General features: G+C 42.5%; 48 protein-coding genes, 1 rRNA gene and 1 riboswitch. Of the genes, 14 read left to right on the plus strand and 35 right to left on the minus strand.

Annotated features, from left to right (window positions below):
- Together BUB11_RS27925 and BUB11_RS23330 are read right to left on the minus strand one after the other, a co-directional pair.
- Positions 1-134 (minus strand): 16S ribosomal RNA (locus BUB11_RS27925); the annotation flags it as partial.
- A 397-nt stretch (positions 135-531) separates the two neighbouring features.
- Entirely contained in the window at positions 532-843 is a 312-nt protein-coding gene (locus BUB11_RS23330) for a hypothetical protein (RefSeq protein WP_073032696.1), read from the minus strand.
- 136 nt (positions 844-979) lie between these two features.
- On the opposite strand from BUB11_RS23330, the gene BUB11_RS23335 reads away from it, so the two are divergent.
- Entirely contained in the window at positions 980-2,167 is a 1,188-nt protein-coding gene (locus BUB11_RS23335; RefSeq protein WP_073032698.1) for an N-acetylmuramoyl-L-alanine amidase, read from the plus strand.
- Here BUB11_RS23335 and BUB11_RS23340 read toward each other — a convergent pair.
- The 6 genes from BUB11_RS23340 to BUB11_RS23365 form a co-directional block, all read right to left on the minus strand.
- Positions 2,164-3,750, minus strand: coding sequence for a peptide chain release factor 3 (locus BUB11_RS23340; protein WP_073032700.1), 1,587 nt, complete (start codon positions 3,748-3,750; stop codon positions 2,164-2,166). The two genes, BUB11_RS23335 and BUB11_RS23340, sit on opposite strands and share 4 nt — an antisense overlap.
- Before the next feature lie 433 nt (positions 3,751-4,183).
- On the minus strand, positions 4,184-4,909 hold the full coding sequence (locus tag BUB11_RS23345; RefSeq protein WP_073032701.1) for a formate dehydrogenase accessory protein FdhE domain-containing protein: 726 nt from the start codon (positions 4,907-4,909) through the stop codon (positions 4,184-4,186).
- Positions 4,910-4,953: 44 nt separating this feature from the next.
- A complete protein-coding gene (locus BUB11_RS23350; RefSeq protein ID WP_073032703.1) occupies positions 4,954-5,670 on the minus strand; it encodes a formate dehydrogenase subunit gamma in 717 nt (238 codons plus the stop codon).
- Positions 5,670-6,467: a 4Fe-4S dicluster domain-containing protein gene (locus tag BUB11_RS23355; RefSeq protein WP_073032706.1), complete on the minus strand. Its 798-nt coding sequence runs from the start codon at positions 6,465-6,467 to the stop codon at positions 5,670-5,672. Before BUB11_RS23355 ends, BUB11_RS23350 begins: the two co-directional genes overlap by 1 nt.
- Positions 6,467-9,502: a formate dehydrogenase-N subunit alpha gene (gene fdnG / locus BUB11_RS23360; protein ID WP_084110500.1), complete on the minus strand. Its 3,036-nt coding sequence runs from the start codon at positions 9,500-9,502 to the stop codon at positions 6,467-6,469. The genes BUB11_RS23355 and fdnG overlap by 1 nt, the downstream gene beginning before the upstream one ends.
- A 309-nt stretch (positions 9,503-9,811) precedes the next feature.
- Positions 9,812-10,969, minus strand: coding sequence for a cache domain-containing protein (locus tag BUB11_RS23365; RefSeq protein ID WP_073032708.1), 1,158 nt, complete (start codon positions 10,967-10,969; stop codon positions 9,812-9,814).
- Positions 10,970-11,132: 163 nt separating this feature from the next.
- On the opposite strand from BUB11_RS23365, the gene BUB11_RS23370 reads away from it, so the two are divergent.
- Positions 11,133-11,588 carry a YbjN domain-containing protein gene (locus tag BUB11_RS23370; RefSeq protein ID WP_073032710.1) on the plus strand — a complete coding sequence of 152 codons (456 nt, stop codon included), beginning with the start codon at positions 11,133-11,135 and terminating at the stop codon, positions 11,586-11,588.
- Positions 11,589-11,673: 85 nt separating this feature from the next.
- Here BUB11_RS23370 and trhA read toward each other — a convergent pair whose 3' ends face one another.
- Positions 11,674-12,324, minus strand: a complete 651-nt coding sequence (gene trhA, locus BUB11_RS23375) for a PAQR family membrane homeostasis protein TrhA (protein WP_200797981.1) — start codon at positions 12,322-12,324, stop codon at positions 11,674-11,676.
- Positions 12,325-12,539: 215 nt separating this feature from the next.
- On the opposite strand from trhA, the gene BUB11_RS23380 reads away from it, so the two are divergent.
- Positions 12,540-12,746, plus strand: a complete 207-nt coding sequence (locus tag BUB11_RS23380; protein WP_073032711.1) for an alpha/beta-type small acid-soluble spore protein — start codon at positions 12,540-12,542, stop codon at positions 12,744-12,746.
- 94 nt (positions 12,747-12,840) lie between these two features.
- Here the strand turns inward: BUB11_RS23380 and BUB11_RS23385 are convergent, their stop codons facing one another.
- The 19 genes from BUB11_RS23385 to fadR form a co-directional block, all read right to left on the minus strand.
- Entirely contained in the window at positions 12,841-13,038 is a 198-nt protein-coding gene (locus tag BUB11_RS23385; protein WP_073032712.1) for a hypothetical protein, read from the minus strand.
- Between the two features lie 245 nt (positions 13,039-13,283).
- Positions 13,284-13,484: a CopZ family metallochaperone gene (locus tag BUB11_RS23390; protein ID WP_073032713.1), complete on the minus strand. Its 201-nt coding sequence runs from the start codon at positions 13,482-13,484 to the stop codon at positions 13,284-13,286.
- A gap of 241 nt (positions 13,485-13,725) precedes the next feature.
- Positions 13,726-16,467 carry a heavy metal translocating P-type ATPase gene (locus BUB11_RS23395; protein ID WP_073032714.1) on the minus strand — a complete coding sequence of 914 codons (2,742 nt, stop codon included), beginning with the start codon at positions 16,465-16,467 and terminating at the stop codon, positions 13,726-13,728.
- A gap of 28 nt (positions 16,468-16,495) precedes the next feature.
- Positions 16,496-16,840 carry a metal-sensitive transcriptional regulator gene (locus BUB11_RS23400; protein WP_073032715.1) on the minus strand — a complete coding sequence of 115 codons (345 nt, stop codon included), beginning with the start codon at positions 16,838-16,840 and terminating at the stop codon, positions 16,496-16,498.
- Positions 16,841-17,090: 250 nt separating this feature from the next.
- Positions 17,091-18,659, minus strand: a complete 1,569-nt coding sequence (hutH, locus tag BUB11_RS23405) for a histidine ammonia-lyase (RefSeq protein WP_073032716.1) — start codon at positions 18,657-18,659, stop codon at positions 17,091-17,093.
- A gap of 149 nt (positions 18,660-18,808) precedes the next feature.
- Positions 18,809-19,249 carry a histidine utilization transcription antiterminator HutP gene (hutP, locus tag BUB11_RS23410; RefSeq protein ID WP_073032717.1) on the minus strand — a complete coding sequence of 147 codons (441 nt, stop codon included), beginning with the start codon at positions 19,247-19,249 and terminating at the stop codon, positions 18,809-18,811.
- 179 nt (positions 19,250-19,428) lie between these two features.
- Positions 19,429-19,959 (minus strand): methyltransferase family protein, encoded by a 531-nt coding sequence (locus BUB11_RS23415; RefSeq protein WP_084110504.1) that lies wholly within the window; start codon positions 19,957-19,959, stop codon positions 19,429-19,431.
- A gap of 145 nt (positions 19,960-20,104) precedes the next feature.
- Complete coding sequence (locus tag BUB11_RS23420; protein WP_073032719.1) at positions 20,105-22,255, minus strand: heavy metal translocating P-type ATPase; 2,151 nt, start codon at positions 22,253-22,255, stop codon at positions 20,105-20,107.
- A 90-nt stretch (positions 22,256-22,345) separates the two neighbouring features.
- Positions 22,346-22,771 carry an ArsR/SmtB family transcription factor gene (locus BUB11_RS23425; RefSeq protein WP_073032720.1) on the minus strand — a complete coding sequence of 142 codons (426 nt, stop codon included), beginning with the start codon at positions 22,769-22,771 and terminating at the stop codon, positions 22,346-22,348.
- Between the two features lie 297 nt (positions 22,772-23,068).
- Complete coding sequence (locus BUB11_RS23430) at positions 23,069-24,643, minus strand: oleate hydratase (RefSeq protein WP_073032722.1); 1,575 nt, start codon at positions 24,641-24,643, stop codon at positions 23,069-23,071.
- Positions 24,644-24,907: 264 nt separating this feature from the next.
- Entirely contained in the window at positions 24,908-25,477 is a 570-nt protein-coding gene (gene dhaS, locus BUB11_RS23435) for a dihydroxyacetone kinase transcriptional activator DhaS (protein ID WP_073032723.1), read from the minus strand.
- A gap of 385 nt (positions 25,478-25,862) precedes the next feature.
- Positions 25,863-26,357, minus strand: a complete 495-nt coding sequence (locus BUB11_RS23440; RefSeq protein WP_073032724.1) for a spore coat protein — start codon at positions 26,355-26,357, stop codon at positions 25,863-25,865.
- 87 nt (positions 26,358-26,444) lie between these two features.
- The gene (locus tag BUB11_RS23445) at positions 26,445-27,740 is read right to left on the minus strand and encodes a methyl-accepting chemotaxis protein (protein WP_073032725.1); all 1,296 of its coding nucleotides are present in this window, start codon (positions 27,738-27,740) and stop codon (positions 26,445-26,447) included.
- Positions 27,741-27,789: 49 nt separating this feature from the next.
- On the minus strand, positions 27,790-28,689 hold the full coding sequence (locus tag BUB11_RS23450) for an MBL fold metallo-hydrolase (RefSeq protein WP_084110502.1): 900 nt from the start codon (positions 28,687-28,689) through the stop codon (positions 27,790-27,792).
- 162 nt (positions 28,690-28,851) lie between these two features.
- Positions 28,852-30,624: an acyl-CoA dehydrogenase family protein gene (locus BUB11_RS23455; RefSeq protein ID WP_073032726.1), complete on the minus strand. Its 1,773-nt coding sequence runs from the start codon at positions 30,622-30,624 to the stop codon at positions 28,852-28,854.
- Between the two features lie 137 nt (positions 30,625-30,761).
- On the minus strand, positions 30,762-31,418 hold the full coding sequence (locus BUB11_RS23460) for a hypothetical protein (RefSeq protein WP_073032727.1): 657 nt from the start codon (positions 31,416-31,418) through the stop codon (positions 30,762-30,764).
- Positions 31,419-31,524: 106 nt separating this feature from the next.
- A complete protein-coding gene (locus BUB11_RS23465) occupies positions 31,525-32,682 on the minus strand; it encodes a thiolase family protein (RefSeq protein ID WP_073032728.1) in 1,158 nt (385 codons plus the stop codon).
- Between the two features lie 12 nt (positions 32,683-32,694).
- Complete coding sequence (locus tag BUB11_RS23470) at positions 32,695-35,082, minus strand: 3-hydroxyacyl-CoA dehydrogenase/enoyl-CoA hydratase family protein (RefSeq protein WP_073032729.1); 2,388 nt, start codon at positions 35,080-35,082, stop codon at positions 32,695-32,697.
- A 52-nt stretch (positions 35,083-35,134) separates the two neighbouring features.
- A complete protein-coding gene (gene fadR / locus BUB11_RS23475; protein ID WP_073032730.1) occupies positions 35,135-35,722 on the minus strand; it encodes a fatty acid metabolism transcriptional regulator FadR in 588 nt (195 codons plus the stop codon).
- 743 nt (positions 35,723-36,465) lie between these two features.
- Between fadR and BUB11_RS23480 the strand changes: the two genes are divergently transcribed.
- The 3 genes from BUB11_RS23480 to BUB11_RS23490 are packed head-to-tail and all read left to right on the plus strand — an operon-like array spanning position 36,466 to position 39,301.
- Positions 36,466-37,194, plus strand: coding sequence for a (Fe-S)-binding protein (locus BUB11_RS23480; RefSeq protein WP_073032731.1), 729 nt, complete (start codon positions 36,466-36,468; stop codon positions 37,192-37,194).
- The gene (locus BUB11_RS23485; protein WP_073032732.1) at positions 37,191-38,606 is read left to right on the plus strand and encodes a LutB/LldF family L-lactate oxidation iron-sulfur protein; all 1,416 of its coding nucleotides are present in this window, start codon (positions 37,191-37,193) and stop codon (positions 38,604-38,606) included. Before BUB11_RS23480 ends, BUB11_RS23485 begins: the two co-directional genes overlap by 4 nt.
- A 5-nt stretch (positions 38,607-38,611) precedes the next feature.
- Positions 38,612-39,301, plus strand: a complete 690-nt coding sequence (locus BUB11_RS23490) for a LutC/YkgG family protein (RefSeq protein WP_073032734.1) — start codon at positions 38,612-38,614, stop codon at positions 39,299-39,301.
- Here BUB11_RS23490 and splB read toward each other — a convergent pair.
- The 3 genes from splB to BUB11_RS23505 all read right to left on the minus strand — a co-directional run bounded on the left by splB (position 39,298) and on the right by BUB11_RS23505 (position 42,519).
- Positions 39,298-40,341 carry a spore photoproduct lyase gene (gene splB, locus BUB11_RS23495; protein ID WP_073032736.1) on the minus strand — a complete coding sequence of 348 codons (1,044 nt, stop codon included), beginning with the start codon at positions 40,339-40,341 and terminating at the stop codon, positions 39,298-39,300. The two genes, BUB11_RS23490 and splB, sit on opposite strands and share 4 nt — an antisense overlap.
- Positions 40,342-40,377: 36 nt before the next feature.
- Positions 40,378-42,057 (minus strand): ABC1 kinase family protein, encoded by a 1,680-nt coding sequence (locus BUB11_RS23500; RefSeq protein ID WP_073032738.1) that lies wholly within the window; start codon positions 42,055-42,057, stop codon positions 40,378-40,380.
- A gap of 171 nt (positions 42,058-42,228) precedes the next feature.
- Positions 42,229-42,519 (minus strand): phasin family protein, encoded by a 291-nt coding sequence (locus BUB11_RS23505; RefSeq protein WP_073032740.1) that lies wholly within the window; start codon positions 42,517-42,519, stop codon positions 42,229-42,231.
- A gap of 172 nt (positions 42,520-42,691) precedes the next feature.
- Positions 42,692-42,878, plus strand: a riboswitch (cobalamin riboswitch).
- A gap of 254 nt (positions 42,879-43,132) precedes the next feature.
- Here BUB11_RS23505 and BUB11_RS23510 point away from each other — a divergent pair.
- From BUB11_RS23510 to BUB11_RS23525, 4 genes are all read left to right on the plus strand, one after another.
- Positions 43,133-44,125 (plus strand): ABC transporter substrate-binding protein, encoded by a 993-nt coding sequence (locus tag BUB11_RS23510; protein WP_242947716.1) that lies wholly within the window; start codon positions 43,133-43,135, stop codon positions 44,123-44,125.
- 81 nt (positions 44,126-44,206) lie between these two features.
- Positions 44,207-45,250 (plus strand): FecCD family ABC transporter permease, encoded by a 1,044-nt coding sequence (locus tag BUB11_RS23515; protein ID WP_073032742.1) that lies wholly within the window; start codon positions 44,207-44,209, stop codon positions 45,248-45,250.
- Positions 45,247-46,026 (plus strand): ABC transporter ATP-binding protein, encoded by a 780-nt coding sequence (locus tag BUB11_RS23520; RefSeq protein ID WP_073032744.1) that lies wholly within the window; start codon positions 45,247-45,249, stop codon positions 46,024-46,026. Before BUB11_RS23515 ends, BUB11_RS23520 begins: the two co-directional genes overlap by 4 nt.
- 342 nt (positions 46,027-46,368) lie before the next feature.
- Positions 46,369-47,076, plus strand: coding sequence for a C40 family peptidase (locus tag BUB11_RS23525; RefSeq protein ID WP_242947719.1), 708 nt, complete (start codon positions 46,369-46,371; stop codon positions 47,074-47,076).
- Between the two features lie 112 nt (positions 47,077-47,188).
- On the opposite strand, the gene hprK is transcribed toward BUB11_RS23525, so the two are convergent.
- Positions 47,189-48,082, minus strand: a complete 894-nt coding sequence (hprK, locus tag BUB11_RS23530; RefSeq protein WP_073032748.1) for an HPr(Ser) kinase/phosphatase — start codon at positions 48,080-48,082, stop codon at positions 47,189-47,191.
- A 197-nt stretch (positions 48,083-48,279) separates the two neighbouring features.
- Between hprK and BUB11_RS23535 the strand changes: the two genes are divergently transcribed.
- Complete coding sequence (locus tag BUB11_RS23535; RefSeq protein ID WP_073032750.1) at positions 48,280-48,567, plus strand: UxaA family hydrolase; 288 nt, start codon at positions 48,280-48,282, stop codon at positions 48,565-48,567.
- A 47-nt stretch (positions 48,568-48,614) separates the two neighbouring features.
- Positions 48,615-49,772: a UxaA family hydrolase gene (locus tag BUB11_RS23540; RefSeq protein WP_073032751.1), complete on the plus strand. Its 1,158-nt coding sequence runs from the start codon at positions 48,615-48,617 to the stop codon at positions 49,770-49,772.
- Positions 49,773-50,001: 229 nt separating this feature from the next.
- Here the strand turns inward: BUB11_RS23540 and BUB11_RS23545 are convergent, their stop codons facing one another.
- A complete protein-coding gene (locus tag BUB11_RS23545; protein WP_073032753.1) occupies positions 50,002-51,213 on the minus strand; it encodes an NADP-dependent isocitrate dehydrogenase in 1,212 nt (403 codons plus the stop codon).
- 364 nt (positions 51,214-51,577) lie between these two features.
- Between BUB11_RS23545 and BUB11_RS23550 the strand changes: the two genes are divergently transcribed.
- Complete coding sequence (locus BUB11_RS23550) at positions 51,578-52,150, plus strand: xanthine phosphoribosyltransferase (protein ID WP_073032755.1); 573 nt, start codon at positions 51,578-51,580, stop codon at positions 52,148-52,150.
- 270 nt (positions 52,151-52,420) lie between these two features.
- On the opposite strand, the gene BUB11_RS23560 is transcribed toward BUB11_RS23550, so the two are convergent.
- Positions 52,421-52,819, minus strand: coding sequence for a TIGR02328 family protein (locus BUB11_RS23560; RefSeq protein ID WP_073032758.1), 399 nt, complete (start codon positions 52,817-52,819; stop codon positions 52,421-52,423).
- Between the two features lie 225 nt (positions 52,820-53,044).
- Here BUB11_RS23560 and BUB11_RS23565 point away from each other — a divergent pair, with 225 nt between their 5' ends.
- Positions 53,045-53,842 carry a CAP domain-containing protein gene (locus BUB11_RS23565; RefSeq protein ID WP_073032760.1) on the plus strand — a complete coding sequence of 266 codons (798 nt, stop codon included), beginning with the start codon at positions 53,045-53,047 and terminating at the stop codon, positions 53,840-53,842.
- A 115-nt stretch (positions 53,843-53,957) separates the two neighbouring features.
- Here the strand turns inward: BUB11_RS23565 and BUB11_RS23570 are convergent.
- On the minus strand, positions 53,958-54,729 hold a 772-nt coding region (locus BUB11_RS23570; protein WP_073032500.1), incomplete at its 5' end, for an RNA-guided endonuclease TnpB family protein.

Raw genomic sequence — 54,729 nt, forward strand, 5'->3', positions numbered from 1 at the left:
GAGCGCTCATTCTTCGCGCTCTCGCTGTCCCCTACCTTACTGAACACTCAGTGTTAAGCATTAGACCGTTCGACTTGCATGTGTTAGGCACGCCGCCAGCGTTCGTCCTGAGCCAGGATCAAACTCTCCAAAAAAAGTTATCTCACTTCAATGAAGAAGATGATTCGCTCATGATTTCTTTTGAAACTCTTTCGAGTCTCTCTCATTGGCTGTCCTTGTTGTTTAGTTTTCAAAGACCATCATTTTCTTTGGCTGTTTAAGGCCAGAATTGCATCTTAGCATTTTCAACTCTCGTTGTCAATAGCTAATTTATTTATCTGATTGGTAAAGTTAGGAGTACTAAATCCCACTTATTCAACCGTTGTCGCGTCTTTGTGGCGCTCAGTTATAATGGCATTATAGCAATATGATGTCAACTAGTATTTCACCTTTTTAAAATTTTATGCTTGCCTCATGCTTTTTTTAAAAAAATTAATTTAAGTAAATGTATCCTAGCCACATCATTACAATATGTATTTTTAAACCGGAGTGTTACAAATATCTTCGAAAGATTATAATAATCCATCGACTCCGTACTATATCATGCACTAGACAACTACTCACAGGTATCGATTTTTCCCAACGTCGATGCCACATGGCTCCTAAGTATTGCCCAGTGAAATATGCTCCTACTAACATAAGATACGTCGATAATTCCCATCCAAGTCCCATCTGTATACGAAGAAACATAATAACTGGAACCGGTAAATGGACGGATAAAAACCACTGAACAGAAAATTTTTTGACATTTTCTCTCCAATAGCCAAATGGGATATTTAATAATATCACCGTCATTAGAATCATACTCAAGCCATCCTCTGCCTCCCTCCATAATAGAAGATCACCTATACGCACAAATCTTTTCTGAAATTATGTTTACGAAACACATTCTTACAATATACATTATGGGATGACTCTTATGAGAGGAGTGTGCTACAGAATGTCCATTCGTCCAATTATACTAATTATTTGTAGGCCCTGGATTTTGGCTGGCATCATAAGCTTGATCATTCTATTTATTGGGGCTGGCTCATTAAAATTAACATCGGCATTTTCTTCAAGTCTCAAAGATAAGGTAATTGTCATTGATCCAGGACATGGAGGGGCTGACCCTGGGGCACAAAATTCGGGGCTCAAGGAAAAAGACATAAATTTAGATATTTCTTTACGCCTGGGAAAGGTCCTAGAGTCCAAAGGATGTAAGGTTATTCTAACCCGCGAAGTAGATATGGATTTTTTCTTGCCAGGGTTTGTCAAAGGGCGCATGGCGAAACGAGCAGAGTTAAACACTAGAATTAAAATCGCCACAGAAAACAACGCTGATCTCTTTATTAGCGTTCACGCCAACAGCTTTCCCCAACGTAATTCTTACGGGATGGAAACCTATTACCACCTAAAATCATCAGCTGGAAAAGCACTAGCAGAAATCATCCATGAAAAACTTACACAGGTTCAACCTGATAATAAGCGAATAGCCAAAGCAGGCGATTATTACATAATTAATCAAGCCGAAATGCCCTCTGTGATTGTAGAAGTAGGTTTCATTTCAAACCCTCGGGAAAGAAAACTACTGCTATCAGAGGATTACCGCAACTTAGTGGCAGATGCCATAGGTACCGGAGTTGAACATTACTTCCAAGCGTTTCCGCAAGGGGTACAGGATAATTCACCAACTGCAGGACAAGAGGGACCTCCCACTATAAGTGAAAATACCTATAAGCTCTACTTTTCAAATGAAAACCTGGATAGTCTTGTTCCTGAGGATCGTCAAATAAACCAATCGGTCTGGACAAAACTTAACCTTTCACAAAAAGCGAGCCTTGTCATGAGCGAACTCATTCAAGGCCCTCTGTCAAGTAAACTAACGCCTACCATAGCTCCAACCACTAAATTACTTTCCGTGACTACTCAAAATGGCCTAGCCACTATCGACTTTAGCAAGGATATCCGGGATGATTTTCCTGGTGGGGCTTCAGGTGAAGACATGGCTATTAAATCAATCATTTGGTCAATGACGCAAATTCCTGGGATTACCAGTGTCCGTATTCTCGTTAATGGTGAATTTGGAGACTCCATTGGAGGACACATCCTCTTAGATCGGACATTTAACTCTCAACTTGATGTTTAAAGCGGTTGCATGTGAAATTTAATTTCATAACGATCGCTTAACCAATTCGCTTTCCATTCATCTAGTAACAGCACCGCATAATTTTCATCTTTATCAATCACAACCGTACTCATACTCGACTCAGTGAGAAGCTTAATGGTTTTTTCATCCTTTTCAACCCACCGTACGATTTCAAAGGGCAGGTGTTGAATACTGACATGTACTCCATATTCCTCACGCAATCTGTACTCCAACACCTCAAACTGCAATTGACCGACAACACCAATGATTGGAGCCTCTACCCCTACATGGAGATCACGGAAAACGTGGATAGCTCCCTCTTCTTGAAGTTCCTGAATTCCTTTAATGAATTGTTTGCGCTTTAAGGCATTCGCAATATTGATGCGGGCAAAGTTTTCAGGACTAAAAAATGGCATGGCTTCAAATTGTAATCCATCCTTTTCGGTAAGCACATCCCCAATTCTCAAAAGTCCGCTGTCATGCACTCCAATAATATCGCCAGCAAACGCTTCATCGAGAATCGTTCGTTCCTGGGCGAACAATTGTTGAGGCTGTGCCAGTCGGAGACGACGATGAGAACGCGTGTGAATAACATTCATTCCCCGTTCATAGCGGCCTGTACAAATACGGATGAAGGCAATTCGGTCTCTATGCTGGGCATTCATATTTGCTTGAATTTTAAAGATATATCCTGAAAAGCTTGGAGTTTCAGGATCCAGATCTCCAATATTTGTGCTTCTTGCTTGAGGTGCAGGGGCTAGTTCTAGGAAATATTGCAGGAAGTTTGGCACACCAAAGTTATTGAGTGCGCTTCCAAAAAATACTGGCGTCACTTCCCCACGATCCACGCGTTCCTGTGAGAAGGTATTTCCGGCCAAGTCTAGAAGATCAATTTCTTCCTTCAGCTGGTTAACCAGGATGTCCCCGATGCCTTCCTGTACCAATGGATCACTGAGCGCACCTGAAACAGGCGGTTTTCCACTGGATCTTGCGCTTCCTTCCATAAAGCGTTCGACCTGCCCAGTCTGACGGTCATAGATCCCCTTAAAATCTTGACCCATACCAATTGGCCAATTCATGGCATAGGATTCAACCCCCAGTACCTTTTCCACTTCATCCATCAGATCTAAAGGATCCTTAGCATTGCGATCAAACTTATTGATAAAGGTAAAAATTGGTATACCTCGTTTTCGACAGACCTGAAAGAGTTTCTTGGTTTGAGTTTCAACCCCTTTGGCAGCGTCAATCAGCATTACGGCGCTATCGGCTGCTGTCAGCGTTCGATAGGTATCTTCACTGAAATCTTGGTGCCCGGGAGTGTCGAGAATGTTAATGACGTATCCTTGATATTTAAATTGAAGGGCACTGGACGTAATGGAAATCCCCCGCTGCCGCTCAAGATCCATCCAGTCCGACGTAGCATATCGTTCTGCTTTTCTGGCTTTGACCGAGCCTGCTTCGCGAATCGCCCCTCCAAAAAGGAGCAACTTTTCAGTTAAGGTTGTTTTCCCTGCATCTGGATGAGAAATAATCGCAAAGGTTTTACGGGAAGAAATTTCTGATTTTAAATCCGTTTGGTTCAATGTTTTTAACTCCTTAACTTAACTTTTGTTATACATTCTATTCGAATTTTTAAATTAGTTTTTAATAGTATAAGTGTTAATTATACACGATATTATGTACATCCTCAATTACTTCCTAATCGTTGTGTTGCTGATCTGTGAAATTATCATCAAACTTGGCTGACGCCAAGCCGCAGGCACCGGCCATGGATGGCCAAGTGTCCCTGTGTCCATGAATGGCGAGAAGGGACCGAAGGCGGCAGCCTAGTGGTACTTTTGCTTAGAAAGAATATAATGCAAGTTTATACTTTTTGATAGTACAAAAAAAGCCCACCCATAGTTTTAGAAGCGAATTCTAACACTTAGGTGGGCTCTTAGTAATATTCAGAGCAATTGGTAAAAACCATTTTAAGAAAGTCAGGTAAATAGATAGATAGATAGTGGAGTTCCTAGCTTAGTGAACGCTTTCTAATAACCGGGCATGCTCAGAAAGCCATTTTTCTGCTGCATAATCTAAAGATAGAGTTCTAATAGTTTCCCAATCGATATCTCTTGTACTTAACACACGTAAGTCATATTCCTTAGAATACTGCCAGCATTCTTGACAGACGATCATCTCAACCCCCGGAAACTCCTCTGATTGCAGGTAGGTTAACATTGAGGCTTCCTCACTTCCGCAACGAATGCAACCAACGCGCTTAGCTGACCATTCATGCCCGCATATGGAACAGTGTACGTATCGATTCCCATTTGGCGGAGATAGAACCGATATACTTGCCAACTCACCACAGATGGGGCACGTCATACTCTGAGTGGGTGCCTTAGAACTATTTGCGACTTCGACTATTGTGTTTCGATACAGTTGCGCAACGCCACAAAGGGCAATCTGTAATCGGCTCAACAGTTCATTGTTCTTCACAGGTTTAAGTGCCATGAATTTGTTCCACGCATCCTGTAACATTGATTCGGATATTAATATATTGCTGACTCTATTCAACCTTTGACAAAGTTCCAGAACCGCCTTTTCTGGCAACTCCTTAATAGGATAGTAGGGAGGTACCTTGGCTGGACTCAGCCTATTGATCCAAAAAGAACCTCGCTCATCCTGCCAACGTTTAACTTCCTCCTTAAGGAGGCAATAGGTTTGAAAGGCGTTGTCCATCATAATTACTCCAATCATTTCAATTTATGCTTCTAGTTGTATATGAGGCGATCTCTCTCTCCTCATACATTCTTCTGCTCATTCATTGACTGTTCTTTCTTTAATCGTTCATACCATTCACGGTGATGAGCGCGTGCAAACTTAGTCGATACATAACCGTTGATCATGCCGGACATAGCCGCTCTCGAGTCTGGGTGTAAAAGTCCTAAATAGATATGCCCGATGGCAGCAGCCGTCATAATAAACATAGAGAGGTCGTGAACTGGATAAGCCCAACGTACCAGAGCAGGGGGGAACGAGGAGGCAAACCACATCACTACGCCGCTAAGAGTAATGAAAACAGTGCCGAAAATTGTGATCAACGAGTTAATTTTCTCTCCTCCGTTATATTTCTCTTGTTCTGGATAGTTGCCATGTCCACCGAAGAATTCTTTAGGAAAGGCACAGACGTGTTGCCAATCTGATTTTTTAAAACTAAAGACAAATTTTAACCATCTCCAATGATATCTCGGATTTCCAACAAAGAACATTAACCCTACTACGACAACAAAAAAGACTGCAGCAATACGGTGAATCAACTGAGCAACCTGTATCCCTCCAAAAATGGCCATTGCCGGTTGAAATGAGGTGCTGAGAACTCCTAGCCCAGTAAAGAGCAAAACAAAGAAGGAAATGGCATGAACCCAATGACTAAGGCGTTCTCCCGCACTAAAACGCAAAACTTTGTCTTCAACAATTCTCTTGGGCATTTGATTTCTTGTTTCCATTTTAAGTGCCATTAGTCTTTCCCTCCTTCTTTATGATCAGAATTACTGTAATTACCCCTAAACAGATTTGCAAAGACCCCAAGGACAACAGCTGCTGCGGCACCACCCACGGCCACAGTGCCAACTGGCCTGATCACATCTTTCCAGAGAGTCAGAGAGAGCGGAACCGTTGGATTAACTGGGAGATCGTATACTTCTGGGCTATCCAATAACAAATAGAGATACGTCGTTCCACCCATTTCCTTTTCTCCATAGAGCTGGGCCTTGGGATGAGTCTTTTGAACCTCAGCAAGACGCTTCTTCGCTTGTGTCAGCACAACGTCACGTTCACCAAAACTTAACGCACCCGGTTGACATGTATTAACACAAGCTGGCAGTAAATTATTCTCTACCCGATCAATACATCCAGTACATTTGTATGATTTCTTCTTGACTTGATCAACCTTAGGAACCCCAAACGGACAGTTTTCAACACAATACCCACAACCAATGCACTTCTCTTGATCGATCACAACGTACCCAGACTCAGTCTTCGTGATCGCATTCGAAGAACAAGCCTTCATACATGAAGGATCGGCACAGTGAAAACATTGCGCCTTGCGCATTAACCAATTCATTTTTTGATCTTCATATTTCTCGACGAAGGTCATATACGTCCAAGTCTTAGTGGTAAAAGCATTCTGAGTCTGATAGCTCGTCAGCAATTGAGTTTTCTCCGCTGGCAGTTCATTCCAGGCCTTACAGGCCACAGAGCAGGCTTTACATCCCGTACACAATGAAGTGTCAATTAAAACCGTTTTCCTCGCCATCAATTTGCCCTCCTTATATCGACTAGGCAAACTTTATACTCTGGAGTACCGGCTCCAGGATCCAATGCAGCAATGGTTATTTCATTAGTACTCGGTCCGGGGCTTAAGCTTGCAAAGCCCCAGCTCCAGGGCATACCGATGGTTTCAGTGTCTTTTCCGTTGACTTTGTAGGACTGCAGTCGATCCGTAACTAAAGCCCTGACGGTGATTTTGCCGCGTGCAGAAGAAACCTCGACCATATCCCCTTCAACAACCTTAATCTTTGCCGCTAGGTTTTTACTGATCTCTGCAAAGGGCTCCGGCATAATTTCATTCAGCCACGGAATATTACGCGTAATTCCCCCGGCACAGAAATGCTCGACCACGCCATAAGTGGTTAGAACATGTGGAAACTTATCTGACTTGCCGATCTGAGTCGATACAACCAAGGCACATGGACTGATTGAAACCTCGGGATGTAAGATATTTGTCGTTGGACTTTCCGTCGGTTCGTAGAATTCCGGAAGCGGTCCATCAACACATATCCCTGCCGGACGAATTCCGATGGCTGGAAGTCCATCAGCGGGGGCTTCCGCAGGCAATCCACTCATGTAAGTAGCGGCAAATAACCGACCCACTCCCTCAGGGTTCATACGGAAACTTAGCTTTCCTTCAGGCGTATCCGGTCCCTTGGTCTTATCGACAAGGTCCCCGCCATCATTTCCTGCCCAAACCTTAGCTGCCTCATCCCACCAAATAAGTTTGCGTTTAGCGTCAACCGGCTGACCCGCTTCATCACAGGAAGCACGGTTATAAAGAATACGAACATTTCCTGGCCAAGCAAAGCTCCAGTCTTTAAACAATCCCAGTCCTGAGGGGTCGGCATTGTTGCGACGTGCCGCCAAGTTCCCGTTCCCTGTAACACCTGCATATATCCAACATCCTGTAGATGCTGTACCAATCGGTGCTTTAAGATAATCCCCTATAGTCGGAAGGAGCTTACCAGTTGTCTCGTCATACCCACTTAGCTCCTGAAGTACTTTCAAAGCGCTTGTATGCTCACCATAGTCCCAACGGGCCTTTAGGATCGGGGCATCCTTGACATCTGTGCTCCCCGCATATAATTTGCGAATTTTCTTAAAGAGGTGATCCAGCATATCGAGGTCCGGTAACGATTCCCCCAGTGGCTCAAGCGCAGCGTCTTTCCACTGAATCCAGCGCGAGGAATTTGACATACTGCCGGCCTTTTCATAGACGAAGGCTGCAGGAAACATGATGACTTCTGTCTTAATATCTGCGGGATTCACCCCCGGTTCACGCCAAAACTGGGCAGTTTCAATCTCGAAAAGGTCTGATACGACTAACATATCAAGTTTGGTTAAAGCTGATCGTACCAGTTGCCGATCCGGAATAGAAACCAGAGAGTTAGATCCGACGTTAAAGAGGAGCTTAAACTGCTCTTTATTCATCATTTCAAAGAGTTTAACCATCGTCGCATTCACAGCGGGATTGGTCTTCGGTAAGAGGCTGAATCCGTAGTCATTATCTTTAGTGGCGTTTTCACCAAACCAAGCCTTAAGTTGAGCAACAATATGTTTTTCAAAAAATGACCCATTGCGTACCAGATAATCACGTAAAGTCTTATCCGTATTGATTGGGTGCGGTAAATAGCCCGGCAAGTTACTGACAAGGTTGGCCATATCTGTTGAACCTTGGACATTTGGTTCTCCACGCAGAGCATTGATGCCGCCTCCGGCTTTTCCGATGTTACCCAACAATAATTGAATGATTGCATAGGCACGAATTCCTTGAACTCCTGTGGTATGTTGAGTCATTCCCAGTGCATAAAGGATACTTGCCGGTTTCCCCTTACAGAAGACGTCCGCGATTTCCTTAATTTTTGCCGCAGGGATGCCTGAGATTTTTTCAGCTGTGTCAAACGTATATCTTGAATAGTGAGCTTTGAGCTTTGAAAACACGCTATCAGGGTCCTCAATACTTTCAGCTTTCAGAGGCTTCTTATCTGGCCCAAGTTGGTAACCCCAGCTTGCAGTGCCATATTTCCTCGTTTTGGCATCATAACCTGAAAAGAGGCCATCTTCTAATTTGTAATCTGTACTGACCTTGAGAAGAGCGTTAGTATAATTTAAAACATATTTCTGATCGTACAATTTTTGTTCAATAATATAATTAATAATAGCGCCTAGATAAGCTATATCCGTTCCCGGACGGATTTGGGCGAAGATGTCTGCCTTAGAGGCTGTACGCGTAAATCGTGGATCGACAACAATTATTTTTGCGCCGTTCTCTTTTGCCCGATTAATCCACTTCATAGCAATCGGATGGTTTTCTGCACAGTTACTTCCGGCAATTAAAAAAACTTCAGCATTTTTTAAATCAGACCAGGAATTTGTCATCGCACCGCGACCAAATGAAGGTGACAAACTTGCCACCGTGGGAGCGTGTCATATCCGGGCCTGGTGTTCATTGTAAGGAGTTCCGATCAGTTGGCAAAATTTCTTAATAAGATACGACTCTTCATTGTCCACTTCAGCAGAACCAAGGAAAGCGATTCCTTCTACACGGTTCACAGTAAGGCTTTCTGTCAGTCCGGTTTTCGCATTGACAATCTGATCGGCGACTTTCCAACTGGCATCCCTGACTTCTTTTGTCTTCTTCGCTACGATGTCCAGGGCCTCTTCCCAAGAAATATCTTCCCACTTATCAGCCCCAGGAGCGCGACGCCTTGGTTTTGTCACCCGGTCCGGTGAATTAGCGACACTCAGTAAACTTGCTGCCTTTGGGCAAAGAGTCCCCTCATTGGTCGGATGATCCGGATCACCCTCTAAGTGAATCAGCTTGCCCTCTTTCACATACAGTAGCATTCCACACCCACCGGAACAGAAGTGGCAGATGCTCGGAATCTTTTTGGTTCCTTCCAGTTTCAACGCATACCCTTTTGCCTCCGCAACGGCAGGATCAAATCCCAAGCCCGCAGCTAAAGCGGCGATGGAAAGTCCTGAAAGTTTAAAGAAACCACGACGAGAAACATCCATCTCTTTTCCTCCCTTAAAATGTTCATATTGTCTGCCTATGACCAAAATTAAATAATTAAGATTATGAAGAATGTTCTGATATTTCGATACATTCTTAGCTTAACTTTCTTTGTGTCTATAGTCACCATTAAGTAAATAAAGAAAATATTCTGTACATAAAGAATACTTGGCTGGCGCCAAGTATCCGAAAATGTGACCGCAAGCGTTCGCCTTAGTTGCTCCAATGCTTCAGCAAATAAATAACATACTTATAACCATTACCCCAGCACTAAAAATTCCCCCTAATTGTTTAGGGGGAAAGAGTTGAGATTAATGAATTTTTTCAATATCTTTTATGCTTAGATTAAGCACTGGATGATACAGTTTTACAGGTCTGCCTACTGTTCCGTATTTTAAATCAGTTGTCAAAGCTCCATATTGTTCTAGAAAATCAAGATATCTTCGAACCGTTACCCTAGTTAGATTCACTCCTTCAGCAACATTTTCAGACGAAACCGGTTCTTTCGTTTCGCTCAAAAAAGAGACAATTTGCTTTAGCGTAAGTTGATTTAATCCCTTTGGCAAGCCTTGTTGATCAATATAGAAATTTTGATTTTTTTTCTCATCTAAGATTATTTCCGGTTCTTCCGTCTGATTAGTCACCAAAGTTATCTTTTCTACTTGTGAGTCTTTTTGCATGGAGACCTTACTCATTTCATCTGCTATATCACCTAGTCGTTCAACCATCTGATTGAACGCAACTGCCAGTTCACCAATCTCTTTAGGACCAGAAACAGCGACTTTTTCAGTCAAGTGTCCAGTCGCCACATCACGAGTTCCGAGGGTGATTTCATGTATTGGACGGATAACAACTCTTTGAATAAAAAACCAAGTCAATAAAACAACGATCACCGTCAAGCCTAAGCCAAGCGATGCAACCCGGATTAATGAATTAACAATAAAGGCCTGGGTGTAACTTCTAGAAATCCCAACATAAAAAATTCCAATAATATCCCCATTACTGTCACGGATAGGCTCATAGGCTGTTTGATATAGCTGTCCGACGACATTCGCTTCACCTAGATAAATCTGTCCATCCTTCAAGACAGTTTGGGCAACTATATCCGACACCTTTGTTCCGACCGCTCTTTCACCATTTACGCTTCTTACTGTTGTAGCAACCCTGGTATCACCTAGAAACAGAGTCACGGTATCGCCCGTCAGCTCTGCTAAATGATCGACAAGTTCAGTGCTGTGAGAGATTTGAATTTCTCCTTTGAAGAGCATACCATCTTTTACATGCCAAGGGCCTGGCGTGCTAAATTCAATAATATCCATGCACGTGGCCAGATCAGTTTTGGCTTTAACAATTGCTGCATCAACTGCACCATGCTTTAAATGCCACCCTAAAACGAAGATTAAACTTGCCGCTAAGACAACTAAGGAACCAAGCATTAGCAAAAGAATCTGATGTTTAAGTGAACGCAATAGCACTCCTCCCTCGGAGATAAATCTTCTTTATTAATTCGTTGTCAAACTATTAAAAACCTTTCTTCTATTATACTATTTATTTATATTCCAAAAATGGAAGGAATTTACCATCTTAATGTTGAATTTGTTAAAAAACAAGTGAGGAATTAGGAGGGTAATTATGTCCTTATTTCGGGTTCTCTATGAAATTCTAAGTCAAAACGGTTGGGAATTTGATTTTGACAACAAGAATGGAATCATCAAACTTGAGATTAGCGGCATAAATACTGATTTTCACGCATTCCTTTTTGTTGATGAAGAACAAGAATCATTACTCTGCAATACTCATATTGATCAAAAAATCCCCCCCTCTAAACGCCTTGAAGTTTGTGATTACATGAGTCGTGTTAACTACGAACTGGTCAATGGTAACTTTGAAATGGATATGGATAACGGGGAGATAAGGTACCGTACATTTCTTGATCTGGCTGACGCTCGCCCTTCGCAAGACCAAGTACTAAACATTGTTTGGAACGGAGTCCTTGGATTTGACACATATTACCCTGGGCTAATGAAGCTCGTCTATGGTGATTACAGCGCAGAGGAGGCAGCCGCCTTTTGCTCTGATGAAGCGTAAAAGGAGTGGTACAAATACCGCTCCTTTTTTATCTGCATTAATTATTCAACTATTTGAAGTAACACTAAATCTAAGAAAACGCAGTCTATTCTGCTATGGGAATAATGTATATAAGAATCATTATATAATGCACGATACTGCCAGCACCAATAAACAAATGAAATATCTCATGAAACCCAAAGCGCTTCGGAAAGAAATCACAGATCTTAGTTGCATATATAATGGCACCTACGGTATAGGTAAGTCCTCCTATTGCCATGAGAATAATTGCACCCATCGGCAAGTTCTTGATAAGTTGCAAGAATGGAACCAACGCAATCCAACCTAACGACAAATAGAAAGCAGAAGATACATATCGAGGTGCATGGATAAACCAAATTTTTAATAACATTCCTATGAAGGCCAAGCCCCAAACAACACTTAGCATTGCCCAACGCCATGCCCCTTCCAGTCCATAGTAAAAAACCGGTGTATAGGAGCCTGCAATTAATAAATATATGGCTATATGATCGACCTTTTTCAAAAGAAGTTCTTTTTGAGGAGTTGTTCGAACCCAATGATAAAGCGAACTGGCACCGTAAAGCAAGATCATACTAACTCCATAAACCGTCATTGTTATAAGCTTAGAGATATTATTCTTACTCAGGATAATTAGGAATACTAGTCCAACAATTGCAGCCACAAACAAAACAAAATGAGTCCAAGTGTTTACCGGTTCCTTCATCTTCAAAACCATTTTGTATCCTCCCAACTATCCAAGTACTACTAAGTACATTCTAATTCTAAACCTTATAATCTATAAAATCAACTAGAATCAAACTTTAGGCCAAACAATTCTGAAAAGGAAAGGTCTCTATATTGTAGAAATAATTACCTGAGTAAGAAATCGTCATAAACACATAATAAGAATGTTCCAGTACACAAACATAAATTTAAAGGAGGGTACCTATCATGGCAGGAGAAAGAAACACTAATACACCCGCAACTAAAGGTGCTTCACAGCAATTGGATCAATTTAAGTATGAAGTAGCAAATGAAATGGGCCTTCAATTAGGTGGCGACCGCACAAGCCGTGAAAACGGTTCGGTTGGTGGTCAAATGACCAAACGCATGATTCAGTTTGCGGAAGAACACCTTAAAGGTGGAACCAAAATCTAACTTCCAATGTTAGTTACTGTTAAGAAGGATATCGAAAGATATCCTTCTTACTATTTTGTTTAAAACAACAAAAATTAAAAGGAGCTTTGAGCTCCTATTTAATCGTTCCGTCTGTTTCTTCAAGGTGTTTTTTCTTCGAAGCTAAATGGGCTTTTACATCTTTAATTTGGTGGGCACTTAACTCTTCAGCATTTTCCAATAAAAACTCTTCATTTTTATGAATGTTCCGGAGGGTCAATTCAATCTTTTTTAAATCCTCATTTTTTGTCTTATTGCCATCATTTCTTGGCATTGTCATCACCTCATAAATAGTTTATCCAAAGATAATTTATTAATCCGAGTTCTCTTCTTGAAAGGCTTCTCGAAGAATTAAATCTATTCTATGGGATCACTTGATAGTTAGTGGATGATCTAATCCAGAATGACAGTGTAGCTCATATGGGTAACTAGAATTATAAAAACCTGTATCTTCTATTAAAACAATAAAAGATACAGGCAACCAGTGTCTTAAGCTAAATTTTACTTGTAATTTGAGGCTCAGTCTTCAACGGAATATCCAGCATCCACTACAGCTTTAACAAGATTCGCACGTTCTGCATTTCCAGTTATGACAGCTTCTTTGCTCGCGAGATCGACTTTGACACTTTCAACGCCGCTTACCCCTTGCAGTGCTTTTTCAGCTCTCATTTTACAATGGTTACAGGTCATACCCTCAATTTTCAGGACGGTTTGGCTCATTTTTTCTCACCTCCCAGTTCAGAAGTCAGAGATCAGAGGCCAGAAGCCAGATGACAGTTAACTTCCGCAAAGATATAAGCATAGATTACCCTGATAAGGTTCAACTCAATTTTTTAATGACCAGTTACCTAAAAGTATTATTCAAAATTGAGTTATATCTTTATCCTCTTAAGTGCCCAGTAATGTACTTTCAGAGGAAAAATTACTCTAAATGCCATACTTCCTACTATAATTCTTAATTCTAAGCAACTAGCTTTTTATCATAGTTTTTCAACAGGAGAGAACTGGTTACTACGGACACTGACGAGAAAGCCATGGCCAGCCCTGCCCACTCGGGCGGTAATAGTTGTCCGGTTAAAGGATAGAGGACGCCTGCGGCAATCGGGATACCAATGACATTATAAATCAAAGCCCAGAATAGATTTTGCTTGATTTTACGAAGTGTTTTTCGCCCTAATCGAATCGCCCGTTCTACATCAAGCAGGTCATTGCGAACCAGCACCACATCCCCGGTTTCCTTGGCCACATCAGTCCCTGATCCGATGGCAATTCCAATATCGGCTTGAGCTAAGGCCGGAGCATCATTAATTCCATCTCCAACCATCGCCACCTTAAAGCCTTGGTCTTGATACTTTTTAATAATGCTGATCTTATCTTGTGGTAAGATTTCGGCAATCACCTCATCAATTCCGACCTGCTCACCGACAACAGCGGCGACTTTTTTATTGTCTCCAGTGATCATGAACGTCTTCAAGCCCAACTGATGTAGCCTTTTAATAGCCTCTTTCGTACTCTCTTTAACCACATCGGCCAGCGCGATTAGCCCGATTACTTGTCCACCTAAGGCTATAAAACTAGTCGTTCTGCCCGATTCGGCCAAACGCTGAAAGTCACGCTCTGACTCATTGACGTCTATCTTGTACTTATGCATCAGTTTAATATTTCCGATTAGTAAAGTTTGCCCTTCATAGGTACAGATAACGCCATAGCCAGCCTCTTCATGATAATTCTCGACCTCTTGAATTGCCAGCAGTTCCTTCTTTCCCTCTGCAACGACCGCCTGAGCCAAGGGATGAATCGAAGGATTCTCCCCTGCTGCAGCAATTTTCAGGACATTTTGTCTCGAATAATCCGCATAGGGTATGATATCCGTCACTTCGGGAGTTCCCTTAGTTAGTGTCCCCGTTTTATCGAACCCAATGGCTTGCAAATGAGCTATCCCTTCCAGAACTGCTGCAGATTTAAAGAGGATTCCTCTATTTAGCCCTACCCCACTGCCAACCATAATTGCCGTAGGAGTCGCTAACCCCAAAGCACAGGGACAAGCGATCACTAACACTGCAATGGCAGCCGTAAAGGCAAAAACAAACGTACTGTCAAGTACAACGTACCAAATCAAATAGGTGATAACCGAGATGGCAACTACTGTTGGCACAAAATAATTAGAAATCTTATCTGCCAGTCTCTGAATTGGAGGCTTTACTCCCTGAGCATCCTCGACCATTTTAATAATTCCCGAAAGAACGGTATCCTTACCCGTTTTAGTCGTTTTAACCTTGATACTTCCTGAACGATTTATGGTAGCCCCAATTACAGGGTCCCCAATTCCTTTGTCGACAGGAATGGATTCCCCAGTCAGCATTGCCTCATCAATGCTCGCTGATCCTTCGATAATCTCACCATCCACCGGTATTCTTTCTCCGGATTTAACAATGGTAATATCCCCAATTTTCAGATCTGTCGCAGCAACTTCCTGAACTTCACCACCGACCCATAGATGTGCTTTATCAGCCTGTAACTCCAACAGCTTTTTTAAGGCCTGACCTGCTCGCCCTTTTGCTTTGGCCTCAAGATATTTTCCAAAGCGTACAAATGTGATCAACAATGCCGACGTATCAAAAAAGTTAGGCCCTTCGAAAAAAATTGAGGGGATAAACATATGAAGGGTTGTCATTAGACTATATCCATAAGCGGCTGTAATCCCAATCGCAACTAAGACGTCCATATTAGCTGAGCGGTTTTTCAAAGCATGGTAAGCACCGCGATAAAAGGTCCAACCAGCTGTGAACTGGACGATAGTTGCAAGGATAAGCATTGTATACATTAGGGATCTTGACATGGGCAGGAACATAATTGGCATTATAGGCAAGGAAAGAATCGCACTGAAGATGAGCCAATTTCGTTGTCTAATGGCCGTACGATCATCTTGATTCTCGTCCTCATTGGCGATGGGGGTATACCCTGCATCACGAACCTGCTCGAAAATCTCCTTCATATTCACAACACCGGGATCAAACTCTACAGTCACTGTTTCACTCGCCAAATTAACGGCAACGTTCTGGACTCCCTGAGTTCCCTTAAGTTTTTTTTCAATCGCCAAAGCACAATTTGCACAGGTCATTCCGCCAACTTTAAATTGTTGCTTTCCATCGTCTGCACTCTGTGCGCCATACCCAAGATCTTTGATCTTCGTCAAGAGATCGTTTTCTTTAACCACGTCAGGGTCCATTTCCACTGTAAGTTTTTCAGTGGCAAAATTAACTGCGACTGATTTAACCCCCGGCATAGATTTAAGACCTTTTTCAATGGTCAAAGCACAATTTGCACAGGTCATGCCACTGATCTTGAAAAGTTGTTTTTGCTCCGCCTTGGAGGACATCCCCACTGTTTCATTAAGCTCTTCAGTATCTTCTGCTCTTGCCAATTCTTGTTCTTCTATCTGCTCCGAACTCACTTGATCGTCCAAACCAACGGCCATGTTTTCTAATGAATAACCAGCCTTTTCAATTTCCTGCTTAACATCCGACAAATTGACCTGAGCAGGGTCCCAAGTAAAAGTAGCCTTTGAATCTTCCAGTGATACCTGAACCTGTTCTACACTGGGGAACTTTTCTAGAATCTTAGTGACATGGTTAACACAATGCTGGCAGCTCATTCCATATACAGGAATCTCTTTATTCTCACGTTTTGCTTGTTCCATCATTTTAATCCTCCAAACTAAGATCCCAGTACTACCGAATCATGCGAAATATGGTCTTTAATACCTCATCAACAACCTGATCGTCATCCCCTTGGAGTCTCTCTTTAACACATGATTTCATATGCTTTTCTAGGAGTAATCGAGAAGCTCCATCCAGGGCAGATTGAGCGGAGGAGATCTGATTTAAAATATCATCACAGTAAACATGACGTTCAATCATCCCTTTAATACCACGAATTTGACCCTCAATTCGATTCATTCTAGTTACAAGTTCTTTGATTGTTTTATCGTCATGATGACTCTTTCGTTCATCTTGCTCCGTCACTTCACTCTCACAGACCGAACACTTGTGTATCTGCTTTTCTTCGGATTTCATCTTAATCACCTCTGTTTATATAGTATACCCCCCTATACCATATGTCAATTGAGAAATATTCATAGCTCATAGAATAAGTCATTATTAACACCTTTCCCAATTAGCTGTATACTATCCTCATTAACATCATTGAAGTTTTTATAAGAGCATTTTTTCTTAAAAAAGAAAGTGCTCAGCTAAGCTATATTATTTAATATTGCTCAACTGAAACACCTCAATTAGAAATTCTATATTCTATTTTGTTTAAACTTCACGAAAATGCAATCCCTTTTCTGTCCAATTCAAATCGAACAGCGTTAGCTATTTTTCCTGAAGAAATTAACTCCTTAGCCAGATTAAGCTCCATATACATGACACGATCTTCTTCAAGTGCAGCTACCTTAGACCTAACGAGCCGGTAAGCACCTTCACTTCCCTTGCCAAGTTGAAGTTCTTCTTTGCCGGTTCTGAGATCCAGACCTTGACAGGCTGCTAATAATTCCATCCCCAATACATGCCCTGTGTTTTCTATGATACTTCGGGCCTTGCGGGCTGCAATCGTTCCCATACTTACATGATCTTCCTGGTTTGCGGAGGAGGGGATCGAGTCCACACTGGCGGGATGGGCTAAAACCTTATTTTCCGAAACTAAGGAGGCGGCAGAATACTGCACGATCATAAATCCTGAATTCAAACCTCCGTTGGGGGTTAAAAATGCAGGAAGTCCGCTTAGGTTTGGATTAACCAAACGCTCTAAACGTCGTTCTGCGATATTGGCCAGCTCTGCCATTGCTATGCCAAGAAAGTCCATCGCCAAGGCAATAGGTTGACCATGGAAATTTCCACCCGAGAGAACTGCGCTTTCTTCCGGGAAGATTAATGGATTATCCGTGGCCGAATTGATCTCGGTTTCTACGACTTTTTTTACGTAGGCAACTGCATCTCCAGAAGGGCCATGGACTTGGGCAATACAGCGAAGTGCATAGGCATCCTGCACTCTGGGATGTTGTTCATTTGCTACGAAAGTACTTCCCTCTGTCAACTGGCGAATTTTTTTTGCAACGTCGTTTTGCCCCTTGTGAGGACGTACTGCATGAATTTTTGGATCAAAGGCATCAAGAATCCCCTCCAGCGCTTCGAGAGACAAGGCAGCTGTAATATTTGCTGACTCACATAAGATCTCAGCATCCCAGACAGCCAAAGCCGCAATTGCTGTCATAACCTGTGTTCCATTAATAAGGGCCAAACCCTCTTTTCCTTCCAGAACTACAGGCTCTATCCCGGCTTGCGCAAGGGCCTCCCGCCCATTCATGCGACGCTCTTTATAAAACGCTTCCCCTTCACCCAGTAAAACCAAAACCATATGGGACAAAGGGGCTAAATCTCCACTTGCGCCGAGCGATCCTTTCTCTGGTACGACAGGAACAATTCCAGCATTCAGCACATTAATCAATGTCTGGAGAGTTGAAAGTCGAATGCCTGAAAAACCTTTTGCTAAGGCATTTGCCCGAAGAAGTAAAATCCCCCTTACAACTTCCGGTGCTAGGGGTTCCCCTACACCCGTTGCATGGCTCATAATAAGGTTGCGTTGTAACTTTTTGGCATCATCTTTGGAAATTAGGACATCGCTAAATTTACCGAAGCCAGTAGTGATTCCATAGACGGTTTGATTTCCTTCGATTAATTGATCTACATACTCTCTGGATTTCAGAACTCTTTCCTTGGCTGTAGGGTGCAATTCCACCTTAGCGGCATACCGTGCAACCGCAACCACTTGCTCTAACGTAAGGGTTTCTCCATCCAAAGTGACTTTAGATTTTTCTGCTAAAACAACGCTCATGTTTTGTCCTCCTTTTAGAGCAATGAAAAAAGAGGATTAAGCTATAGACTTTCGTCTACAGCTTAGCCCTCAAACATCTAATAACTCTGAGCATACTCTATTTTATTGCAACTTTCTAAAATAAATACGTTAATGCAAGTTCAAACCTTTTACAGATGGTTTATTCCTAAACCACAAACCTCATGTTCATGCCCTTTAATAGGGGCACCAATCATTCCGTACATGCTGACAGCAATCCAGAGGTCATCTAAATCCTCCAGTATACGCGGCCCTTTGACAATTGCAAAGCGTAGTCCGACTGTGCGTAAAATATTTCCCAGCTGAAGCGGTCCCCGTCCTAACCCTTGCAGAGCATCAAGAATGGCATGATAAAGGGCATGTTGCGAGCGATAACTATCATCGGTTAGCCCCCCGCGTTTGGCTGCTGTTTCAACTGCCGCAATGATCTTTTGGACATCCATAGAGCCAACCTTACCGGTCACGACATCAAAGCCCTTTTCTCGAGCACGCGAAACATAGTCGTCAGTTTCATTTCCTTCAGCCATCGCAATTAGTAAGGCCGTTTTGCCAATAGATGAACAATGTATCATAATTGCCCCCTAATTAAAACGTGACTTTTCTTTTATCTCTTTTATCTATGTCAAGCCTCCGATTACTTCCTGATCGTACAGCTGACCCTACTCTTATCATAGACGAGAAACGCGCATCATTCAACAAAAATTTTCACTCGGGTTAATAATTTAAACCCCTGGGGCTGGCATATCTGGACCTAGACATATCTCCTTGTATTATAGAAATATTTTAAATACTCATCATGAAATGTTTCTTTCAAATGCTTTTCTTCTTGTACTATTAAGTGATGAATCGCCCAAATATTGAGGACGGCTATACCTAATGTTAAAATGTTGGGGTAAGTAACAAAAAGTCCGATAAACATCAAGTCAAATCCTACAAAAGCAGGATTTCTTGTTAACTGATAGATTCCATCAGTTACAAGAGATGATTGGGTACTTTTATCAATACCTACACGCCAAGACGTTTTCATCGAGATCATTGCCACAATGAAAATTGGTAAACCCAATGCCATGATCAGAATTCCTAAACCGCTCAAATAATCATTTCTAGCTAAAGGAACGATCCAGGAAGAAATAGCAGGTTCAAATAGGGAGAGTAAAAACCACATTCCCCCCCATATAAACGTTGTAGATTTTACAAATACTTCAGTTCTTCTTATTTGAGAATCGGTTTTACCTTTTGTGAGGACATTGGCCTGTATTTTATGCTTTTTCTTTAGAATCATTAATTTTGCCAAATAAGAGAAAAGAAATATTAGAAATAAGAGTAAAGATAGACTATTCTTTATATCCGACACAGGCTTATTCCTCCATAAAGTGAACTCGTTTAATCAAAGATGACATTGCCTCTTCACCCACTTCGCAAAAAGTTTATGGGTGAATAATTGGCGAAGGGCTGGTATACCGCCTCACACGAGTTGCATTCAATACTGCTAAAAGGGCTACCCCAACATCAGCAAACACCGCTTCCCACATAGTGGCAATTCCTAGTGCTCCTAAGAAAACAAAGCCTAGTTTAATCCCTAAAGCAAAGAAAATGTTCTGCCAAATGATCTTCTTTGTAAAACCAGCGATATTAATCGCAGTAAGGAGTTTTGCCGGTTGGTCTTCCATGAGTACCACATCTGCGGCTTCGATTGCTGCATCTGATCCCAATCCACCCATAGCTATTCCTACATCTGCACGTGTAAGAACTGGAGCGTCATTAATTCCGTCCCCTACAAAGATAACCTTCTCATTACTGCCTTTTTCGGCCATCAGACTTTCTAACCAAGCAACCTTATCTTGGGGCATTAAATCCGCATGGAATTCTGAAACCCCTAAATCATCCGCCACGCTTTGGGCTACCGCCTGAAGATCTCCTGTCAACATGACAGTTTTAATTCCTGAGTTCTCTAAAGCTTGAATGGTTTCCTTGGCCCCAAGCTTTAGACGATCAGCAATAAGAATATACCCCGCATATTCCCCTGAAACCGCTATATGAACTAGAGTCCCAGCTTGCCCATAGTTCTCAGTATCGGGAATCCGAATACCGGCTTCCTTCAATAGAACGGCCTTTCCTACTAAAACGTCATACCCTTTGATTTTTGCTTGGACTCCTTTTCCGCTTATTTCCTGGTAGTCCTCAACGATCCCTGGTTCAAGGGGTAATCCGTAACTATCACGAATCGATTGGGCAATTGGATGACTGGAATGGATTTCCGCTGCCGCCGCAATCTCCATGAGAAACTCAGAGCTATATCCTGTCGCCGGGCTTAGTTTTACAACTTGGAAGACTCCTTGGGTTAGCGTCCCTGTTTTATCAAAAACAACCGTCTTAACCTTGGTCAGCGCTTCAAGGAAGTTCGCCCCCTTAACTAGAATACCCTGTCGTGATGCTCCTCCGATACCGCCAAAATACCCTAAAGGAACCGAGATTACTAAGGCACAAGGACAGGAAATCACAAGAATTGTTAAGGCACGATATATCCATTCACTGAACGACCCTGCCCCAAGAAGGGGGGGAATTACCGCAATTCCCAAAGCGATTAACACCACTGCCGGTGTGTAATAACGAGAAAATGTAGTAATAAACTTCTCTGTGGGTGCTTTACGAGAGCTGGCGTTTTCCACAAGGTCCAGGATTTTTTGCACAGAAGACTCAGCATAGGGTCGAGTAACTCGAACTGTGAGCACACCACTTGAATTGACCATCCCAGACAAAATCGTATCTCCTGCTCCAATATTCCTTGGAACTGATTCTCCAGTCAAGGCTGAAGTGTCCACAAATGATGAACCTTGAACAACTTCCCCGTCCAGTGGAACCTTTTCACCCGGACGAACTAAAATTGTTTGCCCAACTTGAACATCTTCAGGGGCGACCTTGAGAACCTCTAATTGATGAACGAGGTTTGCATAATCTGGCCTAATATCCATTAGGGCTTGGATTGAGTGTCGAGAACGGTTCACCGCCAAGTCCTGAATATACTCGCCAACTGTATAAAACAACATAACCCCAACTGCTTCCGGCAATTGATTAATGGCAATTGCTCCGATCGTGCCTATAGACATCAGGAAATTTTCATCAAACAATGCCCCTTTAGTAATATTTCTCAGGGCTGTATATAAAACTTCATATCCGACCAGAACGTAAGCGGTTAAAAAAATCGCATATTCTAAGACCCAAAAGAGATTGAACCCAAGTATTGGTAATAGCAGTCCTATAGCAAGCAAAACGCTTGCAACAACCATACGAATTTTTTGCCACTGACCATCTGCGGAGCTTTCCTCTTGTTGCAGGCTCTTACCTAGTTGGTTTACTGGTTTTAATATTACGCCTGGCTCAATTCGATCAATAATACCTTGGGCAACCTCAACGGCTGTTAAAGGCAGATAGACCGTCTGGGTAGCAAAATTTAAGGAGGTTTCTCCAATCGTTTCTTCAGAGCAAAAGGCTCTTTCAATTTTTAGTGCACAATTTGCACAACTTAAACCTTCTAAACGGTACTTAATCCGTTCTTGACTATGTTGTTCTAGACTCATTCTTTTCTCCTCCAAACCAAATATCTTAAATTGTTAGCTGCTGCGATGTCGAGGTTCGAAGTCACAGTTTAAATATCGCTCTGCCAAATGTCAGTAAGTTTCCTTACGCCCCTCTGAAATGTGCTCCAGGCCTTCACGGTAAAGTGCCATAACGTGGTCGTCATCTAAAGAGTAATAAACCATTTTTCCTTCCCTGCGATACTTTACAAGATTGTCACTCCGAAGAACACGCAATTGATGGGAGGTAGCCGATTGACTCAGTCCCAAAAGTTCCGCTAAGTCACAGACACAGAATTCGTTTTTTGCTAAGGCGTCCATGATTCGTACCCGTGTAGGATCTCCAAGAGTCTTAAATAAATCAGCTAAATGATGGGCCTGTCCCCCTGGGATGAGTGTTTTACGAACTGATTCGATCAAATCAGTATGGACACATAAGATTTCACACACTGGGCTATCTGAGGACTGTGTTCTAGATTCCGAAAGGCGATTCTCCGGTTCCTCCGTATTTCTAGCCATGGTAAAGCATCTCCTTATATATGATTATATGTTCATATGTATATTATACCGAATAACTATTTTTTATCAATCCTTTTACCTCGGGATTTCAGATTAATTTTAAGACTTCAGGATGTTCTTCATAAAATAAAGACAGTACCGCATATGATATGTTCCTGAAGAATTTGATAACCACTGAGATTAGAAAATTAAATAAAATTAAGCTGCCAAAACCCAATGAAAAATCGAGCAATAGCAGCTTAACTAGTTTTTATGGAAACTTTTTTTTGCAGAATTCAATTAGTACTTATAGCATTTTTATCTGTAGGAAGTTATAAAAGCACTAAACAGACTTCTAATATCATATTGATACTGATTGATGGGACTAATCTCCTTATTGATTCCAAACAATTTGTAGACAGCAATCCTTGCCGAACGTATAGAGTATTCTTCAGTGAAGACAACATCATCCGGTATTTCGCAAAATTGACCGACAAAGGCCAAATTGGTCGACCCTTCAGGAATGATTTGCGGTCTGTCTCCAATGGCTCTGGGCATGAATTGAGACGTGATAAATGGCATCATACAAGGTATACAAATAGCTGATTTTAAGATCGCTTCATGATCGTTCTCAAATTTCAGATGATATAGCAGCTCAGTTAGAATCTCCTCACCAGTGCATTCACTCATCTTTTTCTTAACATAATTCCCAACATTGTCAGGATATAGCCCATACCCCCAAAACACCTTGACCTTTCCAGGCTGGTTTAAAAAGTGGGGTTGATAGGCCAGTACGATAGACATCAGCCAATTGGAATCTTTAAAGGTAACCAGAGCTCCTGAGCCCGCCTTATTACGAGAAAATTCCTCCATCAAGTCAAAGAATCCGGAATCTTGACATGTGACTGTGAAAGATTCCCACTTTGAGCCGGCGATATCGTTATCAAAAGAAGCTGGGTTTCCTAAACTCGGCTTTTTCTTAGCGATTGTATCCCACAATTTCCAAGAGTTCCCCTTACCGTTCAGAACAGGCACTTCAGTCATCGACCCCAAGCTGTAGCCATCCGTCATGGATCCGTTTGTGACGATAACCCGGTCTCCTTCATTAAGCTCGATCAATCCTGTAACATCGTCTTTAGTATAATGAATTGCAGTTACGGTAATACCATCTGAATCTTTAAAGTCCAGATCTGTCACAGTACATTTCATTTCAAAATCAACTTCGTGCTGATCTAAATATTTTTTTATTGGCAGAATGATTGAATCATATTGATTATACGGGGTTCTCGTGACCCCTTCTAAAGTCTGAATCCTTGGGAACTCATGCATAAAACGAATCATATAGCGTTTTAATTCGACCGCACTGTGCCAAGGTTGAAAAGCGAAGGTAGTCGCCCACATATACCAGAAGTTGGTCTCAAAGAAATGATTGCTAAACCAATCACTAATTCTCGCCTTACCCATCTTTTCCTCAGGGGTAATAATTAGTTTGGCCATAGCTAGGCGATCACTAAGATCAAACCCCATTGACATAACATCTTCTATCTCACCGTCTTTGTTAACCAGCCGAGCCTTAGCATGAGTCGGATGTGCCCTGTCGAATTCCAAAATTTCGGTTCTCACCGATCGATTTGCATCATCCAGAGAGGGTATAGAACTTAATAACTCCCAAGTGTTCTCATAAGTTTCGTCATTGAGCATTCTTCCGCCGCGAATAACATATCCCTGCTCGGAATCTCCAGCCCCATCATTGCTTCCGCCGATAATTTTCATTTCTTCGATAATATGAATATTCTTGCCCGGAAAAGCGCAATCCCGAATCAAATAAACCGCACCGGCCAGAGAAGCTAACCCGCCACCAACAAAATAAACCTGTTCTTTTTCATATTTCATTATACCTGACCTCCATCATTTTGTTTTTGATCTTCTTTCGATCCGACACTTTATTTATAACCTTTTGAAACCCAAATGAATATGAACATAATACTCGAAGTGTTTAATTTTTTTACATTGCAAAGAATTTGTATAGTTTTTTATATTAGTTCTAAAGAAAACGTGCAAATGCTTAAAACAAATTCAAAAAAAAACCTACAGACGAAAACACTCTCTCAAGTGTCAAGTCTATAGGTTCTGATTAAATCACCATCTTTGTTATAACTAATTACTGCTTTTTTCGTATCGTTTTAGTGCGCTGGCAAAATTCCCCTCCACCAGTTCGCTTAGTTTTTCTACGATAACTTCAGGTTTTTCCCTCATATCTGTTTTCATCCATTGAATCACCAACCCGATAAAAGCCAGTGTATAGAAATCTGCTATGAACTTCTTATCCTCGTCCTTAACCTTCATGTCTTTAGATACTTCATTGACCACACCCATTAGTAATTCAAACGAAACCGAATGTAGAAAGGAGTCTAGATGATCTCGTCCTAAAGATTTTAAGGTATTTAGGCAAAAAGCCTTATTCTTCTCGATATAAAGGAAGATTTTTAAAAACCCATCCTCCCAAGTCGTATAAGTCTTGTAGTTGGCTATACTCTCTACCGCTTCTGTTGTATAGATCCAACCTAACAAATCAAAAATATCCTGAAAATGATAGTAGAAGGTTTGACGATTAAGCTCGCAATCATCAACAATTTCTTGAACCGTAATCTTGTTCAGGGGGACCTTTTCCATCAAACGCTTTAAAGAGGTTGCCAGCGCTTTTTTGGTCAATGATGACCTTGGCATTCTTCTTCCACCTTTTTATAAGTATATTTAGCCACACTCGCCTATGACTTGCAAAAGAGATAGCGATTAGTACATCTCAATTATAGCATAATCAAGTAGTCTTCCTGGCTATGTTCCCCTTTACTTTTGCTAATTTTAGGATCTTTTAAAATATGAAACTTTTATCTTATTAGGTAGAATGTATCTTCGGGACGCTGTCATTCCCGGTATAATCAAAGTGGTATAAAGGTTTAGAAAAAAAGCCATTGATTCATCACAAGATGAATCAATGGCTTTTTTTCTAATTATTCCTTCTTAACACTCATCAATGTCTCAGGGATTTAGCGTAAGCCTCCACCGGAGACTTACGCCACTTAAGAATCGATGTGTATAGCTAAGCCGAGATCTACTGTACTTGATACATACCTTGGCTTTGCATATATTGAAAAATTCCTTCGCCATGTTGCTGTTCTTCTTTTTGAATATGATTGAGTACTTGTCGTACATTAGTATCCCTAAATTCAAACACCGCAGTATCATAGGCACCTGATACATATTTTTCTGTCATTAACATGTCTTTACAGAGTTTAGCATCTTCTTGGTTATAATTTCCTTGAACTGTCGAGGTCGTTTGGGCTTGATTTCCAGCGGTTTGCTGTTGGCCCTGAGCTTGTTGACCTTGCCCTTGTTGCCCCCCCATACTAGGCACTTGTCCGATTAATAACTGATTGATCGTATTCAGGTGTTCTTGCTCCTGTGCTGAATAAGAATTAAAGAGCTGTTTCAATTGAGCATCTTGAGCTTGATTAGCATATTTAGTGTATTTATCGACACAGGTCTCCTCGTGAGTTCTTTGGTCCATCAAAAGCGTTTTTTCCTTTTGTGATAATTGAATTGGCAATATAAAGCACCTCCTTATTTCTGCTTTATATTGTTTTCATTATTCTCGATTCTATGCATGCCTTTATCGATTTGATTTTACAGGGCCCTATATCTTAAATCTATCGACTGCATTCTGAAGCTGACTAGCGTTTTGAGCTAGAGATTGGGCTGTTGTTGCAACAATTTGCATAGATGCCGCGACTTCCTTAGTTGACCCCTCGATAGTTTCAGCTTTTATCACCGACTCATCAGAAACCTGCTTAACTCTATCTACATAGAGGTTTATTTCTTCCATACTTCCAAGCATTTGCTCGCTTGAGGCGGCTATATCAGAAATATTGCTAGAAACATCCTTAGTCGAATCTGTAATAACAGTTAAAGCTTCTTGAGCCTCATGAATCGTTGCCACACTTTCTTTGACTTTAGCATCTGTCAGCATCATTCCTTGAACTGCATGATGAACGCTCTGTTGAATAAGAGTCGTTATTTCCGTAACATCTCGTGTTGAAGAGGCTACATTTTCTGCCAGTATACGAATTTCATCGGCGACTACGGCAAAACCCTTTCCATGTTCCCCAGCTCGTGCAGCTTCAATTGCAGCATTAAGCGCCAAAAGATTAGTTTGTCTTGCTACTTGGGCAATCGTTTCTGTGATCGAACCAATGCGATTCGATTGCTCAGCAAGTTCCTCAATTAACTGCACAGATTTGTTCACTGCTCTATTTGTTTCTTCCATAGTGGTTACGATGAAGGAAAGCTTGGCTAACCCATCATTCGAATGTTTTTCGGATTTTACCGCTTCGAGGGAAACAGATTGAGCTCTTTCAGCGATCATTTGAGAGGCTTTTTCAAGTTCTGTAACCATAACCTTCATCTGTTGCTGTATTCGCGCCTGATCTCGGGTCTCTGAGGCCATATGAGAAGTATAATCAGCGACACTGCTGTTCGTAGCCGTTACCTCCTCAGAGCTTGCTGATAATTCTTCCGCCGAAACAACCCAGGCCTTCGACATCATGCCTATCTCCCTTATAATACCTCCAAAGTTATCCATCATATGGTTGAATGCCTGCGCTAATTCTGCGACATCGCTCTTTTTTAAAACACTGATTCTTTGTGTTAAATCCCCTTGAGCTACCTTAACAATTCTTTCTTGCATCATATAGATGGGTTTTAGAAAGCTCACATACTTTTTTAAGGAAGTAAAAATCCCTGTTAGGATGCCTGATAGTAAAAACAAAAGAAATAAAGAAATCGAATGTGACCGATCAAGTTCCATGACATAAATAATTACAAGTCCCATTGCTGCTACCATAGGAATAACCGTCAATAATGTTTGACTTATATACTTGACCAAACTGATCGTTTGCTTCTTTTCTTCAAAAGTCCCATCCCTAACTTCCATTTAAATGCCTCCCTTCTCATGGCCCCAATATACTTGTTGAATCACAAGGTCAGCCTACCCGGCTTTTTAACTGCTCCCATCCATAAATATAGTGTAATTGTATAAAAAGTACTCCCGGATGGATCTTTTGATTGCCCTTTGAGGCGCTCAAATAAACGCTCTCAGCTGGACGATGCTTAGTCTTCTGATGATACAATTTCTCTCTAATTTCTTGACATCGTGCAATTAAATTTTCACTTGGTAAACCATGCCCCGGTAAATACATCTTGGTCTGCAGGGCCTCAATTCTATTTAAACTTTCTAGATAACTCGGCATGCCGCTCATCACATGCCCCTCTTCTTCCCAGATGCCCGGATAGGGAATCTCATCTGGGAGCAACATATCTCCGGAAAAGAGTAAAGAATCTTTCTCATTATAAAAAGAGAGATGTCCTGCCGTATGACCTGGTGTCGGAATAGCACGCAACAGATTATCTCCTGCCATAACAGTCTGTTCTGGTTCGATTAATGTGACCTGATCAGGTAAGGCTGTTAAGTATTGCAGTCGTTTATATATCTTTAGCATTCCTGGGATTTCCATTTCTGGCACACCCCATTCTTGGGTTGCCCATTGATTAAGACTGGAGAAGGCTTGCCCATGTACAAAACTTGTCCACTCTTGGTAATCCCGTGATCCTATAAATACTTTTGCTCCTTCTTGAGCAAAAGTATTTGCTGCTCCTGAATGGTCAACATGCCAGTGCGAAACCAGGACCTGTTCCAGCCTTTTTATCCCTACCTTTTTCATTCCTTCATGAACTGCTTCGATTACTTCCGGGGTATTAGTTCCTGTATCTAATAAGGTAGGAATTTCTCCATCAAATAGGTATAAGTTAACTGCTTCCACATTGATGGGGACAGGAATTTTCAGCATATAAACATTATTAGATACTTCCTGTATGTCAATCATATATAAAACCCCTCCCAGAAATGAATGAGTATTCACCCTTGTTATATCTATAATAAAGTACAATTAAATAAGTAAAGAATAATTGATTAATAAAAGGCCATGTCGTTAACAGACGATGGCCTTTTTGTTGTAGTCACAGTTATTTAGGTCTCTTTTTTTACTTTAGTAGTTTACTGGATAACACTCTTTCTCAATAATATATTTAGCAATTTCCTGACGCATTCCGATCATATCGACATTCGGCCTGCGGACAAGCTTGCGCATTCCTGCTAGAACAGTACTGAGAGAATCCCCTTTCTCTACTGCACAAAGTACTTCTTTAGCCTGTTGCTCAAGAATATTAAATGCTGCATAAGCTCCTAAGGTTGCGGCTTTCTCAACGAATGCTTTATGCTCGTCGGAAACATTCATGTTTTGAACTTTCTGCGCACGAAGAACGCCACTTTCCATAGCGTAGACTTGGAGGACCATCTCTGCCATACCTGTTAAAACAAATTGATTATCTTTCAAAGCCATACCCAAGTTTTGAGCTGCCAATCCTGCAGCCATTAAGCATAATTTCTTTGCTTTCTGTGTCATTTGGTTAAGTGCTTCTAACCCTTCCGCATCGCCGCCCATTCCAATGGAGACCAGATCTTTGCTGACAGCTTGAGCTGCTTGAAGCAATGGAAGTTCACCAGTCATAGCCCTTTTCAGGAGTGTTCCCGGCACAAGCAGACGGTTGATCTCATTCGTTCCTTCAAACAGACGATTGATGCGGGAGTCCCTATACATACGTTCAATCGGATATTCTTTAATAAATCCGTAACCGCCATGAATCTGAACCCCTTCATCTACGGCAAAATCCAAAACTTCAGAAGCGTAGACCTTATTAAGGGAACATTCAATAGCGTACTCCTCTAAAGCCTTACCGGCTTCTTTACGGCAATCACCAGTCAGATCAAGTCCATGGAAGCCACTCTCCATAAGACCGGCTGTACGATAAACAACACTTTCAGCCATATATGTCTTGGTGGCAATTTCTGCAATTTTATGTTGAATCGCCCCAAACGTATTGAGCGATTCTCCAAATTGTTTACGCTCGGAAGCATACTTTAAAGCAGTTTCCAAGACAACTTGGACACTGCCGATTGCCCCAGCGGCCAATTTAAAACGGCCAACATTCAGGATGTTAAAGGCAACAACGTGTCCTCTTCCAAGCTCACCGACTACATTTTCTACAGGAACCATAACATCTTCCAAGATAACCTGGCGAGTAGAAGATCCTTTAATCCCCATCTTTTGTTCTTCAGGTCCAAATGAAAGACCCGGTGTTTCTCGTTCAACGATGAAATTGGTCATTTTCCCATCAACTTTAGCATAAACCAGGAAAACATCCGCGAAGCCAGCGTTAGTGATAAATTGTTTGGTTCCATTAAGGATATAATGAGTACCCTCTGCATTAAGAACAGCTGTGGATTTCGCGCCCAAAGCATCTGATCCTGAGCCAGGCTCAGTTAAGCAGTAAGCAGCAACTTTAGTGCCGTTGCCAAGCCCTGGCAGATATTTAGCCTTTTGCTCAGGTGTACCAAAATAAACGATTGGCAAGGTCCCAATCCCTGTATGTGCTGCATAGGCAACTGCAAAGGATCCACCGCGGGGAACTTCTTCACCCACTACTACAGTTGAAGCTTTATCCAGAGCTAATCCTTCAAACTCCTCAGGAATTTCCAACCCCAGTAATCCCAATTCTCCGGCTTGGCGCATAAATTCCCGAACAACACCTTCTTGTTGCTCTTCCATTTCTTCTATCTTCGGAGCAACTTCTTTTGACATAAAATTATGGGCCATCCTCTTAAGCTGCTTATGATCCTCATTTAACTCCTCACGAACATATACCTGATCCGGAGAAACTTCAGCCAGCAAAAATCCGCCTCCGCGTAATTCTAATTCCATAATATATCCTCCTCATTATCGAGATGCAAAGTTCGAGGTTCGTATAGAGACGTTCAGTTTCGAACGCTATAACATTGAACCCATTACTTTCGACTCTGCACTCTTGTATCTTCTCTTTTCTTTCCAAACCTACATCTCTACCCACACGTTCCATACGGTTCCATACGTCCCCCCGTTCCCAGCCCCAGTCGACCAGAAAGAAAGGGGACAATTGCATAGTGAACCCATTCGTGGGAGTTCACGTTAAAGCGAGTGCCGATGCTGAAGGGCCAATTTCGCCCAGGTTCACATCCTGCGCCGCCCAGAGGTTGGCGAAATTCCTTCAGCATCCAACGAGCCAGGGAACGGGAACGTGGGTGAACGGGCAATTTCCCCTGACTTTCACACGACCCAAAACGAACTCTAGAACCGTCCCTACGTCCCCCCATCCCCAGCCCCCGTCGACCAGAAAGAAAGGGGACAATTGCATAGTGAACCCATTCGTGGGAGTTCACGATAAAGCGAGTTCCGATGCTGAAGGGCCAATTTCGCCCAGGTTCACATCCTGCGCTACCCAGAGGTTGGCGAAATTCCTTCAGCATCCTACGAGCCAGTGAACGGAAACGTGGGTGAACGGGCAATTTCCCCTGACTTTCACAGACCCCAAAGATGAACTCTAGAACCGTCCCAACGTCCCCCCCGTCTCCAGCCCCGTCGACCAGAAAGAAAGGGGACAATTGCATAGTGAACCCATTCGTGGGAGTTCTCGCTAAAGCGAGTTCCGATGCTGAAGGGCCAATTTCGCCCAGGTTCACATCTCGCGCTACCCAGAGGTTGGCGAAATTCCTTCAGCATCCAGCGAGCCAGTGAACGGGAACGTGGGTGAACGGGCAATTTCCCCTGACTTTCACAGACCCCAAATTATAATAACTCGTAAACTCCAGCAGCGCCCATCCCGCCTCCGATGCACATGGTCACCATACCATACTTCAACTTCCGCTTAGTCATTTCACTTAAGAGTGTAGCGGTAAGCTTAGCACCAGTACAACCGAGCGGGTGTCCGAAGGCAATAGCTCCCCCATTCACGTTCACCTTAGACGGATCTATGTCCAGCGTCTTAAGGATTGCCAGGGATTGAGATGCAAAAGCCTCATTTAATTCAAACAAATCGATTTGGTCAAGGGTCAATCCAACTTGTTTTAACACCTTAGGAATCGCCTTAATCGGACCAATACCCATCAATTCCGGTTCTACACCAGCCACTGCAAATCCGCGCCATACGGCTATAGGTTTCAGCCCAAGCGCTTTCATTTTTTGTTCTGACATAAGTAGGCTCATGGCTGCACCGTCACTGGTCTGGGATGAGTTCCCAGCCGTCACTGTACCACCTGCCTTAAATGCTGTCCTTAATTTCGCAAGCGACTCTGCAGTGGTCTCCGCACGAATCCCTTCATCTTTGGTGAACCACTTTTCACCGGGCTTTCCATACATGGGCAACGGAACCGGTACTATTTCATCATCAAAACGCCCGCTGCTTTGAGCAGCCCAAGCCTTTTGATGACTAGAAGCTGCAAAGGCATCTTGTTGTTCACGGGTTATTTCGTATTTCTTGGCAACATTCTCAGCAGTAATCCCCATTGAAACATAAGCCAGTGGGGAATGCTCTGCCAAGTAAGGATTTGGTGCAGGTTTCATACCGCCAAGTGGAACCGCAGACATGCTCTCTGCTCCTCCGGCAATCATCACATCTGCTTCGCCTAAGCGAATTCGGTCAGCTGCCATAGAAATCGCTTGCAAACCTGATGAGCAGAAGCGATTGATTGTTACGCCAGGGACATCAATCGGCAGGCCCGCGCGCTGAGTCATTATTTTGGCCATATTCATCCCTTGCTCCCCTTCAGGAAAGGAGCAACCAATGATGCAATCATCGATCTCTGTTTGATTAAGTGACGGTACTCTTTTTAAAATATCTTGTATTACATAAGCGCCCAAGTCATCTGGACGTACAAGTGCCAAGGAACCTTTAATTGCTTTACCTATGGCTGTCCTCTTCGAGTCTATAATGAAGGCTTCTTGCATTCTTTTCCCCCCCTAATTCCGTAATGGCTTGCCTTTGGCGAGCATGTGACGAATACGATCCTGAGTCTTTGGTTCGCCAACTAAGCTCATAAAGGCTTCACGTTCCAGGTCTAAGAGATATTGCTCATCCACGAGCATTCCTGCCGGACGATCTCCGCCGGTCATTGCAAAAGCAATTTTCTTGCCTATATGCTGGTCATGCTCTGAAATATAATTTCCTTCACGCATTCCATGCAGAGCTATTTCTAAGGTTGCACGAACGCCGACCCCACCAATTTTGTATTTCGTTGGTAAATTGGGTCGGAAGTTACGAGCTAAGTCAATGACTCGCGTCTTGGCGTCCAATATAATGTGGTCCGGATTCATGCTGTAGCGATCATGGGCACGTAAGAATCCAAGCTGACGCGCTTTTTCTGCGCTTGTTGAAACCTGAGCCATGGCCACGATTTCAAACCGTTTGGCAAAGAAGTAATCAGGAGAGACTTGCACGCCTGGGAGAATTCCTTCCATAGCCCGTATGGCCATTTCCTTGGTTCCTCCGCCGCCAGGAATTAAGCCAACTCCGACTTCAACCAGACCCATGTAAGTTTCTGCTGAAGCTTGAATAGCATGGGAGTGCAAGCAAACTTCCGCTCCGCCCCCCAGAGTCATACCGAAGGGAGCCGCTACGACAGGCTTTTTAGCAAATTTCAATGCCATGGTTCCATTTTGGAATTGACGAACCATGTAATCGAGATCATCCCAGTTTTCTTCTTCAGCTTCTAAGAGAATTTGCATTAGGTTTGCGCCTACGCAGAAATTCTTGCCTTGATTCCCAATGACCATTCCCAGATAGTTTTTCTCAACTTCTGCCAACGACTTATGAATCATGGTTAAAATATCGGCACCAATAGAATTGCTCGGAGAGTGGAATTCCAAGCAGGCTACTCCATCCCCCAGGTCAATAAGACTTGCTCCGGCATTGCCCAAGATTTTCTTTCCATCTTTGTGAGCTTGCTTAAGCGAAAACTCATAGGGACTTACTGCTTTTTTGTGATATTCTCCTGCTTCGAAATAAGAGACTTCTCCGGACTCGCTCTTTTGATAAAAACGCCCATTCCCTTTAGCCAGCAATTCTTCGACTAGAGGAGGCAGGGTTCCACCTTCTGCGACCACACGATCTGCTATTGTTTTGACTCCAAGAGCATCCCAAATTTCAAACGGCCCCATTTGCCAGTTAAAGCCCCAGCGCATCCCTTCGTCGATTCCGGAAATGTTATCCGCAATATCCTTGGAGATCGTCGCTGCATACAGCAAGACAGGCTTTAATACATTCCAAGCAAACTCTGCCCCAAGATCTTTACCATTTACTAAGGTGCGAATCTTTTCGGTCAGGCCGCCTGCAGCTTTTGCTTTATCGAGAGAAGCAAATTTCACACTTTTTTTCGGAACATAAGTCATCGAATGCGGATCGAGAACTTCAATGACTTTGCCTTGAGGTCCTTTAGATTTCTTGTAGAATCCTTGCTTTGTTTTATCTCCAAGCCAGCCATTAGCCAGCATTGTTTGCATGAATTCAGGTAATGTAAAATTCTCTTTTTCGGCAGGCACCCCAACTGCAACAGTATTAGCTGTATGAATAAAGGTATCTAAACCGACAAGATCAACCGTTCTAAAGGAAGCGCTCTTTGGACGTCCCATCACCGGTCCAGTGAGAGCATCTACCTCATCCACGGTCAAGCCAGAACGCAACATTTCCTGAAGCGTTACAGCTAAACCAAACACGCCAATACGATTAGCAATGAAATTTGGTGTATCTTTCGCTAGGACAACTCCTTTACCCAAGACTCTCTCACCAAACTCGGATAGGAATGTTATAATTTCCGGGTCGGTATTAGGGCCAGGGATAATTTCTAAGAGTTTCATGTAACGCGGGGGATTAAAGAAATGGGTTCCGAGGAAATATCGAGTAAAGTTTTCCGGCAACTCTTCTACCATGGCTTTTAAGGAAATTCCAGAGGTATTAGAAGTGACAATCGTGCCTGGACGGACGTGGGCAGCGATTTTCTTGAAAAGATCCACCTTAATGTCGAGACGTTCCACGACAACCTCAATTACCCAATCAACTTCGTTTAAACGCCCTAAGTCATCGCTTAGATTTCCAACTTCAATGCGATCCGCGAATTCTGGAACTAATAATGGGGCGGGATTCATTTTCAATAACTTAACCTTATTGCCTTCTGCTATACTATTACGTACCTTCCGATCCTCCATTTTCAATCCGGCTGCTTCTTCTTTAGCAGACAGTTTGGAAGGAATAATATCCAACAACAGGCTCGGGATTCCGGCATTGGCCAAGTGTGCAGCGATGGTACTCCCCATCACGCCTGACCCTATTACCGCTACTTTATGAATCTGCATTTCCATCCTCCTCTCGTTTCGGTTCAACGGCACCTCGTTATATATCTTACGGTTATTTTCTTAACCGAAGTGCGCCCTCAAACAAAGCTAACATTGGTTCTATTCCGCTGCTGAGTGTTCGCGGACTCCGCGCCATCACCCAATCGGTTGTGGCCTCATCTAAGGATCCGAAGATCATTTGACGAGCTATTCGTGTATCGATCTTAGGAACTTCTCCACACTCTATACCTTGCTGGATCACCCCCTCAATAAGGTTAAAGTAATCTAATACAGTAACATTAATGGGTAACCGCACACGCGGTTCGGACTGCCTAAGCTCCAGTTGAGTCACGATGGCAATTGACCTGTTTTGTTCCATAAAAATAAAATGTGTTCCTACAATCGTCCGTAAGCGCGCTTTTGTCGTCTTGCACTGTGAAAGTTCACGACTCACACCTGCGATAAACTCCCCCATTCGTTCCTGAAAAACGCGTATGAGAATGTCTTCTTTGCTTTTGAAGTATAAGTAAATGGTGCCATCTGCAACTCCCGCTAAGCGGGCAATCTTGTTTACCTGACATTGATGAAAGCCGGATTCTGCAAAAGCTTCAATAGCAGCATCGAGAATCCGTTGAAATTTACCCTCGCGCTGCATGTCCATGAAATCTGCACCTCACCTCTCAGATTAGTAATAATTCGACAATGAATGAATAACCATTCAGTAAGCTCATCATATCATAGCCTTGTTAAAAAATAAATAGATTTTTCAGAACCTTTGTGCCAATTTCAAAATTAAATTTGTGAATCTTGACAATAAGTACGTCTGCCTTATGATTAAGTTGAGGAATACTCCTATTAAATACCCCTCAATCAATTAATATCACCCAGTTGAAAGGACGAATAGGATGAAAGTTAAGATTTTCAGTTCCCCTGATTCCCGAATTTTAGAAAACCAAGTTAATCAATGGTTAGATGACAACAGTTGGATTAAGGTGCTTAATATCACTCAGAGCACTGGCTCAGCCACCGTCCTCTCCATCTGGTACGACGAACCCAATGTACCAATTCTCGGTTAAGTCCGCCGGCCATGACAATAAGCGGACGAGCTTATTGCCACACTGCAACTCATTACTCATACTCCTGCAGTGTGGATTGGCCAAGTGTCCCTGTAGCCATGACTCGAACAAGGATGTTCGAGGTTAGAGCATCGCCATGAATGGCTAGATGCCGTGACGGCGAGAAGAGACGTCCATATACAGAAAAAAAGAGAAGCTAAAGCGCTGAAAGGCTAATAGCTTCTCTTTTTGCATATATAAACACCCTGCCCGCATCAAAATACAATTGATGAGGAAATACTAAGACAATTCCCCCATAGATATAGAGATTTTCAAAAGGATGGTGTTTATGAAGGTTTCTCTCTTTGCAACCTGCCTAACTAATGCCTTTTATCCGGAAGTGGATCTGACAATGGCGAAAATATTAAAACACTTAGGGCATACTGTCGACGTTCCCGAAGGGCAAGTCTGTTGCGGCCAAATTGCCTTTAATTCCGGTTACGTTGATGATGCTCGAGAAGTTGCCCGGACACTTATCAATTCCTTTGAACGCAGCGAAGTAGTTGTAGGTCCAAGCGGCTCGTGCATAGCGATGATTCATCACTATTACCCTACCTTATTTGAGAAGGAGCCTGTTTACCTGAAAAAAGCAGAAGATCTCATTCAAAAGAGCTATGAATTTACCCAATTTGTCGTTGATGTATTGAAGAAGCCTGATCTGGGGGCTCACTACAAAGCAAAAGCTACCTATCATCCTTCCTGCCACGCCACACGGCTTCTAGGGATTGGGGAAGCTCCCCTGAAATTGCTTCAACACGTGAAGGGACTCGAACTTCTCCCCCTGCCCGAGGCCCAACTTTGTTGTGGGTTTGGTGGAACGTTCTCTGTGAAAATGCCTAAGATTTCTGAGGCAATGGTCGCCGAAAAAGCAGAGCATGTTCTTGCGTCTGGTGCAGATATACTCCTCGGACTCGATATGGGTTGCCTTATGAATATTTCCGGCTACTTAGAAAAGATTAATAAACCCGTGAAAACTATGCATATCATACAGTTGCTGGGGGAGGGAATGAAATCATGACCATGTACAACCTAACCACCGATCAACGCGTTGATAAGGCCCTAGCCGATAACTTCTTACGCCAAGCGACTCGCAGGGCTACTGATCGTTTACGGAATAACAAGTACAAAGCATCTGACGAACTGGGAAATTGGGAAGAATGGCGTAACGCCGGAGAAACTATCCGCAAACATGTAATTGCTAACTTGGATTTTTATTTACACCAACTAATTGAGCAAATGGAAAAACGAGGAGTGCACGTTCATCTGGCCAAAACCCCAGCTGACGCTGTAGGCATCGTCCGTAACATTGTTCGTGAGCATGACGCAAAAAATGTATTGAAATCTAAATCCATGATCTCTGAAGAAATTCACCTTAATCACGCCTTAGAGGAGGATGGTGCCGCCGCCGTCGAAACAGACCTTGGGGAATATATCATCCAAATTGCCGGTGAGCCCCCTTCTCATATCATTGTTCCAGCAATGCATAAAACACGCCAGCAAGTTGCGGATTTATTCGAACCAATCGCTGGTCACGCCTTAAGCTCTGACACCCCGACTCTTACCCGTTTCGTCCGGATTCAAATGCGGGAACAATTTCTCCGAGGGGATATCGGAATCACTGGGTGCAATTTCGCTGTAGCAAATACGGGAAGCATCGTCATGGTAACCAACGAAGGAAACGGACGAATGGTAAGTACTTTGCCCCGAGTCCAGATTACTCTCATGGGCATGGAGCGTATTGTCCCCTCATTTCGGGAACTCGACATTATGTTAAATTTACTCGCCCGGAGTGCGACAGGGCAACGGCTCTCAAGTTACACAACCATTCTCACCCCTCCTAAGAAATCCGCCGATTCAGATGGCCCGGAAGAATATCACCTTGTAATCCTGGATCATAACCGCTCAGAAATTCTAGGAGATAAGCTATTCCGCACAGCTTTAAACTGTATTCGCTGTGGAGCATGTTTCAACGTATGCCCAGTCTACCGCCAACTTGGAGGACATGCCTACGGCTCTGTATATTCTGGCCCAATCGGATCTGTGATCACTCCCTTATTGGAGAAAGATTGGAAAAAATGGGGTCACCTCCCCTACTTCTCCTCACTTTGTGGGGCTTGTACCGAGGGCTGTCCTGTCCGTATCCCTCTCCACGATCTCTTAGTAAAACTTAGAATGCGTAAAACTCAAAGCGGACACACTCCTCAAGTTGAGCAACAGATCTTCAAAGCCTATCGCTACCTCTTCACTCGTGAGAAAACCTTGCGCAGAGCACTCCGATTAGGCGCTCATTTGCAGTGGCCATTCGTGCGAAATCATCGGATCACTGGCGGTCCAGCGCCACTTTCCAACTGGACCAAGAGCCGCACCCTTCCCATGGTTGCCCCCAAACCCTTTATGCAAATTTGGGCTGATTTAAATAATAAGAGGTGAGAGCAATGACCAATACTAATGAATTTATCAATCACCTGGCATCCAAACTAGGTCGTCCCACCCCCATTGAAACTCCTCCTCCGGTTGAGATATCTGTTCCCCAATACCGTTTATCCAACACAGAAGAACGAGCCTCTATCTTCTTGCAAAATTGGCAAGCCTTAGGGGGCAAAGGGGCTATAGTAAAATCTGACAACGATATGCTCCAATGCCTCAAAGAATGGTTTGGAGACCTGCCTGTCACTTGGTTTAAAGATAATCCTCAAGCCCTCATTGCTTGGGATATGCTCCCCTCAATTGCTGAGTCAGCCTTTTCCACATTAAACTGGCCCCTCACCCGCTATACTCAATCATCCTTAGACCCTCGCGACCGTTATTCCATCGCTGCTCATGCGGAACTTGGCATTACAAGTTCTGATTTGGGAATCGCGCTTTCCGGTACAATCGTAATGAATAGTGATCCCTTGAGAGGACGGGCTGTAAGTCTGCTCCCCCCTCGTCATCTCGCCTTTATTGAGACCACAAAGATTCGGAACAACCTCTTCGAAGTCCTCGAAGAAATCTCAGCGTTAGGAACTCCCCCAGCGGCCATAGAGATGATATCGGGCCCCAGCCGAACATCCGATATAGAAATGGATCTATCCATCGGGGTTCACGGCCCTATTGAAGTATATGTTGTCGTGACAGACAATTAGATAAAATACTCCACCTGTGCTAAGGGAAAATAACCCTTAGCTTCCTTTAAGAAAAATTCTTTCATTTCCAATAGTTCTTCCGGTTGGTAGATGTATTTTCCGTAACCAAACTGCCCGTACTTAAATTTTCGCTCAGCCTCTTCCATGGGTAAGGAGGAGTTCGGAAAAACTCCTAAAATATTAGTTTTTGCTCTCGAAGTAAAGCGATGAGAGATAAATTCCAAGGTTAATTGCTCTGAGGACCAACCGGACGGAGCCCTTTTTACCAATTCTTCTGAGGTGCGCTCCAAAAGCCTGCGATACGCATCTTGCCATCCTTCAAACCGAAAAATGGGAGCAATAATAAAGCCTAAAGGATACCCGGCTTTCAGGACTTTCCCTGAGGCAATAATACGTTCTTCCGGAGAGGGAGTTCCATGTTCATATTTTTTTACCACCTCAGAACAATTCAAACTAAAGCGAAACCGAGTATGCCCTTCATGTTTAGCCTCGAGCAGACCATCTACCTCTGTGAACTTGGTGACAAAGCGAAAACGCCCGTTGGTCTCACGTCCAAAAAATTCGATGGCCTGCTTCAAGGCCCCAGAGTATCTCTCCACCGGAACCGGATCTGAAGTTGCAGCCCCTTCAAACTGAGTAATTTCCGGAAGTCGCTCTAGAATCAATTTTGAAGCTATACCTAAAATCTCTTCCAGATTGACATAAATCCGCACATAGGGTTTCTTCCCTAATGTGGTGGCTAAATAGCAGTATTCACACATGCCTGGGCAACTCGTGACAAGTGGCAACTGATAATGAGCAGACGGTTTGCACGATTGAAATGTTCCACTGCGACGCACCCCGATCACCAATGTCCGCTTGGCTTCCCGATACTGAGTTGTTGCAGTATTTCCTGGAATTCCTGTAATCCGATTATGGGAAGAAGTGGGACTTGCCGATATCCCCATCTGACAAAATTTCTCCACTAAGGTTTTTCCTAAGGGATAATCAAGAGCACTTGGCTCATAAAATACTCGAGTTGGAATAAATTCTAATGACATTTTGTTCACCTCAGGAGTAGGTTACCCTAAGATTGACTAAAACTTTCCCGATTTAAAAATAGAGATAAACAGCCAAAGCAACATCAGACCAGCCATCCCTGCTCCAATCTCAATAACGGAGATATGCCAAAACATAATAGGCTGCTGACCTAAAGCCGAAGCAACAATGATTCCCGCCATAACGATACTAAAGGAAAGTAAAACAATACTAAAGGATATCTGATTTGTGATACGATCCAACTTCCTAAGGAAAATATCCAGCTCCGGAACACTGACTTCTATGCGAATACGCCCTCGTACTAAATTCCCCATTAAATCTTTCATTTGTTTAGGAAGATCGACTAAAAGATCACCATAATCCGAGACATTATGCCATAGCCTGCCCGCAATGGTACTTGGTTTGTAACGTTCCTTAAGGAGTTGAATTCCAAAGGGTTCTGCCATATCCATAATACTCAAATTGGGATCTAGCTTTTCCACAATTCCTTCTAAAATCAATAAGCACTTGGCCACCATGGTAAAATCTGAGGGAATGCGTATCTGATGACGGAAGGCAACTTCAAAAAGGTCGCTAATCGCCTCACCAAGACTGATCCGGCTCATAGGAACATCCATATACTTTTCTCGTAATTCATCGACATCATTACCTAACAGGGATAGATTGACATCCTCAGGAACTATCCCTATTCGTAAAACCGCTTTAATCATACTCTCAGTGTTCTGACGCATCATAGCGATAATTAAGGAAGCGAAATTATGTTTCATATCTAATGTAAGTCTGCCAACCATACCAAAGTCGATAAAGGAAATCACGCCACCCCGTAAAAGAAAGATGTTTCCGGGATGGGGGTCAGCATGAAAAAAGCCTTCGATTAATATCTGATGGAAGAGCGCTCGAACAAGTTGTTCTGCTATTACTTTATGGTCGTATCCATTTTTCTCAAGAGCTTCAAACTGATTCAGCCTCAAACCTTCAACAAACTCCATGGTTAATACTTTTCGAGTGGAGTAATCCCAATAAATCGAAGGAATGTGAACCAACTTATCATTCTTAAACTGCTTTGCTATTTTCTCCGCATTTCTGCCTTCAATAGTATAATCCAATTCATTACGAAGCGACTTGGCAAACTCTTCGACAACATCGCACAATTGAAGACGTTCCATTCGTTTCATACGGTTTTCAGCCAAAGCGGCTAAATCCAACAGGATTTCTAAATCAGTTTCTATCATAGCTTTTATCCGAGGACGCTGTACCTTAACAGCAACCAGTTCTCCCGTGGCACGCAGTTGGGCACGATGAACCTGACCAATAGAGGCCGCTGCAATCACTTTTTTATCAAACGAAGAAAAGATCTCCTCAAGAGGGGAACCAAGTTCTTCCTCAATAATCTCAGTCACTTCTTCAAAAGAGAAGGAAGGTACGTTTTCTTGCAGTTTTTCCAGTTCACAAAGAATTTCTTGCGGGAAGATATCCGCACGAGTACTGGCAATCTGCCCGATCTTAATATATGTAGGACCCAATTCCTCAATCACTGAGCGTATCCGCTCCCCAACCGACATAGGGTCCATCTCTTCAGTATCCGTAAAAAGTCGTTTAGGCAGAGAAAGCATATGTAAAAGTCCCATCTCCTCCACAAAAAAACCAAAGCCGTGGTGAGCTAAGACTTTAGCGACATCTCGATACCGTTTAATATGGCGTATTCTTTTGCCAATCATAAGAATTCGTCCCCTTTATTCGAGGTTCGTGATTCAGATTCAAAGTTCAACTAACGCTCCTGATACTTTACCTTTACGTTAGCTTACTAACTATTTAAAGATCTGCTATATTGAGGGCCTGAATTTTATTTCAGGCCCCGTTTTAGTATCCTCGATTTGCTTTAAGCTGTTCTATTGCTTGTTTTCCAGTTCCTGAATTCTTTTTTCTAATCGCTCAAAATCCGCTTTACTCGGAACATTCAGGTCTCTGAGGACTTTTTCTAATTGTTCATGAATTCGGGCATTCATCTGTTTCTGCTCAGCTTCCCCTTTCTCTAACAATTCATTAATGAGGTCCTTAGATTCTGCAGTAGACACTTCACCCTTTTTAACTAATTCGTCAACAAGCTTTTCAATTTGTTCCTTACTCACCACCGCTAAACCTAACCCCAGGGACAACCCTTTTTTGATAAGGTCTTTCAAAACGATCTCCTCCTTTATCCAACTTGTACCATATTTATGAACCCTTGTATCATTATAACTCGTAGTATCTTAGTTACACTAATGATTGTTTACAAAAACAGTTAAACTTATTTATTCAGTGCCTAAATACTCTTGGCTATTGACTGAAAATAGACTAGAATATAGATAATATAATATCGTATGATGAATAGGTTCCTTTCTTAAGCTTTAAGAAGGATGAAAAGGGAAGTTCGGAAAAACCGACGCGGTCCCGCCACTGTAAATGGAAGTATTCCACAAATAGGCCACTGTCAAATGATGGGAAGGCGTGGAACTACAAAGCCCTAAGCCAGGAGACCTGCCTATTTTTATCAAAACGGCTTATATCCTTCGAGGAAAGGGATTAGGCGCTATATGCGTATAACGCAGTTAAGCACCATGATTAAAACCCCTTTATCATAAGCGATAATGGGGTTTTTGTTTATTCGTCAGAGTGAACTCGTTCAGCTAAAGCTGAACATCGAGACTTCGGTGACGTAAGTCTCCAGTTCGATAGTCTCCGGTGGAGGCTATCGTCACCGAAGTAGAATAAGGAACACCCACTTGCAAAAAGTGGGTGACTCGGAATTGATAAATGCCAAAGGAAAGGGCGGAAACCATGCTCAAGAATAAAATACTCACACTCCTGATCCTAATATTCTCTCTCGCTTTGGTCACAGGATGCGGGATTACACCACCAAAGTCTAACCCACAATCCGACGTCCCTCAGGCAGACCCATCAACTGAAACAACTTATCCCCTGACCGTCAAAGACGATTCTGGGAATAATGTGACCATATCCTCTCAACCAAAACGGATCGTATCCATGGTTCCCTCCGCAACTGAGACCCTCTTCGCTCTAGGATTGGAAGAAAACGTTGTGGCTGTGACGAAATGGGATGACTATCCTGTGGACGTTCAAAAACAGGCAGAGTATGTTTTCCAAGACAGCCTGAACCCTAATGTGGAGCAGATTTTAAAATTAAACCCTGACCTCATAGTTTTGGGGTTAATGGGCCATGATCCTAAGAGCATTGAAGCAATCCGCAATCTGAAAGTCCCCGTTATCACCGTTAATCCCCAAACCCTTGAGGCTACCTATCTTACCATCGAGACCTTCGGACAACTTACAAATACACAAAAACAAGCAAACCAGCTTGTTTCTGCTATGAAGGAAAAAGAACAAGCTATTGTTAAAACGGTATCAAAAATTAATAGTGCCGATCGTTTAAAGGTCTGGACTGAAGTCGATGATAACCTCTTCACCCCAGGTCAAGGAACCTTTCTTAATGAATTGCTGACCAAGGCTGGAGGAATCAATATTGCTGATGATGTCCAAGGTTGGGGACAGTATAATAGCGAACAAGTCATTACCAAAAATCCGCAAGTCATTTTCGAGACCTATGATTATTATCAAAAAGATGCTGTCGCAAACATTATAGCTCGTAATGGCTGGCAAAACATAGATGCCGTAAAAAACAAACGTGTAATAGGCTTGGATAGTAACATGGTAACTCGACCCGGACCGAGAATTGTAGATGGATTAGAGTCCATTGCAAAAGCATTGTATCCTGACCTTTTTCAATAACCTTATTTCGCCGACTTTTTCTTCAATTCACTCTACACATTGCTAGGCCCAACCAAGTATCATCCTTAAGGTGGAATTTTCATGGAAAAAATAATAAGAACTAAACGAATCATATGGATAGGTGCTCTTTTAGCACTGCTCCTTATGTCCCTGGTTTTAAGTGTCATGATTGGCTCTGTCCATCTGCCATTTACCCTAACTCTGAAGATTCTGCTGAACCACCTCCCTCTGTTCGACCTGACTCCCACTTGGACATTGGCCCAAGACGCAATCGTCTGGAACTTGCGCCTGCCTCGTGTTTTTTTGGCTCTTGTCATTGGTGCGATGCTTTCTTCAACAGGGGTTGCTTTTCAAGGCATTTTGCGCAACCCGCTTGCAGATCCTTACATCCTTGGTGTTTCCGTGGGTGCCGCTTTTGGAGCGGCGACATCTATACTCTTCTTTCGGAATTCTTCTCTGTTAGGATACTTAACTACCCCGCTTTTTTCCTTTTTAGGGGCCTTACTTTCTCTTTGGTTCGTAATGGCACTTGCCAAGCATCACGGACAACGTGATCGGGAAACATTGATTCTTGCCGGTGTCGTTGTTCAATCCTTGATTGGGGCCTTTCTGTCCTTCTTGATTGCCATATCCGGTCAACAAATGCAAGAAATTGTCTTCTGGATGATGGGGAGTTTAGCTAACCGTTCTTGGCAAGACGTGGGGATGTTGATTCCATATCTAGCCTCGGGTTTCTTCTATTTATCACTTCAGAAGCGTGACCTCAACCTCATTTCGCTGGGAGAAAGTGCTGCGACCCATCTTGGAATGAATGTCGAAAAAAAGAAAATATGGGTTCTAGTCGTTGGTTCTTTACTTACAGGGGCAGCCGTTTCGGTTGTCGGAATCATAGGATTCGTTGGGCTCATTGTTCCCCACTTAATGCGTTTACTGGTAGGTCCTGACCACCGAATTTTATTGCCAATATCCACTCTAGCAGGGGCAATATTCTTATTATGGGCGGATACCTTAGCCCGCAGCATCATTCCTTCACGGGAAATTCCGATCGGTGTTATCACCGCATTTATTGGAGCTCCTTTTTTTGCGTACTTACTAAAAAAAGGACTGAGGAGGGGACATGTATGAACCTTTTCGATGTAATACACGTTCAGCATCAGTTTGGAACGATCCCAGTTCTTCAAGACATAGAATTTCAGATTAAAGAAGGAGAGACCTTTGGGATTATCGGACCGAACGGCAGTGGAAAATCCACACTCATACGAACCATGAGTGGTTTACTAAAACCCAGTCGAGGGAAGATTCTCTTAAATGGTAAATCTATCAGCTCGTATCGAAAACGAGAGCTGGCAAAAATAATAGCAGTTTTAGAACAAGAAGGCATCCCTCCCCTGTCGTTCACGGTCGAAGAGGTCGTTGCCATGGGACGTTATCCATGGTTAAAGCCCCTCTCCGACCTATCTCTTGAGGATGAGCAGATAGTTCAAACTGTATTAGAAAAACTAGGCCTCTGGAATTTACGAACTAAGTCGGTAAATAACCTGAGCGGAGGCCAACGTCAAATGGTTTCCTTAGCAAGAGCCATGGTCCAGCAACCTCGGGTTCTGATTCTGGATGAACCGACCACCTTTTTAGATATTGGACATCAGATGCTGGTCATGGAACACGTCCGAGAATGGCACCAGTCTGAGGGAATCAGCGTGATTATGGTCTTACATGACTTAAATCTTGCAAGTCAATACTGTAATCGTCTTTTGCTCTTGGATAATGGACACATTAAAAGTTGTGGGGAAGTTCACGATGTTTTACAACCTGCCACTATATCTTCAATTTATAAAACCGAAATCATTATGATTAATCACCCTATCCACCAAGTACCCCAATTTTTACTCACCAGCAAATAACCATATTCTATTGGAGTTATTTCAAAAATATTTGGAACATCCCCAATTAGGCCTCTGCGAATAATCGCAAGAGGCCTAATTGCAATACCATCTAACCGCCAGGATTAGCTTTTTTCCAGGGAATATATTTCCTCCCTTTTACGGTTTAACCAACATGTACCAAAGACAAGCTGATAATTATCCGTTATACTAGGGAAACAACTTCAACAAACTAAGTCAGTTGGAAGTTGCCTTTAATCCGTCATCACGGTATCTAGCCATTCTAGATTTCAAAACATCAGCAAAGAATATTATTTTTAATCCAACGCCTCACAAATAACGCAAACGAAAGGAATGACGAAATTGAAAACTATTAAAAATATAAAGTGGTCCGTTCTCCTAGTTCCCGTTGTATCAGCATTCTTCTTTGTGACAATTATCACAGCTTCCCCGAAAACAATAACCGATAAAATGGATGCTCAAGAAATTCAAACCATTGCCGTAGCGACGACAGAAACGACAAAGGATCTCACAGCGCCCCAACCTGCTGCAGACCCACAAGTCCCCATTCCCGCTAACACAAGCACCCCCTCTACAACACCAGCTCCAGCTAACACTCCGGCAAAAAAGGCACAGCCATCTCGGTCAACAGGTTCAAGCAGTACTCCGAGTAAACCTGCACCCGCGAAACCGACCTCCCAACCAACGAAAGCAAGTGCCATTATCGCTACTGGCAAACAATATATCGGAGTAAAATATGTCTTCGGTGGAACTACACCGGCCGGATTTGACTGTTCTGGGTTCGTTCAATATGTTTTTGCTAAAAACGGCATAAATCTTCCCAGAGTTTCTCGTGATCAGTTTAAAATAGGTACTTCTGTCTCATTTAGCAATCTGCAACCGGGAGACTTAGTCTTCTTTTCTTTAGCCAAAAACGGAGTAATTGACCACGATGGAATCTACGTAGGCAATGGTCAATTTATCAATGCATCTAGTTCTAAAGGCGTAACCATCTATACCATGGGAACTTATTGGAAATCCGCTTACGTCGGAGCAAAACGAGTTTTATAGCCTTCCATCATAAGTCTGGCTATTCAACGCAAAAATATTAAGGCGGGGGTCTAACAAAACATCTTTGATTTTGTTAGACCCCCGCTCTGTATAAGCTTGTTCACTTTATTCTTCACCTGTTTCTGATAGGAGGCGTTACTTGCCCTTTGCAATTGCGATTCCAATTTTGGATCACTGCTACTTCAATAAGCGTAGCAAGATTGCGCCCTGGCCGAACCGGAATCGTAATCTCAGGAACCGAAATCCCTAAAATCTGTCGTGTTTCAGGAGTATCAATCCCCATACGATCATAAATCTTATCTTGCTTCCAATCTTCCAAGTGAACGATAAAGTTAATTACTTTTTCATCTCTCGCAGAACCTGCCCCAAAAAGTGTCGTAACATCAAGTATGCCTAAACCACGTACCTCAAGCTGATGCCGAATTCGTTTTGGTGCGGTGCCCAGCAACCTTTCTTCATCTACTCGTCGAATTTTCACGATATCAGCAGCAACTAGCAGATGCCCGCTCTTGATTAGTTCTAAAGCAGCCTCACTTTTGCCAATCCCTCGCTCCCCAGTGATCATAATCCCTGCTCCGTAAACATCTACTAACACTCCCTGAACATTAGTACTGGGAGCTAACTGATTTATTAGGTAACGAATTAAAAGATAAAAAAGTTGAGTCGAAGAGCGAGGGGTTGTTAAGAGAGGAATCTTCCGCTCACTGGCCAATTCGATAAACTCCAGGGGAATGGTTAAACCCCGGGTAATAATTACACAAGGTACTTCTGCAAGCATTACTTGAGCGAGTTTCGAACGGCGCACAGAATAATCAAATTGCTGGATTAGTCCTAATTCAGTCCGACCGTAAACTTGAATACGTTTGGGAGTCAAATGTTCTAAATAACCCGCCAATTCAGCACTCGGACGTTTTAAGCTATATTCTGTAATCTCTTTGTCCAATCCCACATGCCCTGCTAAGACCTCAAAATTAAATTTCTCTACCAATTGGTTTACCGTAAGCAATTTTAACCCTCTTTCCAAACAGGGGATGCCCCTCCGTTTTCATATGTTTCCCGCTATAGAAATATATTATAAACTATTTCTGAAAATCTTGCTTCCTTTTATCCTTAAAATATTTAGATAGTATTTACAATACCCCCTGTTTCCAATATTCTAAGGGTTAGACATGATTTATATTTACAGTAATAGGAGGTAACCTCTTGAAGAAGCAGGCCGTCGTGATAAACCATAAAGATAACGTTGCCACAGTAGTGGAAGACTTCCCATCTGGTACTATCATTCATTTTTTTATCGGTCAATCAGAACATTCTCTTCAATTATTAGAAGACATTCCCCTTGGACATAAACTTGCAATTTGTACAATTCAGGTCGGAGAAGATATCCTCAAATATGCTGAAAGTATCGGGGTAGCCACTGAATTGATTCGACCCGGACAACATGTTCATGTACACAATTTAGAAAGTCGACGTGGACGCAGAGATAAATAATTATTCTATGAAATAGCAACATCATTGATCTTAAGGAGGAAGAACTCATGGATATATTAGGTTATCGCCGTCCCGATGGCAAAGTAGGCATTCGTAATCATATTTTAATTATCCCCACTTCCGTCTGTTCGAGCACCGTCGCTGCAAATATAGCCAATCAAATTCCAGAAGCAGTGGCACTTCCCAATCAACACGGTTGCTGTCAAATAGGTCCCGACCACCTGCAAACTGTTAGAACATTGATTGGCTTCGGCAAAAATCCCAATGTCGCTGCCGTACTTGTCGTGGGTCTTGGATGTGAAGGGATTCCTATCCGAGAAACTGCCGCGGAAATTGCTGCATCCGGCAAACCAGTTGAGGTCGTCATCATCCAAGAAATCGGCGGCACCTTAAAAACTGAAGCTGAAGGCCTGCGCAAAGTAAGTGAATTAGTCCGCCAAGTTTCACATCTTCAACCCGAAAAAGTTAATATCTGCGAACTAAGTTTGGCCATAGAATGCGGAGGATCTGACTTCACCTCAGGACTTGCCTCTAACCCTGCTGTCGGTATCGCTGCTGATCTATTAGTTGCTGCCGGAGGCAACGTCATGTTGTCTGAAACCACAGAATTTATCGGAGCAGAACATGTCCTTGCACGTCGAGCTAGGACGCCGGAAGTTGCTGAAAAACTATTTCAGATAGTGCACGACTGTGAAGAACGGGCAAAGTTTTTAAACGTCGACATTCGTGACGGACAGCCTACCCCTGGTAACATTGCCGGCGGCATTAGCTCCATTGAAGAAAAATCTTTAGGGTGTATCTATAAAGCAGGTCATGCCCCCATTCAAGACGTACTCAAGTATGGAGAAATCCCTAAGGGCAAAGGGCTTTATATCATGGATACGCCTGGCCAGGATATTGAATCTATTACAGGAATGCTCGCTGGTGGAGCTACGGTTGTGATCTTTACTACGGGGCGCGGAACTCCAACCGGTTCTCCGATTGCACCTGTCATCAAAATTACCGCAAATAGTCGGACGTATAAGATGATGGAAGACAACATTGACCTTGATGCTTCCCCCATCATCTCTGGTGAAGAAACCATCGAGCAAGTTGGACATCGAGTTTTTGAAGAAATCCTGGCAGTGTCAAATGGAAGAAGAACAAAAGCAGAGAGCTTAGGATATAAAGAATTTGGAATTTACAAGATTGCACCCACTTATTAATGAGACGAAATTTTCGGTGGAACAAACTTCTTGGTCATCGCGCTAATCCAAGTTAACAACGTCGAAGAAATTATAGTACCCTCATCAGTACTGCGCAGTTTCATATGATTCTCATTATTTAAGAAGGAACCCTCGCCGGCAATTACCGCCAAGGGCTCCTTTCAATTAACATAGCTCCAAGAAAAAACTCCATCGGCAGTTCACAGCGACCGGTGGAGCTCGATCATAATTATCCGCGTATTTTATCAAGTGTCTGCTTTATCTCGATAAGGAAACGTTCTGTACTGACCGTTTTTTTATTAGGAAGTTCCGAGATAAGCGCCAGATCTTTGGTCATAATTCCTGCTTCAATTGTTTTCAATGAAGCTTCCTCTAATTGATTGGCAAACTCAACTAATTCCTTTAGTCCGTCAAGTTCTCCGCGTTTTCTTAAGGCACCCGACCAAGCAAAAATTGTCGCCATTGAATTCGTCGAAGTTTCTTCCCCTTGAAGATGTTTATAATAATGCCTGGTAACAGTACCATGGGCGGCCTCATACTCGAAATTGCCATCCGGTGATACCAATACTGACGTCATCATTGCCAAACTCCCAAAGGCGGTAGCAACCATGTCAGACATTACATCACCGTCATAATTTTTACATGCCCATATGTAACCTCCTTCGGAACGAACCACTCTGGCAACTGCATCATCGATGAGAGTATAAAAGTATTCTATCTTAGCCTCTTCAAATCTTCCCTTATACTCCTGATCATAAATTTCCTGGAAGATATCTTTAAAGGTATGATCATATTGCTTGGAGATTGTATCTTTGGTGGAAAACCACAAATCCTGCTTTACTTCAAGCGCGTAATTAAAACATGCGCGTGCAAAGCTTTCAATGGATTGGTCAAGATTGTGCATTCCCATGAGAACACCCTTATCTTTGAATTCAAAAATCGTCTGACGAGTCTCTTCCCCTTTTTCGTTGGTAAAGACAAGCTCGGCCTTACCTGGTTCGCCTACTCTATACTCTACATTCCTATAGATATCTCCATAGGCATGACGGGCAATTATAATGGGTTTCTTCCATGTAGGTACTAATGGCTGAATACCCTTTGCAATGATAGGAGCGCGAAAAACAGTTCCATCAAGAATCGCTCTTACAGTGCCATTAGGACTTTTCCACATTTGCTTAAGCTTATACTCTTCCACTCTCTGAGCATTTGGTGTAATCGTCGCACATTTGACAGCTACTCCATATTTCTTGTTTGCCATAGCAGCATCAATTGTGATTTGATCTTCTGTTTCATCCCGTTTCTGGAGACCAAGATCATAATACTCTGTTTTTAATTCAATGTAGGGTTTAAGTAAGATTTCTTTAATGGAATTCCAGATGATTCTAGTCATCTCATCTCCATCCATCTCTACTAACGGGACATTCATTTGAATTTTCTGCACGTTTCCATTTCCTCCTTAGTGATGCCTCATCGAATGTAGGACTAGTCCTAAAATCCAATGTTTTTATACTTCGACAAAATAAATGTTTTTCCTTTTCCTCAAACACGCTATCAACTAGCTTTATCTCCGTTATACAATATTATTCGTTAACCTTGATCACTAACCTATATAAAAGGCCCAGATTTTTATATTAAACAGCTAACTCCCCAACTCAATTGAAAAACCTCCCTAATTAAAAAATTAAATTGATTTTTTACGATTATCGAGATATTGTATACATTAATACATTTTGCATGTCAAATTGCATATCAAATCTATTTAAAAAGAAGCAATGTTTTATACTTAGAAGGGAGTATTTTACCATATGAAGCTCTTAAAGGACAAAATTCGTAATAGCGCAAAGATAACCGAAAATAGAATCATTCAAGTTGATAGTTTCTTGAATCACCAATTGGATATTACTTTGTTCAATGAAATAGGTAAGGAATTCAAACGCAGGTTTTCAAGTAAAGAAATAACAAAAATTGTAACCATCGAAACCTCTGGTATTGCCATTGCAAGTATTACTTCTCAATACTTTAATAATGTACCAGTAGTCTTTGCAAAAAAACATGCCGGCCTCAATATGAATCCCAATGTTTATGAATCGAAAGTTTATTCTTATACTAAAGACCAAGAATATACCATTAAAATATCCAAAGAATTCATATCCCCAAATGACAAGATACTGATTATCGATGATTTCCTTGCTAGTGGAAGTGCACTCTTGGGTTTAGTCAGTTTGGTTTCTCAGAGCAGCGCTGAAATCTCCGGTGTCGGTATCGTCATAGAAAAATCATTTCAAGGGGGAAGAAAACTCGTAGAGGAAAAAGGCTTGCAGGTAGAATCTTTGGCGATCATTGACTCGTTGAAAGACGGCCAAGTATTTTTCAAATAAGAATCCAGATCTGATTTATGTTGGTCAGAGAGTGAACTCGTTCAGCTAAAGCTGAACATCGGGGCTTCGGTAGGGGATTCTACCCCCACCGAAGTAGAAATCGGAACACCCACTTAAAGAAGTGGGTGTCTCGGAATTGATTAAAATTCATTAACATTCCTGCTTCTTGAACAAAAATACAATTCTCCCTTAAATGAGGATGTCTTACGAGACATCCTCTTATCTTATCTTTATTTGCTTCCGACCAAACTGCATTTAGCTCTGCCTCTTTCATCCATTAAACAAAATGATTATTCCTTTACTGCGCAGGTTTTCCAAACACTCATTAAGGTACATTGCATTGTGTTCGGGATACACAAGACACATCTCGCTTTCCTCGTCTGTCAGATGTTGAATTTCCCGATAATCAGGCTGGAAACGCGGTGCCGATTTCCCACGGTATCCGGGATCAATCCAACAACTTTCGGGATTGTATCCGCGCCGCTTCATCTCCTTCATTACCCTCACATGATAACTCCACAGTCGTTCTCGAGAATAGCGAAAAACGTAATTAACTACAGAATGAGGCTTTCCCCAGCTGTTCCCGCGAAGTGCACAGCATTCCCTATGTTGTCCCAAAAGCTGTTGCCTTGGCAAAAGTGAGAGCAAATTTTCATGCCATAAACGCATATTGTACTCTCCTTATTTTTTTGAGGTTTTTACCTATATAATAATTTCCGCGATACGCCTTTATCCTGCTCTAAGGGTGATAAAATATTCCCATTAAACAGCTAAGTTGTATCTTAAGAACTCAATTCACTCAAACTAAATTCCACTATTTCACTCTCATAAAAACCTTTGGTTTGATTAAAACTAAAGATATTTTAGAATGTACACTAAGAGGAGGAAAAACAAATGAACTCGAAATACTTAAAGCATTTAAGTTCAGCTGTTATAAGTATGTTGCTAACAGCTACTGTATTTGCCTCAACACTTAATGCTCAAACCCCATTCAATAGAACAAATATACCCGCGCAAGTAAAAATCACAGCAGCCTCTCTAAACGTAAGATCAGGACCATCTGCATCAACTATTAAAGTCGGTTTACTTTATAAGGGCCAAATAGTAGATTGTATTGGCAAAATAGGTACTTGGTGGGTAGTCCATTTAGAAAATGATACTGTAGGATTAATTACAGACAAATATGCTAACCCATATTATCCACCAAGTCCTGCCCCAAAACCCACTCCAGCTCCTGAACCTGCGCCGACTCCGGAACCGACTCCAGCTCCTGCTCCTATACCCACTCCAAGTCCTGAACAACCAGCCATTGGAGTGGAAGAACAAAAAATGCTTGATTTAATAAATGCCGAGCGCTCAAAGGCTGGAATTGCTCCCCTAAAACCAGATACTAAGTTAATGGAAGTCGCCAAAACTAAAGCAGAAGATATGGTAGATAACAATTATTTTTCCCATACTTCGCCAACTTATGGTTCCCCCTTTGATATGTTAAACAAGTTTGGCGTAACATACCAAACAGCTGCCGAAAATCTTGCTGGAAACTCAACAGTAGAAGCTGCGCATAATGCTTTAATGCAATCAGAAGGCCACCGTAAGAATATCTTAAATCCCAGCTTTAACTATATAGGTATAGGTATTGTTCCCAGCCCTGTTTACGGGAAAGTTTTTGTTCAAATGTTTGTCGGACGGTGAACATACTCTCCACTTAATTTCTGCTGAAATTTGAAGTGGGAGCTTCTTGGTCAATATCGCCGATGCGACAAGTTTACCCAAGCTCAAAGGACATGACCTGCCCCAAAAACACCGTCTATATGGCAAGTTTTAGTAGGTTTTGACTTGCGTTGACATCCCTATCATGGTGAGTATTGCATTGTGGGCAATCCCATTCTCTCAACGCCAGATTCTTGACTAACACGTTTTTGAAGTCGCATACTGAGCATAATTGACTACTGGCATAGTTGGATGGTGCAATTATTACTTCTCTGCCATACCAGTTAGCTTTGTACTCGATCATTCTCCGAAACTCGCTCCAAGATGCTTCCGATATTGCTTTTGCAAGTTTGTGGTTTTGGACCATGTTCTTGATACGAAGGTCTTCGAGAACAATCACTTGGTTTTTGCGAATGATCTCGATGGATTGTTTGTTCAGGAAGTCTGCTCGTTGGTTGGCAATCTTTTCGTACAGTAACGCGACCTTGATCCTTGCCTTGTTGCGGTTACGACTACCTTTCTTCTTCCTCGATAAGTCTTTCTGTAATTTAGCAAGTCGCTTCTCTGATCTTCTAAGATGCTTAGGGTTTTCGATCTTTTTACCATTGGACATGACAGCAAAGGTCTTCAATCCAACATCAATACCAACTTTCGTGTTCAACACTGGTAATGTTGCTATCTCACATTCAACTAAAACTGAGACAAAATACTTACCACTTGGTACTTGCGAGACCGTGCAAGACTTTATCACGCCATCAAATGTTCTATGTTGTTTGATCCTTACCCTTGTTTTAAGTTTCGGAAGTTTGATGTAACCATTATCAATCCTAACTGTACCTTTTTGATTGTTCGTGGTGTAGCTTTTGTCA

Source organism: Desulfosporosinus lacus DSM 15449 (genome assembly GCF_900129935.1).
Classification (GTDB): domain Bacteria; phylum Bacillota; class Desulfitobacteriia; order Desulfitobacteriales; family Desulfitobacteriaceae; genus Desulfosporosinus; species Desulfosporosinus lacus.

Coding starts and splice junctions, on each gene's coding strand:
- BUB11_RS23330 (WP_073032696.1), bottom strand. CDS start 843: ATGATTCTAATGACGGTGATATTATTAAATATCCCATTTGGCTATTGG.
- BUB11_RS23335 (WP_073032698.1), top strand. CDS start 980: ATGTCCATTCGTCCAATTATACTAATTATTTGTAGGCCCTGGATTTTG.
- BUB11_RS23345 (WP_073032701.1), bottom strand. CDS start 4,909: ATGATTGGAGTAATTATGATGGACAACGCCTTTCAAACCTATTGCCTC.
- BUB11_RS23350 (WP_073032703.1), bottom strand. CDS start 5,670: ATGGCACTTAAAATGGAAACAAGAAATCAAATGCCCAAGAGAATTGTT.
- BUB11_RS23355 (WP_073032706.1), bottom strand. CDS start 6,467: ATGGCGAGGAAAACGGTTTTAATTGACACTTCATTGTGTACGGGATGT.
- BUB11_RS23370 (WP_073032710.1), top strand. CDS start 11,133: ATGTCCTTATTTCGGGTTCTCTATGAAATTCTAAGTCAAAACGGTTGG.
- trhA (WP_200797981.1), bottom strand. CDS start 12,324: ATGGTTTTGAAGATGAAGGAACCGGTAAACACTTGGACTCATTTTGTT.
- BUB11_RS23380 (WP_073032711.1), top strand. CDS start 12,540: ATGGCAGGAGAAAGAAACACTAATACACCCGCAACTAAAGGTGCTTCA.
- BUB11_RS23385 (WP_073032712.1), bottom strand. CDS start 13,038: ATGCCAAGAAATGATGGCAATAAGACAAAAAATGAGGATTTAAAAAAG.
- BUB11_RS23390 (WP_073032713.1), bottom strand. CDS start 13,484: ATGAGCCAAACCGTCCTGAAAATTGAGGGTATGACCTGTAACCATTGT.
- BUB11_RS23395 (WP_073032714.1), bottom strand. CDS start 16,467: ATGATGGAACAAGCAAAACGTGAGAATAAAGAGATTCCTGTATATGGA.
- BUB11_RS23400 (WP_073032715.1), bottom strand. CDS start 16,840: ATGAAATCCGAAGAAAAGCAGATACACAAGTGTTCGGTCTGTGAGAGT.
- hutH (WP_073032716.1), bottom strand. CDS start 18,659: ATGAGCGTTGTTTTAGCAGAAAAATCTAAAGTCACTTTGGATGGAGAA.
- hutP (WP_073032717.1), bottom strand. CDS start 19,249: ATGATACATTGTTCATCTATTGGCAAAACGGCCTTACTAATTGCGATG.
- BUB11_RS23415 (WP_084110504.1), bottom strand. CDS start 19,959: ATGATTCTAAAGAAAAAGCATAAAATACAGGCCAATGTCCTCACAAAA.
- BUB11_RS23420 (WP_073032719.1), bottom strand. CDS start 22,255: ATGAGTCTAGAACAACATAGTCAAGAACGGATTAAGTACCGTTTAGAA.
- BUB11_RS23425 (WP_073032720.1), bottom strand. CDS start 22,771: ATGGCTAGAAATACGGAGGAACCGGAGAATCGCCTTTCGGAATCTAGA.
- BUB11_RS23430 (WP_073032722.1), bottom strand. CDS start 24,643: ATGAAATATGAAAAAGAACAGGTTTATTTTGTTGGTGGCGGGTTAGCT.
- dhaS (WP_073032723.1), bottom strand. CDS start 25,477: ATGCCAAGGTCATCATTGACCAAAAAAGCGCTGGCAACCTCTTTAAAG.
- BUB11_RS23445 (WP_073032725.1), bottom strand. CDS start 27,740: ATGGAAGTTAGGGATGGGACTTTTGAAGAAAAGAAGCAAACGATCAGT.
- BUB11_RS23450 (WP_084110502.1), bottom strand. CDS start 28,689: ATGATTGACATACAGGAAGTATCTAATAATGTTTATATGCTGAAAATT.
- BUB11_RS23455 (WP_073032726.1), bottom strand. CDS start 30,624: ATGGAATTAGAATTACGCGGAGGCGGATTTTTGCTGGCTGAAGTTTCT.
- BUB11_RS23465 (WP_073032728.1), bottom strand. CDS start 32,682: ATGCAAGAAGCCTTCATTATAGACTCGAAGAGGACAGCCATAGGTAAA.
- BUB11_RS23470 (WP_073032729.1), bottom strand. CDS start 35,082: ATGCAGATTCATAAAGTAGCGGTAATAGGGTCAGGCGTGATGGGGAGT.
- fadR (WP_073032730.1), bottom strand. CDS start 35,722: ATGGACATGCAGCGCGAGGGTAAATTTCAACGGATTCTCGATGCTGCT.
- BUB11_RS23480 (WP_073032731.1), top strand. CDS start 36,466: ATGAAGGTTTCTCTCTTTGCAACCTGCCTAACTAATGCCTTTTATCCG.
- BUB11_RS23485 (WP_073032732.1), top strand. CDS start 37,191: ATGACCATGTACAACCTAACCACCGATCAACGCGTTGATAAGGCCCTA.
- BUB11_RS23490 (WP_073032734.1), top strand. CDS start 38,612: ATGACCAATACTAATGAATTTATCAATCACCTGGCATCCAAACTAGGT.
- splB (WP_073032736.1), bottom strand. CDS start 40,341: ATGTCATTAGAATTTATTCCAACTCGAGTATTTTATGAGCCAAGTGCT.
- BUB11_RS23500 (WP_073032738.1), bottom strand. CDS start 42,057: ATGATTGGCAAAAGAATACGCCATATTAAACGGTATCGAGATGTCGCT.
- BUB11_RS23510 (WP_242947716.1), top strand. CDS start 43,133: ATGCCAAAGGAAAGGGCGGAAACCATGCTCAAGAATAAAATACTCACA.
- BUB11_RS23515 (WP_073032742.1), top strand. CDS start 44,207: ATGGAAAAAATAATAAGAACTAAACGAATCATATGGATAGGTGCTCTT.
- BUB11_RS23520 (WP_073032744.1), top strand. CDS start 45,247: ATGAACCTTTTCGATGTAATACACGTTCAGCATCAGTTTGGAACGATC.
- BUB11_RS23540 (WP_073032751.1), top strand. CDS start 48,615: ATGGATATATTAGGTTATCGCCGTCCCGATGGCAAAGTAGGCATTCGT.
- BUB11_RS23550 (WP_073032755.1), top strand. CDS start 51,578: ATGAAGCTCTTAAAGGACAAAATTCGTAATAGCGCAAAGATAACCGAA.
- BUB11_RS23560 (WP_073032758.1), bottom strand. CDS start 52,819: ATGCGTTTATGGCATGAAAATTTGCTCTCACTTTTGCCAAGGCAACAG.
- BUB11_RS23565 (WP_073032760.1), top strand. CDS start 53,045: ATGAACTCGAAATACTTAAAGCATTTAAGTTCAGCTGTTATAAGTATG.